The sequence below is a fragment of the Microbacterium foliorum genome (assembly GCF_006385575.1).
In the GTDB taxonomy this organism is placed as follows: Bacteria; Actinomycetota; Actinomycetes; order Actinomycetales; family Microbacteriaceae; genus Microbacterium; species Microbacterium foliorum_B.
In genome coordinates, this window is record NZ_CP041040.1 from 1302817 (window position 1) to 1360487 (window position 57671).

Annotated in this window: 51 protein-coding genes (1 of these 51 running past the window's edge); 29 read left to right on the forward strand and 22 right to left on the reverse strand. The window is 67.5% G+C overall.

The genetic code is table 11. The features are described 5' to 3' along the window. Positions 1-191, reverse strand: partial view of an ABC transporter permease gene (locus FIV50_RS06210; RefSeq protein WP_140036677.1) — the beginning only. The gene continues 643 nt to the left of window position 1, outside the view; the window shows 191 of its 834 coding nt (coding positions 1-191); its start codon is at positions 189-191; its stop codon lies beyond the left edge, outside the window. Between the two features lie 230 nt (positions 192-421). On the opposite strand from FIV50_RS06210, the gene FIV50_RS06215 reads away from it, so the two are divergent. From FIV50_RS06215 to FIV50_RS06230, 4 genes are read left to right on the forward strand one after another with little or no spacing between them, the layout of a single operon-like run. Further along, positions 422-2107, forward strand: coding sequence for a glycosyltransferase (locus tag FIV50_RS06215; protein WP_140036678.1), 1686 nt, complete (start codon positions 422-424; stop codon positions 2105-2107). Then, on the forward strand, positions 2104-3003 hold the full coding sequence (locus FIV50_RS06220; RefSeq protein ID WP_258184448.1) for a glycosyltransferase family 2 protein: 900 nt from the start codon (positions 2104-2106) through the stop codon (positions 3001-3003). The genes FIV50_RS06215 and FIV50_RS06220 overlap by 4 nt, the downstream gene beginning before the upstream one ends. Beyond that, positions 3000-4940, forward strand: a complete 1941-nt coding sequence (locus FIV50_RS06225) for a DUF6541 family protein (protein ID WP_140036680.1) — start codon at positions 3000-3002, stop codon at positions 4938-4940. The genes FIV50_RS06220 and FIV50_RS06225 overlap by 4 nt, the downstream gene beginning before the upstream one ends. Continuing rightward, positions 4937-5827: a glycosyltransferase gene (locus FIV50_RS06230; RefSeq protein WP_140036681.1), complete on the forward strand. Its 891-nt coding sequence runs from the start codon at positions 4937-4939 to the stop codon at positions 5825-5827. The genes FIV50_RS06225 and FIV50_RS06230 overlap by 4 nt, the downstream gene beginning before the upstream one ends. Before the next feature lie 46 nt (positions 5828-5873). Here the strand turns inward: FIV50_RS06230 and FIV50_RS06235 are convergent, their stop codons facing one another. After that, positions 5874-6620 (reverse strand): glycosyltransferase, encoded by a 747-nt coding sequence (locus tag FIV50_RS06235; protein WP_258184449.1) that lies wholly within the window; start codon positions 6618-6620, stop codon positions 5874-5876. Further along, a complete protein-coding gene (locus FIV50_RS06240; RefSeq protein WP_140036682.1) occupies positions 6617-7873 on the reverse strand; it encodes a hypothetical protein in 1257 nt (418 codons plus the stop codon). The genes FIV50_RS06235 and FIV50_RS06240 overlap by 4 nt, the downstream gene beginning before the upstream one ends. 110 nt (positions 7874-7983) lie before the next feature. Here FIV50_RS06240 and FIV50_RS06245 point away from each other — a divergent pair, with 110 nt between their 5' ends. Next, positions 7984-8985, forward strand: coding sequence for a glycosyltransferase (locus FIV50_RS06245; protein ID WP_140036683.1), 1002 nt, complete (start codon positions 7984-7986; stop codon positions 8983-8985). Positions 8986-8992: 7 nt separating this feature from the next. Here FIV50_RS06245 and FIV50_RS06250 read toward each other — a convergent pair whose 3' ends face one another. From FIV50_RS06250 to FIV50_RS06265, 4 genes are read right to left on the reverse strand one after another with little or no spacing between them, the layout of a single operon-like run. Then, on the reverse strand, positions 8993-9940 hold the full coding sequence (locus FIV50_RS06250) for a glycosyltransferase (RefSeq protein WP_140036684.1): 948 nt from the start codon (positions 9938-9940) through the stop codon (positions 8993-8995). After that, entirely contained in the window at positions 9937-10335 is a 399-nt protein-coding gene (locus FIV50_RS06255) for a DUF2304 domain-containing protein (RefSeq protein ID WP_140036685.1), read from the reverse strand. Before FIV50_RS06255 ends, FIV50_RS06250 begins: the two co-directional genes overlap by 4 nt. Then, on the reverse strand, positions 10332-11087 hold the full coding sequence (locus tag FIV50_RS06260) for a glycosyltransferase family 2 protein (RefSeq protein ID WP_140036686.1): 756 nt from the start codon (positions 11085-11087) through the stop codon (positions 10332-10334). The genes FIV50_RS06255 and FIV50_RS06260 overlap by 4 nt, the downstream gene beginning before the upstream one ends. A 28-nt stretch (positions 11088-11115) precedes the next feature. Further along, the gene (locus FIV50_RS06265; protein ID WP_140036687.1) at positions 11116-13401 is read right to left on the reverse strand and encodes a hypothetical protein; all 2286 of its coding nucleotides are present in this window, start codon (positions 13399-13401) and stop codon (positions 11116-11118) included. A 104-nt stretch (positions 13402-13505) separates the two neighbouring features. Here FIV50_RS06265 and rfbA point away from each other — a divergent pair, with 104 nt between their 5' ends. The 8 genes from rfbA (at position 13506) to FIV50_RS06305 (ending at position 23881) form a co-directional block, all read left to right on the forward strand. After that, positions 13506-14375, forward strand: coding sequence for a glucose-1-phosphate thymidylyltransferase RfbA (rfbA, locus tag FIV50_RS06270; RefSeq protein WP_140036688.1), 870 nt, complete (start codon positions 13506-13508; stop codon positions 14373-14375). Beyond that, positions 14375-15373 (forward strand): dTDP-glucose 4,6-dehydratase, encoded by a 999-nt coding sequence (gene rfbB, locus FIV50_RS06275; protein WP_140036689.1) that lies wholly within the window; start codon positions 14375-14377, stop codon positions 15371-15373. The genes rfbA and rfbB overlap by 1 nt, the downstream gene beginning before the upstream one ends. Before the next feature lie 4 nt (positions 15374-15377). After that, positions 15378-16793, forward strand: coding sequence for a sugar nucleotide-binding protein (locus tag FIV50_RS06280; RefSeq protein ID WP_140036690.1), 1416 nt, complete (start codon positions 15378-15380; stop codon positions 16791-16793). After that, positions 16790-18934, forward strand: a complete 2145-nt coding sequence (locus FIV50_RS06285; RefSeq protein WP_140036691.1) for an acyltransferase family protein — start codon at positions 16790-16792, stop codon at positions 18932-18934. Before FIV50_RS06280 ends, FIV50_RS06285 begins: the two co-directional genes overlap by 4 nt. Positions 18935-19005: 71 nt before the next feature. Beyond that, on the forward strand, positions 19006-21084 hold the full coding sequence (locus FIV50_RS06290) for an acyltransferase family protein (protein WP_140036692.1): 2079 nt from the start codon (positions 19006-19008) through the stop codon (positions 21082-21084). A gap of 94 nt (positions 21085-21178) precedes the next feature. Beyond that, on the forward strand, positions 21179-22315 hold the full coding sequence (glf, locus tag FIV50_RS06295) for a UDP-galactopyranose mutase (protein WP_140036693.1): 1137 nt from the start codon (positions 21179-21181) through the stop codon (positions 22313-22315). Between the two features lie 10 nt (positions 22316-22325). Then, positions 22326-23147, forward strand: a complete 822-nt coding sequence (locus tag FIV50_RS06300) for an ABC transporter permease (protein WP_140036694.1) — start codon at positions 22326-22328, stop codon at positions 23145-23147. Then, positions 23144-23881 carry an ABC transporter ATP-binding protein gene (locus FIV50_RS06305; RefSeq protein WP_140036695.1) on the forward strand — a complete coding sequence of 246 codons (738 nt, stop codon included), beginning with the start codon at positions 23144-23146 and terminating at the stop codon, positions 23879-23881. Before FIV50_RS06300 ends, FIV50_RS06305 begins: the two co-directional genes overlap by 4 nt. A 25-nt stretch (positions 23882-23906) precedes the next feature. On the opposite strand, the gene FIV50_RS06310 is transcribed toward FIV50_RS06305, so the two are convergent. The 3 genes from FIV50_RS06310 to pseB are packed head-to-tail and all read right to left on the reverse strand — an operon-like array spanning position 23907 to position 26751. Then, positions 23907-24638: a cytidylyltransferase domain-containing protein gene (locus FIV50_RS06310; RefSeq protein WP_140036696.1), complete on the reverse strand. Its 732-nt coding sequence runs from the start codon at positions 24636-24638 to the stop codon at positions 23907-23909. Continuing rightward, positions 24635-25759: a DegT/DnrJ/EryC1/StrS family aminotransferase gene (locus FIV50_RS06315; protein WP_140036697.1), complete on the reverse strand. Its 1125-nt coding sequence runs from the start codon at positions 25757-25759 to the stop codon at positions 24635-24637. The genes FIV50_RS06310 and FIV50_RS06315 overlap by 4 nt, the downstream gene beginning before the upstream one ends. 2 nt (positions 25760-25761) lie before the next feature. Beyond that, the gene (pseB, locus tag FIV50_RS06320; protein WP_140036698.1) at positions 25762-26751 is read right to left on the reverse strand and encodes a UDP-N-acetylglucosamine 4,6-dehydratase (inverting); all 990 of its coding nucleotides are present in this window, start codon (positions 26749-26751) and stop codon (positions 25762-25764) included. Positions 26752-26857: 106 nt separating this feature from the next. On the opposite strand from pseB, the gene FIV50_RS06325 reads away from it, so the two are divergent. After that, entirely contained in the window at positions 26858-28342 is a 1485-nt protein-coding gene (locus FIV50_RS06325) for a bifunctional UDP-2,4-diacetamido-2,4,6-trideoxy-beta-L-altropyranose hydrolase/GNAT family N-acetyltransferase (RefSeq protein WP_140036699.1), read from the forward strand. 9 nt (positions 28343-28351) lie between these two features. Here the strand turns inward: FIV50_RS06325 and pseI are convergent, their stop codons facing one another. Further along, the gene (gene pseI / locus FIV50_RS06330) at positions 28352-29413 is read right to left on the reverse strand and encodes a pseudaminic acid synthase (RefSeq protein ID WP_258184450.1); all 1062 of its coding nucleotides are present in this window, start codon (positions 29411-29413) and stop codon (positions 28352-28354) included. Between the two features lie 83 nt (positions 29414-29496). On the opposite strand from pseI, the gene FIV50_RS06335 reads away from it, so the two are divergent. Both FIV50_RS06335 and FIV50_RS06340 read left to right on the forward strand, forming a co-directional pair. After that, on the forward strand, positions 29497-30195 hold the full coding sequence (locus FIV50_RS06335) for a glycosyltransferase family 29 protein (RefSeq protein ID WP_219846267.1): 699 nt from the start codon (positions 29497-29499) through the stop codon (positions 30193-30195). Positions 30196-30238: 43 nt separating this feature from the next. After that, positions 30239-30604 carry a hypothetical protein gene (locus FIV50_RS06340; protein WP_140036700.1) on the forward strand — a complete coding sequence of 122 codons (366 nt, stop codon included), beginning with the start codon at positions 30239-30241 and terminating at the stop codon, positions 30602-30604. A 30-nt stretch (positions 30605-30634) separates the two neighbouring features. Here FIV50_RS06340 and FIV50_RS06345 read toward each other — a convergent pair whose 3' ends face one another. The 4 genes from FIV50_RS06345 to FIV50_RS06360 all read right to left on the reverse strand — a co-directional run bounded on the left by FIV50_RS06345 (position 30635) and on the right by FIV50_RS06360 (position 35028). Next, on the reverse strand, positions 30635-31258 hold the full coding sequence (locus tag FIV50_RS06345) for a hypothetical protein (protein WP_140036701.1): 624 nt from the start codon (positions 31256-31258) through the stop codon (positions 30635-30637). A gap of 4 nt (positions 31259-31262) precedes the next feature. Continuing rightward, entirely contained in the window at positions 31263-32219 is a 957-nt protein-coding gene (locus FIV50_RS06350) for a glycosyltransferase family 2 protein (RefSeq protein ID WP_140036702.1), read from the reverse strand. 98 nt (positions 32220-32317) lie between these two features. Continuing rightward, positions 32318-33616 (reverse strand): O-antigen ligase family protein, encoded by a 1299-nt coding sequence (locus tag FIV50_RS06355; RefSeq protein ID WP_140036703.1) that lies wholly within the window; start codon positions 33614-33616, stop codon positions 32318-32320. Next, positions 33613-35028, reverse strand: coding sequence for an O-antigen ligase family protein (locus tag FIV50_RS06360; protein WP_140036704.1), 1416 nt, complete (start codon positions 35026-35028; stop codon positions 33613-33615). Before FIV50_RS06360 ends, FIV50_RS06355 begins: the two co-directional genes overlap by 4 nt. Positions 35029-35115: 87 nt before the next feature. On the opposite strand from FIV50_RS06360, the gene manA reads away from it, so the two are divergent. From manA to FIV50_RS06380, 4 genes are all read left to right on the forward strand, one after another. After that, on the forward strand, positions 35116-36258 hold the full coding sequence (gene manA / locus FIV50_RS06365) for a mannose-6-phosphate isomerase, class I (protein ID WP_140036705.1): 1143 nt from the start codon (positions 35116-35118) through the stop codon (positions 36256-36258). A 158-nt stretch (positions 36259-36416) separates the two neighbouring features. Further along, on the forward strand, positions 36417-36734 hold the full coding sequence (locus tag FIV50_RS06370) for a WhiB family transcriptional regulator (protein WP_140036706.1): 318 nt from the start codon (positions 36417-36419) through the stop codon (positions 36732-36734). Between the two features lie 62 nt (positions 36735-36796). Then, positions 36797-39910 (forward strand): glycosyltransferase, encoded by a 3114-nt coding sequence (locus FIV50_RS06375; protein WP_140036707.1) that lies wholly within the window; start codon positions 36797-36799, stop codon positions 39908-39910. Further along, positions 39910-41292 (forward strand): DUF5719 family protein, encoded by a 1383-nt coding sequence (locus FIV50_RS06380; RefSeq protein ID WP_219846269.1) that lies wholly within the window; start codon positions 39910-39912, stop codon positions 41290-41292. Before FIV50_RS06375 ends, FIV50_RS06380 begins: the two co-directional genes overlap by 1 nt. A gap of 30 nt (positions 41293-41322) precedes the next feature. Here the strand turns inward: FIV50_RS06380 and FIV50_RS06385 are convergent, their stop codons facing one another. Then, complete coding sequence (locus tag FIV50_RS06385; protein WP_258184451.1) at positions 41323-41748, reverse strand: metallopeptidase family protein; 426 nt, start codon at positions 41746-41748, stop codon at positions 41323-41325. 81 nt (positions 41749-41829) lie between these two features. Here FIV50_RS06385 and FIV50_RS06390 point away from each other — a divergent pair, with 81 nt between their 5' ends. From FIV50_RS06390 to FIV50_RS06405, 4 genes are all read left to right on the forward strand, one after another. Then, complete coding sequence (locus FIV50_RS06390; protein ID WP_056376237.1) at positions 41830-42036, forward strand: DUF3499 family protein; 207 nt, start codon at positions 41830-41832, stop codon at positions 42034-42036. 76 nt (positions 42037-42112) lie between these two features. Continuing rightward, positions 42113-43072: an efflux RND transporter periplasmic adaptor subunit gene (locus tag FIV50_RS06395; RefSeq protein WP_258184452.1), complete on the forward strand. Its 960-nt coding sequence runs from the start codon at positions 42113-42115 to the stop codon at positions 43070-43072. Beyond that, positions 43048-43878 (forward strand): ABC transporter ATP-binding protein, encoded by an 831-nt coding sequence (locus tag FIV50_RS06400; protein WP_258184453.1) that lies wholly within the window; start codon positions 43048-43050, stop codon positions 43876-43878. Before FIV50_RS06395 ends, FIV50_RS06400 begins: the two co-directional genes overlap by 25 nt. Next, on the forward strand, positions 43875-45089 hold the full coding sequence (locus tag FIV50_RS06405) for an ABC transporter permease (protein WP_140036710.1): 1215 nt from the start codon (positions 43875-43877) through the stop codon (positions 45087-45089). Before FIV50_RS06400 ends, FIV50_RS06405 begins: the two co-directional genes overlap by 4 nt. Before the next feature lie 36 nt (positions 45090-45125). Here the strand turns inward: FIV50_RS06405 and FIV50_RS06410 are convergent, their stop codons facing one another. Further along, positions 45126-45935: an RDD family protein gene (locus FIV50_RS06410; protein WP_140036711.1), complete on the reverse strand. Its 810-nt coding sequence runs from the start codon at positions 45933-45935 to the stop codon at positions 45126-45128. Between the two features lie 16 nt (positions 45936-45951). Here FIV50_RS06410 and FIV50_RS06415 point away from each other — a divergent pair, with 16 nt between their 5' ends. Next, the gene (locus FIV50_RS06415) at positions 45952-46944 is read left to right on the forward strand and encodes a stage II sporulation protein M (RefSeq protein ID WP_140038666.1); all 993 of its coding nucleotides are present in this window, start codon (positions 45952-45954) and stop codon (positions 46942-46944) included. 12 nt (positions 46945-46956) lie between these two features. Here FIV50_RS06415 and FIV50_RS06420 read toward each other — a convergent pair whose 3' ends face one another. From FIV50_RS06420 to FIV50_RS06440, 5 genes are all read right to left on the reverse strand, one after another. Next, positions 46957-48264 carry a DUF58 domain-containing protein gene (locus FIV50_RS06420; RefSeq protein WP_140036712.1) on the reverse strand — a complete coding sequence of 436 codons (1308 nt, stop codon included), beginning with the start codon at positions 48262-48264 and terminating at the stop codon, positions 46957-46959. Next, positions 48265-49188, reverse strand: coding sequence for an AAA family ATPase (locus FIV50_RS06425; protein ID WP_042542171.1), 924 nt, complete (start codon positions 49186-49188; stop codon positions 48265-48267). A 99-nt stretch (positions 49189-49287) separates the two neighbouring features. Beyond that, positions 49288-50481: a DUF4350 domain-containing protein gene (locus tag FIV50_RS06430; protein ID WP_140036713.1), complete on the reverse strand. Its 1194-nt coding sequence runs from the start codon at positions 50479-50481 to the stop codon at positions 49288-49290. Then, positions 50478-51119 (reverse strand): DUF4129 domain-containing protein, encoded by a 642-nt coding sequence (locus FIV50_RS06435; RefSeq protein ID WP_140036714.1) that lies wholly within the window; start codon positions 51117-51119, stop codon positions 50478-50480. Before FIV50_RS06435 ends, FIV50_RS06430 begins: the two co-directional genes overlap by 4 nt. Beyond that, positions 51116-52609, reverse strand: coding sequence for a hypothetical protein (locus FIV50_RS06440; protein WP_140036715.1), 1494 nt, complete (start codon positions 52607-52609; stop codon positions 51116-51118). Before FIV50_RS06440 ends, FIV50_RS06435 begins: the two co-directional genes overlap by 4 nt. 95 nt (positions 52610-52704) lie before the next feature. On the opposite strand from FIV50_RS06440, the gene mtrA reads away from it, so the two are divergent. The 4 genes from mtrA to FIV50_RS06460 all read left to right on the forward strand — a co-directional run bounded on the left by mtrA (position 52705) and on the right by FIV50_RS06460 (position 57594). Continuing rightward, positions 52705-53385 (forward strand): MtrAB system response regulator MtrA, encoded by a 681-nt coding sequence (gene mtrA, locus FIV50_RS06445; RefSeq protein ID WP_056376242.1) that lies wholly within the window; start codon positions 52705-52707, stop codon positions 53383-53385. 7 nt (positions 53386-53392) lie between these two features. Continuing rightward, positions 53393-55069: an MtrAB system histidine kinase MtrB gene (gene mtrB, locus FIV50_RS06450; protein WP_140036716.1), complete on the forward strand. Its 1677-nt coding sequence runs from the start codon at positions 53393-53395 to the stop codon at positions 55067-55069. After that, positions 55066-56793 carry an LpqB family beta-propeller domain-containing protein gene (locus FIV50_RS06455; protein WP_140036717.1) on the forward strand — a complete coding sequence of 576 codons (1728 nt, stop codon included), beginning with the start codon at positions 55066-55068 and terminating at the stop codon, positions 56791-56793. Before mtrB ends, FIV50_RS06455 begins: the two co-directional genes overlap by 4 nt. A 108-nt stretch (positions 56794-56901) precedes the next feature. Then, on the forward strand, positions 56902-57594 hold the full coding sequence (locus FIV50_RS06460; protein WP_140036718.1) for a ComF family protein: 693 nt from the start codon (positions 56902-56904) through the stop codon (positions 57592-57594). Positions 57595-57671: the final 77 nt, after the last annotated feature.

Below are 57671 nucleotides of genomic sequence, written 5' to 3' on the forward strand. Positions count from 1 at the left end.
TTCAGACCGAGGAAGACGCCGATCGCGACGAAGAAGACGACGAACTGCACGAGCGGCTTCACATACGACCAGAGCCACCCGAAGATGGACCCCCGGTAGCGGATCTGCACTTCCTTGCGCACGATGAGCGAGAGCAGATGCCTTTGCCGGAAGACCTCGAGGAGTCCTCGATTCGCGCCAGGAGTCGTCATTCTCTGGTCGTCGGCTGTGCGAGCCTGTTGCACCGCGATTCCACCTTCCGACGCGCCGACGGTCTCGGGCGCACCGTGAGCAATCATACGATCCCCGGCGCATCGTCCCTGGCAGATCGGTGGGGAAGCCGCGAACGCGCGGCACAGGCTCAACCCAGGGTCGGGCGCACCGTCGCTGGTAGGCTCGCGGTGGTCTCGTGCGTCCGTCGATCCGAAAGCAAACTGTATCCGTGACACCTCTTCAAGCCCTCGATCAGCCTGCACTCTTCCGTTTCGAGGACCCGCAGACGGGTGTGGATCTGTCGGAGCGCGAACGACGGCTCCTCGTCGGGGCTCTGAACTTCCATGCACTCATGGCGCCCCAGCGGACTCTGCGCATCCATCTCTATGACGGCTCGGTGGAGACGACTCCTCGGCTCACGGACGACAGCGCGTTCGACGGACTCTCGAGGAACAACCGTCACCGCATCGAGAGCTTCGACATCGTCAGCTCCGTCTCCGTCGAGGAGCGGGAGTCCGAGCGCACGGAGGCGGCGTCAGCCCGACTCGTCGCGTCGCCCACCCGGCACCTGCATGTGTCCTCCGACGGTGTTCTGAACTCCGACCCCTACCGCCCGCAGCGCCCTGGAATCATCGGCGGGATCGCGCGAAGCGTCAAGTCCCGCGCCCCGCTCCTCTACGACGATGCACGCGATCTCTCGCTGCTCAGATTCAGACGCAAGCTCACGACGGCCATCGAGCCTCGCGACTACGATGCGGAGTTCCGCCGCGGCGGTGCGCACGAGGACGAGGTGATCGTGCCGGCAGGTCCGGTCCTCGAGGGCGCGCAGAAGGCCGTGATCATCGGCCTCCACTGGTTCGAGCTCGGCGGCGCTGAGCTCTGGGCCTTCGAGACGGTGCGTCTGGTGCGTGAGGCGGGTCTGCTCCCCATCGTGCTGACGAATCGGGACTCGCACCAGCCGTGGGTCACTCGTCCCGAACTCGACGGGGCGCTGCTCATTCCCTTCTCGGAGCCCACCGTCGTGTCTCAGACGGCCGGCGTCGAGCCTCTGCTCCGTTCGCTGCTGCGCACCTTCGACGTGCGCGGCGTCGTCATCCACCACAACCAGTGGCTCTATGACCGGGTGGCGTGGATCGCCGCGTCGCGTCCAGGCATCCCCATCATCGACAGCACTCACATCGTCGAGTACACGGGCGGCGGCTATCCTCTGAGCAGTGCGATCGCATCGAAGTCGATCACCACGCACCACGTGATCTCGCCGAGCCTCGCCCGCTGGATGACAGACGTGCAGCGGATCCCCGCTGACCGTGTGGTCATGGCACCGCTCGGCGGACTCACCGTGAAGCCGAAGGATGCCGTGTTCCGGCCGCGATCTGCAGGGGAGCAGTTCACCGTCGCGTTCGTCGGCCGGATGGCGCGGCAGAAGGCTCCGGAGGTCTTCATCACGATGGCGCGACGCCTGAAGCGTCAGGGATACTCGCTCCGCTTCATACTGCACGGTGGCGGCGAGCTGTCGAGCTGGGTCGACGACATCATCGAGGCCGAGGGGCTGAGGGCCGATATCGTCCGGCGCACCTCGGACACCCCGGTCTCCGACACTCTCGACGAAGCCCATGTGCTCGTGGTGGCCTCCCACAACGAGGGCCTCACGCTCACGACCCTCGAGGCGATCGCGCACGGAGTGCCGGTGATCTCGACGGACGTCGGCGCCCAGGGTGACATCATCCCGGAGTCGGCTCTGGTCCCTCGATATGCGCGCCTCGCCGCGCGCAGGCTCGCCGAGGCTGTGGCCCCGCTCGTCAACGACGAGGAGGCGAGAGAGGCGCTGTGGCGCAAGGAGCGCAAGGCTGAGAAGAAGCTGCTGTCTCAGCAGTCCGCGAGTTCATGGTTCAAGGAAGAGGTGGGCTCGTGGTGAGTGTCGCTGGAGTGGTCGTCACGTTCAATCGGCTCGAGAAGCTGAAGACCGTGATCGCATCGATCGAGGCGCAGACGCACCCGGTCGAGACCCTGTTCGTCATCGACAACGCCTCGACCGACGGCACGGCGGAGTACCTGGCCGCGCTCGAGACGTCGGTTCCCCTCGAAGTCGTGAGCATGTCGACCAACTCCGGGGGAGCGGGCGGGTTCTCGGAGGGGATGCTGCGAGGTTACGCGTCCGGCGCAGACCATGTGTGGATCATGGATGACGACTGCTATCCGAAGCCGGAAGCCCTCGCGAGCCTCATCGCCGGTTTCGACGGGGCGGTCCAGGAGCTCGGCGGCGACGTGCCCTTCGCGTGCTCGGTGGTCGAGTTCACCGACGGCAGCATCTGCGAGATGAACAACCCGGTGACCACGTGGGACTGGGGGCGCCTGCTCGTCAAGGGGCAGAAGAACGTCATGGTGACCGCATGCTCGTTCGTGTCCGTGCTGATTCCGCGGTGGGCCATCGCGGAGTACGGGCTTCCCTATTCCGAGTACTTCATCTGGTTCGACGACCGCGAGTACACCCTTCGCCTCACCGCGCGTTGCCCCGGTGTGCAGGTGCTCGACAGCGTCGTCGTGCATGACATGGGAGACAACCGGGGTGTGAACTTCGCGATGGTCGACCGCAAGAGCCTGTGGAAGTTCTCGTACGGTGTGCGCAACGAGGCGTCCTGGCAGCTGCACCACCGCGGGTTCCTGTACTTCGTGGAGTTCGGAGCGCGCCTCTTCGTGAGCCTTCACCGCGGCCGCGTTCCGCTGGATCTGCGTGCGAAGCTGCTCGGCAAGTGGCTGAAGGGCATCACCTTCAACCCGAAGATCAAGTATCCAGAGGCGGAGGCGGCGTGAGCTGGGTCTCGATCCTGCCAGCGCTGATCGTCACCGGCGCTCTCCTCTTCCTTCCGGGACTGGTGCTGGGCTTCCTCCTCCGCCTGCGCGGTATGAGACTCCTCGCGCTCGCCCCGGCGCTCAGCGTCTCCCTCGTCGCGGTCGCCGCCCTCGCGGCGCCCTTCGTGGGAATCCGATGGAGCATCGTCCCGGTCCTCGTCCTCACCGCGGTCGCGTCGATCGCCGCGTACTTCTGGACGAGGCACGTCGGGAAGCCGGCCCTGCCCCGGCCGCGAGCGAGCGCCAGACAGCTGGTCGCCGTGATCATCTCGATCGTCGTGCCCGCCGCGCTCATCGCGTTCGTGCTGGTCAGAAGCATGCACGACCCCGAGTTCTTCTCGCAGCGCTACGACAACTTCTTCCATCTGAACGCCGTGCAGTACGTCCTCGACACCGGAAACGCATCGCCCCTGTGGCTGGGCAGCATGACGTCGCCGGAGGGCGTGCCCTTCTACCCGTCGGGCTGGCACGCGATGGTCTCGATCGTCGTCGCGCTGAGCGGAGCCTCCGTGCCGCTTGCGACCAACGCCATGATCATCGTCGTCGCGGCGGTCGTCTGGCCGATCGGGGCGGTGTTCCTGGTGCGCGAGCTCCTCGGGCGCAATCAGATCATGACGGTGATCGCAGGAGCTCTCGCCGCCGCCTTCCCTGCCTTCCCCTTCCTGCTCCTGCACTACGGCGTGCTCTATCCGCTTTTCCTCGGCCTCGCCGTCGCCCCTGCGGCGATCGCCGTCGCCTGGTGGCTGCTCAGGCCCGGGCGAGTGTCGCGCCGTCAGGACTGGGCGCTGCTGATGGTGCTCGTCGTGCCCGGTCTGGGCGTCGCGCACCCGGGCGCGCTCATGGCGGTCGTCGCACTCACGGTGCCTTTCATCATCGCCAGGCTCCTGCACCAGATGAGGACTCCGGGTCGACCACGGCTGATCGCGATCGGTCTGCTGGTCGCATACGCCGCCGTAGGAGTGGTCCTCCTGCAGGTGGTTCGGCCACCGGCGAGCCAGATCTACTGGCCCATCATCAACACGGTTCCCGACTCGATCGGCGAGGTCGTGGCGGCGAGCGTGTACGGCTACCCGAGTTCGCTCGGGATCACGGCCCTGATGATCATCGGCGCGTACAGCGTGATCCGCAGAGGCAGCTACGCGCGGTGGTCGATCCTCGCGATGGCGGTCATCTCGGCAGTGCTCTACATCATCGTGTCTGCGTCGCCGTACGAGACGCTCCGCTTCTGGTTCACGGCCCCGTGGTACAACAATCCGCCGCGTATCGCCGCCTTCTGGGCGATCGGAGTCCTGCCGCTCGCGGCGCTGGGCGGCATCGTCCTGGTCACGTGGCTTCTCCGGCAGCGACTGCTGGTGCCGGTACGTCGACTCTCCGAGCGCCTCCCCGTCGTCCTGATCGCCATCGTCGTGATCGCGCTCGTGGGAGTCACACAGAACGCCGCGATCCGACAGGCGGCCGCTGACATCGAGTACACGTATGAACTCCGCCCCGGCGGGCCGATCGTGTCTCCGGACGAACTCGATCTCATGGAGGATCTCTCGGAGCTCGTCCCTGAGGATGCGGTCATAGCGGGCGACCCGTGGACGGGGGCCTCGTTCGCCTACGGCGTGAGCGGACGACGGGTGCTCATGCCCCATCTGCTGATGGACCTCACCGACGACGCCGAGGCGATCAATACGATGCTGAGCACCGACGGAGACTCTCCGCAGGTCTGCGACGCCCTCGAGGACACCGGGGTCGAGTACGTCCTCGACTTCAGCGCCGACGGGGACTTCCAGGAGAACGACGGAGACTACTCGGGATTCGATGACCTCGACGACTCGCCCTACGTCGAGCTCGTCGAGCAGCGCGGCGAGGCGAAGCTCTTCAGAATCGTCTCGTGCGGACTCGGGTCATGACCTACGAGATCTTCGTGCCGTTCTGGGGAGACCCGGATCAGCTGTATGAGACCGTCGAGTCCGTGCGCGCCCAGACGGACCCGGACTGGCGGTTGACGATCATCGATGACTGCTATCCCGACGACTCCGTCGCAGCTCACTTCGGTCAGGAGCGGGATGAGCGGATCGTCTACACCCGCAACGAGCACAACGTCGGGATCACCGAGAACTTCCGGGAGTCCGTTCGACGTGCGTCCGGGGAATTCGTCACGATCCTCGGCTGCGACGACCTTCTGCACCCGAACTACGTCGAGGTCGTCCGCGCGACGGCCCGCGCAGTGCCGCACGCCGACGTCATCCAGCCGGCGGTTCAGGTCATCGACGAAAGGGGAGCTGTCGTCCTTCCCCTTGTCGATCGGATCAAGCAGCGCCACCTCGCTCCGAAGGGACGGGGGGTGACCGTCTTCAGCGGCCCCGACATGGCCACAACGCTGATCCGGGGCAACTGGCTCTACTGGCCGTCGCTCTCGCTTCGTGTCGAGACGCTGCGCCGAATCGACTTCACAGATGACCTCCCCGTCATCCAGGACCTGGCGTTGCTGATGGACATCGCGTTCGACGGCGGAACGCTGGCCTACGCGCCGACGCTCGCCTTCTCCTACCGACGTCATCTGGAGAGCGCGTCCCAGAAGACGCTGCTCGACGGCAGCCGCTTCCTCGATGAGCGACGGTATTACCGCATAGCGCGCCGCTCGGCCGCTGAACGGGGATGGACCCGCACGGCGCGAACCGCGCGGGTGCGCCTCATGTCGCGCCTGCACGGGATCGCCGCGCTGCCCCTCGTGCTGCGCCACGGCACGGCACGGGGCCTCAGATCGTCACTGGCGCACGTGGCCGATCTGAGCTGAGTCCGGGGATCCCCAAGCGGCGGCTCAACCGCATCACGCGGTCGCGTCAGCGCAGGGAACCGACGCGACGCGATGCTTCACGCCATGCGCGGATGAGCATCCACCGTGACTGCAGCGCCTTGCGGAGTCCTCGCGGCTTCGGGGCCGACGCATTGGCATCATGCAGTCGGCGACGCAGGACAGGGCTCTGGACGTGGGCGAGCCCGCGAGCCGTATTGCCGACCGTCGCGATCCACAGATCGTGGGATTCGACGAGGAACTCAGGGAAGGGCAGGATCAGGTCCTTGGCCTCGCGTCGGAACGCCATGGCGCAGCCGTAGTAGGGCGCGTCACCCGCGAGCAGACGCAGTTCATTCGACAGCGAGCCGCCTGAGGGCAGCGCCTGGAGGTGCCAGGGGCGTCCCGTGAGCGGAGAACGCAGAGGGGCGTCGTCAGGCAGCAGCACCAGGTCGCCGGCGGCGATCGAACGGTCACGGAGTGCCTCCACGAGCAGCGCGCGGCGGCCGGGAACCCACTCGTCATCCTGGTCGGATAGGAAGATGATCTCGCGTGTCGCTTCGGCGATCGCGGCCTCGAAGGCCTTCACATATCCGCGGTTCGTCTCGGAGCGGATCAGTCGGATGCGACCGTCTTCGACAGCCGCCACGACATCTGCGGTGTCGTCGGTGCTCGCATCGTCGACCACCACAACCTCGTCGCCGGGGCCCAGCCCATCGAGGATCGATTCGAGCTGGTGCCTGACGAACCGTGCACCGTTGTACGTGGCCATGCAGACGCTCACGGTCTTCGTCATACGATGCCTCCGTCAGCGGGTGCGACGAGGGCGAAAGCCGATCGCCTCTCCACGAGCAGATGGTGGATTCCGGCTGTCACGACGACGGCGAGGATCACGAGCTCCGAGGCCGCGAGCCCGGCGATGATCCCGCTGAGGCCCCACTGGGCTCCGAAGACCATGAGCGGGATTCCGACCAGAGCGGCACCGAGGGTGCCGAAGAGCACGTAGCGGTTCAGGCCGGCCGGTACCAGGACATTGCGGATGAAAGGGGTTGTCAGACTGGTCAACGCGAAGGTCGCACCGAAGCCGAGGAACACGGCGATCTCCGGCGTCGCCTTCGCGCCGAACAGCAGCGAGGAGAACACCGGGCCGAGCACCGTCAGCGCCGCGCCGCCGATGAGGGCGAGGGCGGCGTGGAGCCCGAAGGCCACGAGATGGCGGCGTAGCCGACCATGTGCGTAGGAGACCTCGAGCACCCATTTCTGAAGAGTGTTCGACAGAACGGTGATGGCGAAGAGGGCGATGCGGAAGAATTTGTCCGCCGAGGTGGCCTGACCGCTGGCAGCCGAGCCGAGCAGGCCCTGCGCGAGCGGGATGGGCGCCGACGTGTAGGAGCCGCCGATGGTCTCAGCCGCGGCGACCGAGAGGTTCGCACGATATGCGCGCAGGATCCGCCTCCCTGCGAACGGAGGTACAGGTCGTCGGTAGAGGCGGAGGTTCAGAAGCACCGGCCCGATGAGGAAACCGATCAGCGTGAGGATCGGATACCAGAGCAGCTGCTCTGTGAGCAGGAGGAGCGGAATCGCCAGCGCGACGCTGATGCTCACCGGGACCGTCTCGAACAGCAGCACGACCCGCGCGTTGCCCACGCCGACCGCGTACCAGACGACGGTCATCGCAGCAGCGGTCGTCGCAAGAGTCACGAGTGCGGCGACGAGGCGGAACTCGGCCGGGACGAGGGCCGAACTGAGCGCGGCGCCGACCAATCCGGCCGTCACCACGAGCAGGCCGCGGCACCAGAAAGAGTCTCCGAAGAGCTGACTCCGAGCGGTGTCGTCGGCGCTGAGCGCGATGCGCGCTCCACCGGAGATGTTCCATCCGAACCCCGCGACGATCGCGCAGACGGTTCCGACGGCCTGAGCCGTGCCCACCGACCCCCACGCCTCCAGGCCGAAGACGTTCGGGATGATGGGCAGCAAGAACAGCGGCGCGATGAAAGAGATCAGAGGAACGGCACTAAAGCCCGCGAAGCGTGACAGTAGAACCTTCATCGATGGGACTCCTCGGACCATTGCGGCCCAACACCACTCGGGATGGCGCGGACATTAACGCGTGCGAGCCTAGACTACTGGAGTCGGGTTGAAGGAGAGGTCAGGGACGAATGGCTGGAGTTATCGTGCTCGCCGCCTATCGACCCTCGAAGGAGCTGTTCGCCCGCCAGCTCGCCTCGATACGCGACCAGACAGTGACTGACTGGGAGTGCATCATCTCCGTTGACGGAGAGCTGGAGACTGTCGAGGAGGTCCTCGCCGATGTCGTGCCCGACGACGAGCGCTTCCGCGTCCTTGCAGACGGGCGACGCCTCGGTTTCTACCTGAACTTCGAGCGGGGGCTTGCGGCGGTGCCCGCGGAGGCCGAATGGGTGGCGCTGAGCGACCAGGACGACTTCTGGTACCCCCACAAGCTCGAGACCCTGCTTCCGCACCTCTCGGAGGCTGCGATCGTATCCGGGCAGGCCCGGCTGGTGTCCCACCCCGGTGAGGAAGTGCTCGGATTCACCGAGCGACGACAGCTCGATGCCGCATCGACCATGATCGTGAATCAGTTCACCGGCTCGCTGTGCCTCTTCCGCGCCGATCTGCTGTCGACGGCGCTGCCGTTCCCTCGTCTCTCCTCCCACACGGTCGCGCACGATCACTGGCTCGCCGCCGTGGGCATGGCGCGGGGAGGCGGTCGGATCGTCGATGACGTCGTGCAGGACTACGTGCAGCACTCTGCGAACGTCTTCGGTGATCCGAGCAGGCTGCGGCTCGGCCCGATCGCGACGCTGCGGAGAGCCTGGGGCAACGCCGTCTCGTTCTCGATGCGGTACGAGGGGTCGGCGTCGCCGTTCGCGATGGCGCGGATGCTGTTCTGGATCTACGTGGGATGGCGCCAGCTCATGGCGCAGACGCTCGTGGAGCGTGAACCCCAGGCGACGCGCGCGATCGAGATCGATCGGCGCTTCGGCTCGGGGCGGCGATTGCTCGAGACTCTGCGGATGCTGCGTCGAGTCCGCCGCGCACAGGTCGTGCCGGCGCCCTTCGTGATCGCGTATCTCGGGAGCTGGGCGGCAGGCTGGCTGATTCGAGGGCGTCGACGCAGACCGACCGTGACGCCGTAGACGGCCGTCAGCGGGGTAGCGCGTCGGGAAGAGGGCGAATGCGCCAGGTGACGCGGGCAGCGTCAGCGGAGAGCGCTGGCCCCATCCTGCCCATGCGCTCGGCTCGTCCGTCGCGGAACCCCGCGACGAGCAGCTTTCGCATGGTCGAGCGGGGTGTCGCCAGCATCCACGCGATCAGGAAGTACGCGTAGTCGGCGCGTGCGTCGCGGCGCAGTCGGGCGCGGTGCCGCGGGTGGCGCCGCGCCAGCACGATGCGATTCCTGGCCCGGTAGTAGTACCGGAACGGCGTGCTCAGGGTGAGGGTGGGCAGCAGTGCTCCGAGGGGGCCGGGGATTCGGTAGCGTGCACCCAGGCGGTGCGGCAGCCGGAGACCGGAGGCGACGATGCACGGCATGTCGGCGTCGAGGCAGCGGAGCTCGAAGTCCGTGTCGACGAGGTCGATGAAGAGGGCGTCATCCATCAGACCGACCCGGTCGACCACTTCAGCGGGCAGATACATGCCGGACTGGATCGCGTGAGCGGCGTAGACCACTCCGTGTCGTGTCGGCGACCCGGCCTGGGATACGTCGGCGAAGAACTCCGGAACGACGGGGCCGGCGGGGATGCGGTGAGTGCGGGCGCGTTCCCAGGCGGCTCTCAGAGCGTCGACGAAGCCGGGGGCGATGGTCGAGTCCTGATCGAACGTCACGATCGCGCTCGCGCCGTTGTCGAGGGCGCCGCGGATGCCGCGATTCAGGGCGGTGGCGATGCCGGAGTTGTGCTCCAAGGCGACCACCTGTGCTCCGCTCGATGCGATCTCCGCGCGAATCGAGTCGAACTCAGAGCCGCTGCCGTCGTCGACCACGATGATTCCGGTGACTTGGGGAGCGAGATCGGCCAGAAGCGGAGGGACCTCCGCAGGGCGATGAACGGTGACGACTCCCCAAACCTCGTCGCTCGGGGCTCGGGACGTCATGCCGGGGGAGCGCTGTCGGCGCCGTTGCCTCGGTGCTGAGCCTCGAGGGCCGCGATCCGGCTGTCCAGCCTGTCTATCTCGGCGCGCGACAGCGCTGCCTCCTCCGCAACGCGGCGGATCTCGTCCTCAGCCTGGGAGAGCTCCCAAGAGAGGTGCAGGGACACTCCCAGGAGCAGGGTGATGGCCAGAGCGAACAGGAGGTTGGCCGGCACCTGCACCCCGAGCAGTGCGGTCGCCCAGAGCAGAAGCTGCGGGAAGATCCCGAGCAGCAGGACGCTCAGCGCGATCACGATCCACATCACGGCGTACTTCTCGCGAAGGCGTCGCGTCAGAAGCATCCAGAACACCAGCGCCAGGATGAACAGCGAGAGGGCGATCCCGACGGCAATGATCATTGTGCGTCCTCCCGTTCACGGACACTCGTCGATTGGCTCGACGAGTCGGTGCGGCGCAGCATCGCCAGGCCGAGAGTGAACACCGAACGCAGCAGATAGATCGATGCTCCGATCGGGCCCTGGCTCGGCGTCCCGTGGACGCGTGGCCGCATCGCCACGGGCACCTGCGTCACCGTCAAGCCCGCGTGACACGCTGCGACGAGGGAGTCGATGGTGTCGCCGAGGTACTCGGCGGGGTAATAGCGGACGTACTGCTCGATGGCTCGGTGGTTGGCCGCGCGGAAGCCGCTCGTCACATCTGTGAGGCGGGTCTTGGCGACCCTGGACACGGTCTTCGCCAAGAACAGCATCGCCCAGTGGCGGGGGCCCCGAACGGAGTAGTCGCCGACGTCCGCGAAACGAGCGCCGATCGAGATGTCCGCCGCGTCGAGACCGTCGAGGACCCGGGCGATGTCGACCGGATTGTGCTGCCCATCGGCGTCGACCTGGATGGCGCGCGTGTAACCGTGACGCTTCGCGTACGTGAACCCGGTGCGCATCGCCCCGCCGACGCCGAGATTGAACGGGAGCGAGATGACCGTGGCGCCGGCTTCTCTGGCGACTGTGCCCGTGTCATCGGTGGATCCGTCGTCGACGACGAGAAGATCGAAGTCGGCGCTCGCGGCGCGGATCTCGTGCACGGTGCGTCCGACGTTGCGGGCCTCGTTCCACGCGGGGACGATGACGAGGACACGGTCCGACGGCAAACTCATAGTTCCCCGATCCTATCGGATCGACCGGTCACGTGATCGGAGCGCCGACCGCGTAGTCCCTTTTGAAAGCGGGAGCGATCTGCAGCACCTCGGGTGCGCGCCCGCCGCCGAGTCTGAGCAGAACCGAGATCGACGTGACGTGCCTCAGCTTGCCGTTCTCGTAGAAGTAGATCTCCGGTGCGCCGGTGAACTGCACGAAGTCCGTGCCGCTGGTCAGCAGGGGGGATCCGACCTTGAATCCTGAGAGCTGCGCACCGGGGAGCACATACTCCCGCGGTGGGGTTCCCCCGTTCAACTGGAGCAGGGTCTTGATGCTGCGGACGTGACGCAGCACGCCGTTCTCGTATCGGTAGATCTCCTCGCGTCCGGTGAAGCGCACGAAGGAATTGGCGGGGAGGCTCGCAGGGCCGGTGCCGAACCACTGGACGGTTGCCTGCGACCAGGGCAGCACCCGCAACGGTCTGGATCCGTTGAGTGCCAGCAGATCGGCGGGGGACGGCACATGCCGCAGCGTGCCTCCCGAGGCGACATAGATCTCCGGCGCCCCCTGGGGCTGAATGAACAGCGGATCGGAGACCGTGGTCTTCGCGCGGGGCATCGCACCACATTCTCCGGGGCCCAGCTTGGTCGGCTTGATGCCGCCGAACTTCGTGCCCGACACCGGATAGAGCTTGCCGCCGGCGGCGATCAGAGTGCTGTTGCCGCACGAAACGACTGGAGTGAGAGTCAACCCCGCCTTCGTGTTGGCTGCGACAGAACTGCTTGGCACGACGGTGAGGCCCGTAGCGCCGAACTCAGCGGCAAGCGCGGTGTTCGGCACTCGAAGCAGGCGGTCGCCGAGAAGCGTGAGATATGCGTCTTTCGAGCCGATGGCGCGAATCAGGCTGTTCGCCTTGATCACGAGAAGGCCGTTGCCGATCGCCGCGGCCGCCGACGGCTTCATCGAGGCGACATATCCGGGCGTTCCCTTGGACACCTCGAGCCATGTCTGCTGGTTGGCGACATGCCTGCGCAGCCCTGACTGATAGAGGTAGACCTCCGGCTCCGTCCCTGAGCGGAAGAACGACCCGACGGGTGCACCCTCGGAGAATCGGTCCGCCGTGGAGCCGGTGAGGTTGACGTACGAGCCGAACGAGTATCCGAACAGGGCGACCTGGCCCGCGTCGACGAAGCGATGCCGGGTGCCGTCCGGCTCCAGGAGGTACAGCGTGCCCGTTCGCGGGTCGTGCACGTACCGCGTGACCGGCTTGCCCTCCGGCATCGGGTCGAGGTACGACGCGGCTACAGAGACGGCCCCTCCGAGCCTCGACCGCAGCGCGGCATAGTCCTCGGAGGCGACGACGTGGTGGCGAACGCCGGACTGCACCATGTAGATCTCCGCGCGACCCGGGACCTGCGCGAGGGTCGCCGACGTGGCACCCGATGTCTGCGTGCTGCCGAACCAATCGGTGAAGAGCTGGTAGAAGTTGCGATTGCCGTAGCTGGAGCACCCGTCACCTGTGCCGTAGCCGGCGTTGAGCGCCGCGCGGTTCGGCTGATAGGGCGTGTAGTAGTAGAGCGCGGCGGTCGCCTTGTTCTCGATGCGCACCGGCGCCGAGCCGCAGGCCCGGTTGGGGTGATACAGGATGTTCCAGGTCTTTCCCGGCGCGTAGTAGGTGAACCAGCGCCCCTCGGCGTAGATCTGCATCTGCCTGGCCGCACCGTAGATCTGGTAGAAGAAGCCTGCGTATGCCGGATCGCACGCCGCCGTGTCCGGGCAGCCCTGACCGAGAGCCATGTCGTAGCGCCATCTGCTGGGCCACGTGTGCGTGACGAGACTCTGCTCCTTCTCGAGCATGACGATGAGCACCCGCGGGTTGATGCCGCACGACTGCGCGACCCGCGCGATGATCGTCGCCGCCGACTCGTTCGCCGCTCCGCTGTAGCCACGGCAGTAGCTGTCAGCCGGGCGGTTCGGCGTGTTCTGACGGTAGTCCTTGAGGCAGACGTATCCGCTGCGGCATGACGCCACCTTGCCGCGGAAGAACGAGTCGATCTGACCGGCTGACATCGTGTCGCTCTGGAAGAACACGGCGTCGGAGATGATGTTGCCCGGCTTGAACTGCGCGAGGTTCGCGGTCTCGCGGATGGACGCATCCACCGGGGCCGTCGCCGCAGTCGACGATGCCAGCGTCGTCGCGGCGGTGGACAGGCCGCCGGAGGATGAGGGCGACACGGCACTGGCCGGCGTCGCCACGAGCAGGGATGCGGCGAGGACGACAGACGCTGCACTGGCAAGAATGCCGAGCAGGTGGGGGGATTTTGAGCCGGTCACCTGCTCATTGTGGCGGAAATACACAGATGATGCCAGTGTGAATGGTGTGACGCAAGTAAATCGAGTCTTTCTGAGTCCCAGCTGGGATGTGGCACGATATGGGGGTGAAAGGCATTATTCTCGCTGGCGGCTCAGGCACTCGACTGCACCCGATTACGATCGGCATCTCCAAGCAGCTGATTCCCGTGTACGACAAGCCGATGGTCTACTACCCGCTGTCGACGCTGATGCTGGCGGGGATCCGGGACATCCTGATCATCACCACTCCTCACGACGCAGAGCAGTTCGAGCGTCTGCTCGGCGACGGGTCGCAGTTCGGAGTGAACCTCACGTTCGCACAGCAGCCGTCGCCGGACGGTCTCGCGCAGGCCTTCGTCATCGGAGCGGACTTCATCGGCGACGACAAGGTCGCCCTCGTGCTCGGTGACAACCTGCTCTACGGTCCGGGACTCGGCACCCAGCTCAAGCGCTACACGGACGTCGAGGGCGGTGCCGTCTTCGCCTACTGGGTCGCAGAGCCCAACGCCTACGGCGTCGTCGAATTCGACGCCGACGGTCGCGCCGTCTCCCTCGAGGAGAAGCCTGAGCACCCCAAGAGCAACTACGCCGTGCCCGGACTCTATTTCTACGACAATGACGTGGTCGAGATCGCCCGCAACCTCGAGCCGAGTGCTCGCGGGGAGTACGAGATCACCGACATCAACCGCGCCTATCTCGAGCGCGGCGGCCTGCGCGTAGAGGTGCTGCCGCGGGGAACAGCGTGGCTCGACACCGGGACGTTCGACCAGATGTCGGATGCCGGCGACTACGTGCGCACGATGGAGCGCCGCACGGGTCTGCGCATCGGCGTCCCGGAAGAGGTCGCCTGGCGTCAGGGCTTCCTCACCGATGACGAACTGCGTGAGCGGGCCACCAAGCTCGTGAAGTCCGGCTACGGAACATACCTGCTCGAGATCCTGGAAAGAGGTCGTTGATGTCGAACATCCTCGTCACCGGAGGCGCCGGTTTCATCGGATCGAACTTCGTCCACTACGCGGTCGAGCACACGGACCACACGGTCACGGTCCTCGACGCGCTGACGTACGCAGGCAACCGGGCCTCGCTCGCCGGGCTTCCCGAAGACCGGGTGCGGTTCGTGCACGGCGACATCACGGATGCCGAGCTCGTCGACGGGCTCACCGCCGAGGCGGACGCTGTGGTGCACTACGCGGCGGAGTCCCACAACGACAACTCGCTGCACAGCCCCCGTCCCTTCCTGGACACCAACATCATCGGCACGTACACGCTGCTCGAAGCGGCGCGCAAGCACGAGACGCGGTTCCACCACATCTCGACCGATGAGGTCTACGGCGACCTCGAGCTCGACGACCCCGAGCGGTTCACCGAGCAGACTCCGTACAACCCGTCGTCGCCGTACTCGTCGACCAAGGCCGGCAGCGATCTGCTCGTCCGCGCCTGGGTCCGCTCGTTCGGCGTGCAGGCGACGATCTCGAACTGCTCGAACAACTACGGGCCGTACCAGCACGTCGAGAAGTTCATCCCGCGTCAGATCACCAACGTGATCCGCGGCATCCGTCCCAAGCTCTACGGGGCGGGTGAGAACGTCAGGGACTGGATCCATGCCAATGACCACTCGTCTGCCGTGCTCACCATCCTCGAGAAGGGTCAGATCGGCGAGACCTATCTGATCGGCGCTGACGGCGAGCGCAACAACAAGGAGGTCGTCGAGCTGATCCTCGAGGAGATGGGTCAGCCGCGAGACGCGTACGACCACGTCACGGATCGTGCCGGTCACGACCTGCGGTACGCGATCGACTCCACGAAGCTGCGCACGGAGCTGGGCTGGAAGCCGGAGTTCGCCGATTTCGAGTCCGGACTGGCCGCGACCATCGCGTGGTACCGCGACAACGAGTCGTGGTGGGCGCCTTCCAAGGACCAGACCGAGGCGTTCTACGCCTCCAAGGGACAGTGACCCGATGAGCGAGATCGACTTCGGCAAGTCCCTGAGTCGCACCGAGACGACGATTCCGGGGCTCGAGATCTTCGATCTGCCGGTTCACGGCGACTCGCGCGGGTGGTTCAAGGAGAACTGGCAGCGCGAGAAGATGACCGCGCTCGGCCTCGCCGATTTCGGCCCCGTCCAGAACAACGTCTCGTTCAACGACGCCGTCGGAACGACGCGCGGGATCCACGCCGAGCCGTGGGACAAGTGGGTGTCCATCGCTACGGGACGGATCTTCGGCGCCTGGGTCGACCTGCGGGAGGGACCGACGTTCGGCGCGGTCTTCACCGCCGAGCTCGATCCTTCGAAGGCCATCTTCGTGCCACGGGGCGTCGGCAACTCGTATCAGACCCTCGAGCCCGACACCGCCTACACGTATCTCGTGAACGACCACTGGTCGCCGGACGCGTCGTACTCCTTCCTGAATCTCGCAGACGAGACCGCTGCGATCGAGTGGCCCATTCCGCTTGCGGAGGCCGAGGTCTCTGCGAAGGATCTCGCACATCCGCGCCTCTCCGATGTGGAGCCGGTCGCCCCTCGGAAGACTCTCGTGATCGGCTCGGGCGGACAGCTGGGAACTGCCCTGCGGTCCGAGTTCGACGGCATGCAGAGCGTCGAGTGGACCACGCGCGCCGATTTCGATCTCGGGTCGGCGACGCTGGCCGATGCGCGCCGGTGGCGCGACTACGACACGATCATCAACGCAGCCGCATACACGGCCGTCGATCGTGCGGAGACGCCCGACGGCAGGCGTGACGCGTGGGCGGTGAATGCCGCAGGGCCCGCCGCGCTGGCTCGCATCGCTGCAGAGCACGGCATCACGCTCGTGCACGTGTCGAGCGACTACGTGTTCGACGGGTCGGCCGATCGCCCCTATGCGGAAGCCGACCTCGTGTGTCCTCTCGGTGTCTACGGCCAGTCCAAGGCCGCAGGCGATCTCGCCGTATCGACGGCTCCGCGTCACTACATCGTCCGCACCTCCTGGGTGATCGGGAGCGGGAGCAACTTCGTCAGCACCATGGCCTCGCTGGCTGCGAAGGGTGTGGACCCGAAGGTCGTCGACGACCAGCGCGGGCGGCTCACGTTCGCGAGCGAGATCGCTCGCCTCATCCGCACCCTGGTCGAGAAGCGGCCCCCGTTCGGGGTCTACAACCTGACCTCCGAGGGCGAGGTCGTCACCTGGGCAGACGTCGCTCGCCGCGTGTTCGAACTCGTCGGCCATGATGCAGCACGGGTCACGGGCGTGTCGACGGATCAGTACTTCGCCTCGGCGACGTCGCCCGTCGCCCCGCGCCCGCTGAACAGCGTGCTCGATCTGACCAGGGTCCACGGCATCGGCTTCACCCCTCGTGCGGGAGACGAACTGCTTCGGGAGTATCTCGCGCCGTGAGCGCGTCGTTGCGGACCGCGGATGCTCTCATCGCGGCGCCGAAAGCGCGGGTCTTCCGAACCGACATCCAGGCGCTCCGCGCCGTCGCCATCGGCTTGGTCGTGCTCAACCACCTCTGGCCGTCGCGCCTGCCCGGCGGGTATGTGGGCGTCGATGTCTTCTTCGTGATCTCCGGCTTCCTCATCACAGGACACCTCGTGGGAGAGATGAGGCGCACCGGGGGAGTGCGACTCGGGGCGTTCTACGCCCGACGTATCCGGCGCCTGCTCCCGGCGGCGATGCTCGTGCTCGCAGTGTCGCTCGTGTTTCTCGTCGTGTTCCTTCCCTACCCTCGGTGGGAGCGCGGAGCCTGGGAGGTCGCGGCGAGTGCGGGGTACGTCGAGAACTGGTTCCTGGCATCGATGTCGGTCAACTACTCGGCGCTCAATGATGCGGCGAGCGTCGTGCAGCACTATTGGTCGCTCTCGGTCGAGGAGCAGTTCTACATCGTCTGGCCTCTGCTGCTGCTCGCAGCGCTCGCCGTGTCTCGGCGCACCGCAGGACCCAGCACGCGTCGCGGAACGAGGAGGAGGACGACCAACGCGCTGATCCTGGTCGTTGCGGTGGTGAGCATCGTCTCCTTCGCCGCCAGTGTCATCTACACGAGCGTCGCGCCGCCTCAGGCGTACTTCGCGACCTTCACGCGCGGATGGGAATTCGCCGTCGGTGGCGCGATCGCGCTCTTCGGAAGCCGGATACCTCTCGGGCGCACTGCCGCCGACATCGTCAGCCTGCTCGGGTTCGCCCTCATCGTCTTCGCCGCGCTCGTCTACGATCACACGACAGCTTTTCCCGGGTACACCGCACTGGTGCCCGTGCTCGGCACCGCGGCGGTGATCCTCGCCGGCGAGAGATTCGCGTCGCTCTGGCATGCGAAGGTCACGGCCCTGCGTTCCGTGCAGTGGGTCGGCGGCATCTCCTACTCGTTGTATCTGTGGCATTGGCCGTTGATCGTCGTCGCGCCGTTCGTCATCGGGGGCGAGGCGACCACCCTGTCGAAGATCGCGGTGCTCGCGATCGCGCTCGTGCTGGCCGCGCTGACGAAGAGGTTCGTCGAGGACGCCGGCCAGACCTGGGGTTACTGGCGTGGCTCCTCGCGCCGTGCGTTCGGGCTCATGGTCGCCGGGATGATCGTCATCGCTGCTCTCGTGGCCGGCGTCCTCGCCTCGTACAGTGCGCGGGTCGAGGCAGACGGGCCACCCGACGATCTCCTCGCATCGACGTGCGAGGGCCCCTCGGCGCTCGCACCGGGGGCGGAGTGCGCCGACCCTTTCGGGGCCGCGGACTATTCGGTGATGACGAAGAAGAACGAGTACTTCTACACCCCTGAGGAGTGCGGTGAGTTCCTGCCGATCCTCGCTTACGGAGATCTGAGGACGACGCACGAGTGCGACTTCTCGGGCGGTGCAGCGGATCCGACGCGGGTCTGGCTGATCGGTGACTCGCACGCGCAGCAGTGGCAGGGGGCCGTGTTCGACATCGCCGAGAAGAACGGCTGGATCGTCGACACCAGCTACTACGGAGGGTGCCCCGTGGCCGATGTCGACTTCATCGGATTCCGCAGCGCGTGGGGCATCGCCGACGTCGAGAGGTGTCGCGAGTGGTCCCGCGACCTCGCCGAGACCGTCACCGAGGATGGCCCCGACCTCGTCATCACCGCGATGGCATCTCGGCTTCAGCTGGTGGACGACGGGAGCGACAGACCGCAGATCGATCAGATGTCGCAGGGGCTGCTGGAGTACTGGAAGCGCTGGAACGACGCGGGTATCAAGGTGCTCGCGCTCGCGGATCCTCCCTTCAACGCCGAGGTCAGGAGCCCCGACTGCGTCCTCCACAACTCCGACGAGCCGCAATCCTGTGCGCGTCCTCGCGCTGAGGCGCACCCCGCCGACCCGATGGTCGCCGCCGGTGCGGCGGCCGGATCGGAATCCATCAGCGTGCTGGACCTGACCGACCGCTTCTGCGACGCGAACTCGTGCTACGCCGTGGTGGGCGGCATCCCGGTCTACTACGACGCGGATCACCTCAACCTCGAGTTCGCCAGGCTGCTCGGACCCGATATCGAAGCAGCGGCCGAGCGACTGCTGACGCAGAGCAGATAGTCTGAAAGCGGCAGACGGTCGACCCGAGACGACTGCGGCGACACCCCCCCCGCCGATACGCCGCCCTCTTCATGAATCCGACGCGACCGACATGGCTTCGGCCTCCCGCCCCTGACTCCGCGCGCCCTCTGACACACCGCGCCGACATCGACGGTCTCCGAGCGCTCGCGATCCTGCTCGTGGTGGCGTACCACGTATGGCTGGGCCGCGTCTCGGGCGGAGTCGACGTCTTCCTGATGGTCTCCGCGTTCTTCCTCACCGCGTCGTTCGTGCGGCGGCTCGAGTCGCAGCGCCCGCTTGCCCTCGGTCCGTTCTGGCTGCGCCGGTTCCGACGGCTGCTGCCCGCGGCCGCCGTGACGATCGTCGGCGTGCTCGGCGTCGCACTCGCGATGTATCCGCAGACCGAGTGGCCGCGCGTCTGGACCGAGGCCTGGTCGAGCCTCTTCTACGTCGAGAACTGGACTCTCGCCCTGTCGGAGGTCGACTACTACGCGCGCGAGTCCGTCACGCCCAGTCCGTTCCAGCACTTCTGGTCGTTGTCGGTCCAAGGGCAGGTCTTCATCCTCTGGCCGCTGATCATCGCGGGGGTGTGGGTGGTGCTCCGCCGACGACAGCGCCTGATCGTTCCTGCCCTGGCTCTCGTGTTCGGTGTGATCTTCGTCGTCTCGCTCGGGTTCTCGGTGGTCGAGACGATGCGAGCCCAGTCGTTCGCCTACTTCGACACACGCACACGACTGTGGGAGTTCGCGGCCGGCTCGCTCGTCGCGATCGCGCTTCCCCACATCCGCGTTCGACCGTGGCTCGGGGCGGTCTTCGGATGGGTCGGGATCGTCGGCATCGTGATGTGCGGAATCGTGCTCGACGTGCAGGGAGGGTTTCCCGGGTATCTCGCCCTGTGGCCGGTGGTCTGCACGGCGCTCGTCATCATCGCCGGGCGCGACCGCCCGCGTGGCGGACCTGCGGTGGTGTTGGAGTCAGCGCCACTGCGTTACGTCTCACGAGACGCCTATGCGCTTTATCTCGTCCACTGGCCCGTCCTCGTGACCTGGATGATGTTGAGTGGCCGTTCCGAGCCGGGGTGGTCGGCCGGCCTCGGAATCGTCCTCGTGTCGCTCGTGCTCGCCAGGCTCGTGTCGATGCTGGTCGAGCGACCGATTCGGGACTCAGCCGTCCTCGATCGCTCGCATCGTCTCGGTGCGCTCGTTCTCGCGGCATTCGTCCTCATCGTCGCCGCGCCGCTCGCCGCATGGCAGCTGACGATCGAGCAGCGTGAGGCAGCGCTGCTGGCCAGCGACACCGGCGGATACCCGGGGGCGGCGCAGATCGACACCCCGATCGACCTCTCGGGCGCCGATCTGCCGCTGATCCCGCTGGCCACAGCACTCGATGAGGAATGGGTGGATCTGAAGAGCAGCTGCGAGGGCGAGCTCGAGCCCGTCGAGCCGGTGCTGCAGGGCAGCTGCGCGCAGACCGCGAATGCGGGGGACTCGGACGCATGGCGGGTGCTCGTGATGGGGGACTCGCACGCGCAACAGCTCATGTCGCCCCTCACCGTTGTCGCCGATCAGCAGGGGTGGGGCATCGTCGCCCTGCTGAAGGGCGGATGCGCGATCGGCATCGGAGCACCGACCTGGTCGGCCGCGGGCCCGCCGTGCGAGGAGTGGCGTGCCGCTGCGATCGAGTATGCGACGAGGGTGCAGCCCGATGCCGTGTACCTCGTCGTGACTCGGGCGACCCCTGCGTCTCCCGAGGTGCTCGTGGAGGGGATCCGAGAGATCGCCGAGGAACTCACTGCCAGCGGGATCCAGGTGATCGCCGTGCGAGACAATCCGCGCTTCGATGTCGACATGTACGAGTGCGCCCTCGACGAATCCGAGGTCGCGCCGGGCGCTGCTGCGGCGTCGTGCGATGTTCCCGAACCCGGGTTCGCCATCGGGGAGGACCTCGACGATCTGGCGGCGGCCGAAGGGGTCATCGCCGTGGACTTCCGACCCTGGCTGTGCCCCGAGGGCGTGTGTCGGGCATCGATCGGCAATATCGCCGTGTACATCGACGACAATCACATCTCCGACACGTACGGGCGCACTCTCGCTCCCATGCTGCAGGGAATGCTGGAGGTCGGAGGACCCCTCGGCGCCGAGGCGGGCTGACAGGTTGCGCCGAGTCCGCTGCCGGTAGAGTTGTCTGCTGTGTGCCGTGCGCGACGCCGCGCGGATGTGAGCCTTGTGGGCAGAAAGCAGCAACATGGATCTTCTTGTCGTCGGGTCGGGCTTCTTCGGCCTCACCATCGCAGAACGCGCCGCCAACGCCGGCCGCAAGGTCACGGTCATCGACCGTCGCCACCACATCGGCGGGAACGCCTACAGTGAGGCCGAGCCTGAGACGGGCATCGAGGTCCACCGATACGGCGCCCACCTGTTCCACACGTCGAACGCCACGGTGTGGGAGTACGTCAACCGGTTCACGAGCTTCACGAACTACGTGCACCGGGTCTACACGACGCACAAGGGAACTGTCTTCCCGATGCCGGTCAACCTCGGAACCATCAACCAGTTCTTCCAGTCGGCCTATACGCCCGACCAGGCGCGGGCCCTCGTGCGCGAGCAGGCGGGGGAGTTCGACGTCAAGACGGCGGCCAACTTCGAGGAGAAGGGCATCGCTCTCGTCGGCCGTCCTCTGTTCGAGGCCTTCTTCCGGGACTACACCGCCAAGCAGTGGCAGACCGACCCGCAGAAGCTGTCCGGCGACATCATCAGCCGGCTCCCCGTGCGTTACACCTACGACAACCGCTACTTCAACGACACGTGGGAAGGGCTGCCGACAGACGGCTACACCGCGTGGATCGAGCGGATGGCCGATCACCCCAACATCGAGGTGAAGCTGAACGTCGACTACTTCGACGAGAATCAGCCGCTGAACAAGAAGGCGACAGTCGGGCAGCTGCCCATCATCTACACGGGCCCCGTGGACCGCTACTTCGACTACACGGCGGGCGCTCTCAGCTGGCGCACGCTCGACTTCGAGCAGGAGGTGCTGAACATCGGCGACTTCCAGGGCACCAGCGTGATGAACTACCCCGACATGGACGTGCCGTACACGCGCATCCACGAGTTCAAGCACTTCCACCCGGAGCGCAAGGACGTCTACGAATCCGACAAGACCGTCATCATGCGCGAGTTCTCCCGTTTCGCGAACCGCGAGGACGAGCCGTACTACCCCGTGAACACGCCGACGGACCGCGACGGGCTGCTCGCGTACCGTGAGCTCGCGAAGGGCGAGAAGGACGTGCACTTCGGCGGACGCCTCGGCACCTACCAGTACCTCGACATGCACATGGCCATCGGCTCGGCGCTGTCGCTGTGGAACAACTCGCTCTCGTAGACTCGGCACTGTGAGTCACACTGCTGCCGGGGCGCCCGGAACGCCCCGGCGCTATCTGCATTCCCTCTGGCTGCTGTCGGCGAGGGACCTCAAGGTGCGGTACTCGACGAGCCTGCTCGGGTACCTGTGGTCGGTGCTCGATCCGCTCGTGATGAGCGTGATCTACTGGTTCGTCTTCACGCAGATCTTCAACCGCGATGTCGGTGAGGATCCGTACATCGTGTTCCTCATCAGCGCCCTGCTGCCCTGGGTGTGGTTCAACACGTCGGTCACGGACTTCACTCGTGCGTTCAAGAAGGACGCGAAGCTGGTGCGCTCGACCGCGATCCCTCGATCGATCTGGGTCAATCGCATCGTGTTGAGCAAGGGAGTCGAGTTCCTCTTCTCCCTGCCCGTGCTCGCGGCGTTCGTGATCATCAACCTGGTGGTGGAGCAGGACCCCGCCCACACCGTCCAGATCGGCTGGGGAATCCTCTGGGTTCCGGTCGCCGTGTTCCTGCAGACGGTCCTCCTCGTAGGCCTGGGGCTGCTGGTCGCCCCGCTCTGCGTCCTCTTCGTCGATCTGGAGCGCACGACGGCTCTGATCCTGCGCGTCATGTTCTATGCGACTCCGATCATCTACAACGTCACAGACCTTCCCGGCATCTTCCAGACCCTCGGTGCGTTCAATCCGCTCGCCGGGATCTTCATGCTGTACCGGATGCCGTTCTTCCCCGACCAGTGGAACCTCTTCACGCTGCTCGTCAGCGTGGCGATGACCCTCGTCATTCTTGCGCTCGGCGTGTGGACGTTCCGGTCCCTCGAGCGCACCGTGCTGAAGGAGCTGGGATGACCGTCGCGATCGAGGCCAGAGATCTGGGTGTCCGCTTCCGCCGCAACCGCCGTGGGCGCCAGAACTTCAAAGACCTTTTCGCCCCTGCGGCGCGGCGGGCGCGCTCCGGAGAGTTCTGGGCCTTGCGTGACGTCTCGTTCACGGTGCAGCAGGGGGAGTCGATCGGCGTCGTCGGGCGCAACGGCCAGGGCAAGTCCACGCTGCTCCGTCTCGTCGCGAACGTACTGCTCCCCGACGAGGGGGCTGTGAAGGTGAAAGGTGGAGTCGCTCCTCTGATCGAGATCACGGGCGGGTTCGTGGGCGACCTGACCGTGCGCGAGAACGTCGCGTTGATGGCCGGACTGCATGGAATGCCGCGGGACGCGGTCGCCGAGCGCTACGACGGCATGATCGCCTTCGCGGAGCTGGCGGGCTTCGAGGACACCCCGTACAAGCACCTGTCGAACGGCATGAAGGTACGTCTGGCGTTCTCGGTCGTGTCGCAGCTCGACGAGCCGATCCTGCTCGTCGACGAGGTGCTCGCCGTCGGAGACAAGGCGTTCCGTGACAAGTGCTACAAGCGCATCGACGAGCTCCTCGCCGAGGGGCGCACGCTCTTCTTCGTCAGCCACAGCGAGCGCGACCTCCGCCGCTTCTGCACCCGCGGTCTCTACCTCGACAAGGGTGGGCTCGTTCTCGACGGTCCGATCGCAGACGTCCTCGACAGGTACAACGCCGACTACAACCGCGGCTGAGGCGGGCGGGCGACCGCCCCCTCGGTCATTCGCCGAGTTTCTTCTGCTCCACGTGCGCGTTGACCGCGGCGAGCTCCGGATGGGCGTCGAGGACGGCCACGATCTCGGAGACGTCCAGCACGGCGGCACCGTGGTCCTCGATGAGCGCCCGGATGACAGTCAGGTCCTCGGGGGTGTCCAGGGTCACTCTGTAGCGTGAAGCATCGATCTGTCGGGTGATCGAATGGATGCTCGAACGCGGTGAACGTCCTGCGTAGAGGTACGGCGTGACGTGTTCGCGCTCGGCCGGCTCGGCGGCGTTCCTGTCGGCGTCGGCGAGGGCGGACGCAGAGAAGACCTCGAAGTCGAACCCGCGCGGGTATGTCCGCTCGAGGACGTTGGAGACGTGGGCGTGAGGATCATCGAGATCGACGAACCGGCGGACGCCTTCAGCGATCAGCGCGGGGTCGATCAGAGGGCAGTCCGAGGTCACTCGGACGACGACATCGAGCCCCGCGGAAGATGCCGCCCCCGCGAACCGACTCAGCACGTCGACCTCGCTGCCGCGGAAGACCTCGACCCCTCGCGCGTGCCCCAGGGCCGCGAGAGAGTCGTCAGCGGCGTTCGTCGTGGTGGCGAGGATCACGGGCAGATCTGCGGTGACGAGCCTGTCGATATGGTGATCGAGCATCGACCGGCCGCCGACGGGGATCAGCACTTTGCCCGGAAGGCGGCTGCTGGTCATCCGCGCCTGGGTGATGATCCCGATGCGCGTCAACGGAGAGCCCTGACGAGCGACTCGACGACCTGGTCGACCTGGTCGTCGGTGAGCTCCGGGTGGATGGGGAGCGAGAGCTCCTCGGCGTAGAAGGCTTCAGCATTGGGGCACATGCCGCGGCGGTAGCCGGCATCCGCATAGACAGGGTGCCAGTACACGGGCATGTAGTTGACCTGCACCCCGATGCCGTCTGCACGCATCCGGTCGAAGACCTCTCGGCGGCGCTGGTCGAGGATGCGCACCGGGTAGAGATGCCGGATCAGCTCGACGTCGTCGCGCTGGATCGGCGTGCGAACCCCGTCGACGCCCGAGAGAGCCGCGTCGTAACGACGAGTGATCTCGGCGCGTCGCCGCCTGAACGTGTCGAGCCGCGCCAACTGGGAGAGACCGAGTGCGCAGGCGATGTCATCGAGGCGGTAGTTGAATCCGAACTCGTGGACCTCCTGATGCCAGGCGCCCTCGGTCGTCATCGCGAATCGGTCGGCGTCGCGCACGAGTCCGATGAAGTGGAACTCGTGGGCGCGCTGCGCGATCAGCGGATCCTTGGCGACGAGAGCGCCGCCCTCGCCTGTCGTGAGGTTCTTGGTGGGGAAGAACGAGAACGTGGTCAGGTCCGCGAGGTCGCCCACGGGTCGCCTCTTGTACGTGCTGCCGATCGAATGAGCGGCGTCGTCGAGCACGAGCGCGTCGACCCGCGCGGCCGCGGCCGAGAGCCTGTCGTAGTCCGCAGGGTGGCCCGCGTAGTCGACGGCGGCGATCACCTTGGTCCGCTCGTCCACGAGCGCGTCGACCGCATCCGGGTCGATCAGGGCGGTGTCTTCTTCGACATCGGCGAAGACGATGTTCGCTCCGAGGACCGACGCCATCGCCGTCGTGGCGATGAAGGTCATGGGCGTCGAGATGACAGTGTCGCCCCGGGTGACTCCTGCGGCACCGTACGCCATGTGGAGCGCCGCCGTTCCCGAGGTCGCGGTGACCACCCGGTGCCCTCCGGCGATCTCGCTGAGCCGCGCCTCGAAGGCGGCCACCGCTGGTCCCGTCGTGAGCCAGTCGCCGCGGAGCACGTCGACGACGGCCTGAATGTCGTCCTCCGAGATCGACTGACGCCCGTACGGCAGCACCGTCAGATCCCCGCCTCGATGATCTCCGCGATCTCCTGCTGCGAATACCACCGGTCGTTGCTGTTCGAACGATAGGCGAAACCCTCGGGCACCGGCACGGCGCCTGCGGGCATCTGATAGCCCCAGGAGGCGAGGTCGGGCTGGATGATGAAGTACTTGCCGTCGCTGACCGTCACCGCGCGGCGGCCCTCTTCCGGGCTGATCATCTCCTCATGGAGCTTCTCGCCCGGGCGCAGACCCACGTCGACGAGCTCGGCTCCCGGCACGACGGCGTGGGCGAGGTCAGTGACCTTCATCGAGGGGATGCGGGGGACGAGCAGCTCGCCGCCCTGCATGAGTTCGAACGTGTCGACCACCATCTCGACGGCCTGCGGGAGCGTGATGAAGAACCGGGTGCAACGCAGATCGGTGATCGGGAGCGGCTTGCCCTCGGCGCCCAGCCGAGAGAAGAACGGGATGACCGACCCGCGGGATCCCATGACATTGCCGTAGCGCACGACCGCGAACCGCGTGTCGTACGCGGCGGCGTAGTGATTGCCGGTGATGAAGAGCTTGTCGGCGGTGAGCTTGGTTGCGCCGTACAGGTTGATCGGGCTCGACGCCTTGTCGGTCGAGAGCGCCACGACGCGCTTCACGCCGGCGTCGATCGATGCCTCGATCACGTTCTGGCTGCCCAGGATGTTCGTCTTGACGAACTCGAACGGATTGTACTCGGCCGTGTCCACCTGCTTGAGCGCAGCGGCATGCACCACGTAGTCGACGCCGTGCAGCGCGCGTGCGAGACGCCTCTCATCGCGGATGTCGCCGATGAACCATCGCAGCCGGGGGTCGTCGCCGAACTGCTGTCGCACCTCGTACTGCTTGAGTTCGTCCCGCGAGAAGATGACCAGCCGCCGGGGGTTGAGGTGGGTCAGGGCGTGGCGTATGAACGCCTTGCCGAATGACCCGGTGCCGCCAGTGATGAGGATGCTCGCGCCCTCGAGAACCGACACTCTGTCTCCTCAGCGTTGTCGTGATGGCATGGATGCTCGGGTTGTTCCATGCCCGGCCTATCCTATCGGGTGGGCGCAGGCGCGCCCCGGAGGAGAGGGACGTGCGATGAGTGGGCGACGGGTCCTCCTGCACTGCAACGCCGGTGTCGAGTCAGGCATGGGACACCTGATGCGCACTCTCACGGTCGCTCGCGTCGCGCGCGCCCGTGGGTGGTCGGCGTCGGTTTTCGGCGATGTCGACGAGGCCGGTGCGGGCATCCTGCGCAGGATGGAACCGGAGCTGGAGCTGTTCACGACGCGGGGGCCCTCGGCGAACCTCGGCGACTTCGCCGATCTTGCGCGCGGTGTCGATGTGATCCATCTGGACAGCTACCGGGAGATTCCCGATCTCACGTCTCTCGGGCCATTGATCAGCAACATGCAGGACGGTCCGTTCGGCGTGCGTGACGCCGATCTCGCGACCGATGCCAACCTGGCATCCGAGCGCACCTTCGCGAGTCCTCAGCGCAGCCTCAGCCATCTGGCGGGGATCGACGCCGTGGTCGTGCGCGCGCAGGTGCTCGCGCAGCGCGAGGTGCGGACGACGCGCTCGGCCGTGCCTCGGGTGCTGGTCGTGATGGGCGGGACGGACCCCCACGGTGTGACCGCTCGCGTCGTCGCCGAGTTCGATCGTCTGCCCGCCAGGCTGCAGATCACCGTGATCGACCCCCGGCGCAGCGATGGAGTGCGCTCAGCGGCCGAGACCTCGCGTCACTCCGTCGAGGTCCTGGGTTTCGTCGACGACCTCCCCGCGGTCGCCCGGAACCACGATCTCGCCGTGACCGCGGCCGGAACCTCCGTCTGGGACTTCGCGTGCATGGGACTGCCGATGGCACTCGTCTGCGTGGCGGACAACCAGCGAACCGGCTACCGCCAGGTCGTCGAGCGGGGGCTCGCCGTCGGCCTGGGGGAGCCGCCCCATCAGAGCCTCGACGAGCGGATCGGCCTGCTCGCCGACCTTCTCGATTCACCGGGATCGCTCGCCGAGACGGCTGCCGCCCTGAAGCGGATCGTAGACGGGCTCGGAAGCTGGCGGATCGTGGCCTCGTGGGAGCAGCTTCTGCGCACGCGACCCCAGATCGCACCTGGACCTGCTGTGATCGCTCGCCCTGCGACCCTCGACGACGGGCAGAAGCTCTTCGAGTGGCGCAACGATCCGACTGTCCGAGTCAACTCGCGCTCGCGCGGCGAGGTCGACTGGGGATCGCACCGTGACTGGCTCGCGAGAAGCCTGGAGGATCCCGACCGTCGACTCCTCGTGATCGAATCAGACGGGAAGCCGGTCGCCACCTGCCGCTGGGACAGGAGGTCGGCGGACGACTGGGAGATCTCGATCACCGTCGCTCCGGAGAGTCGTGGACGCGGTATCGCCGCCTCGGCGGTTCACGCGGCGGAGAGAGCGCTCACCGCAGAGCTCCCGATTCGCCTGGTCGCTGCGGTGCACCGCGACAACGCCGCGTCTCGTCGGCTGTTCGAGCGCGCCGGCTATCTTCCGCATCTGCCCGAGGATGACGACGGCTTCCTCACCCTGGCGAGATGGCGACTGTCCTAGCAGCCTGACCTAGAGGACGTCCCAGGTCAGTGGCGTGCCGCGTTCGACGTCTCTCGTGAACGTGCGTCCGCTCACAAGGGCGAAATCATCGGGGCGCAGCCCTCCGGCGGGGCGGATCGACCGCACGTTCTCAGGACTCACGCTGTCACCGGCACGCACGTCGGCGACGACGAACAGAGATCGGCGAAGCGCGAGAACCGCCTCTTCCTGGGCCGTCGGTCCGAACGACACACCGCTCGCCGACGCGATACGTGCCTGTTCGGAGGCGACGACGAGGGCCTGGAACTCGTCGGGCGTGAGCGAGAAATCCGCGTCGACGCCGCCATCCGTGCGGTCGATCGTGACGTGCTTCTCGATGACGACTGCACCGAGGGCTGCAGACGCGACCGCGACTCCGATGCCGAGCGTGTGGTCGGAGAGCCCCACCGGGACGTCGAAAGCGTTCCGCAGCGCCTCGATGTTGCCCAGCCGTGCCTCCTCGGGAACCGCGGGGTAGGCGGCCGTGCAGGCCAGGAGCACCAGCTCGGTGCCACCGGCGCCGCGGATGGCGGTGACCGCCGCGTCGATCTCGGACAGCGTCGCCATGCCGGTGGACACGATCATCGGCTTGCCGGTGCGGGCGACCTCGCGGAGTAACGGCAGGTCGACGATCTCGGCGGATGCCGTCTTGTAGATCTCCACGCCCAGCTCCTCGAGGAACGCGACCGAGCTCGGGTCGAACGGAGTGGAGAACGGGATGAGTCCGTGGCTCCGTGCGCGCTCGAAGATCGGCGCGTGCCACTCCCACGGCGTATGCGCCTCCTGATACAGGGAATACAGGTTGCGGCCGCCCCAGAGACCGTGGTCACTCGCGACCTGGAAGGCGGGTCTGTCCGAATCGATCGTGAGAGTGTCGGCCGTGTACGTCTGGATCTTCAGGGCATCGGCACCCGTGGCGGCGACGGCGTCGACGATCGCGAGTGCGCGATCGATATCGCCATTGTGGTTTCCCGACATCTCAGCGATGGTGAACACCGGCGAACCGGCGCCGATGCTCGCGGTGGAGAGCTGGATGGTCTGCGAAGAAGTCACGCCGACAACTCTAGACGCGTCCTGCGGCGGACTCGCCGCGGTGCCGCCGGAGCCGGAGACGGCGTGCCCTAAGCTGAGGTCTCATGGGGCATGCGACGGATCTTGTCGGTGATGACAGGGCGATGGCCGGTGAGGCCGAGTTCTATGACCGACTCCGTCCGCTCGTCAGCGCATACGGGCGAACCGCAACGGTGCGCCGGATCGCCGTCGTCGGCAACCAACCGCTCGAGCCGTCCGACGAGCGGGCCGAGATGATCGACACCGCGGACGTCGTGTTCCGAGTCAACGGCTTTCGAGTGGACGACGTCGACGGTGCACCGTCGGTCGGACACCGCGCCGACGTCGTCGTGTTCAACCGGGGTGTGCGCCCGACCCCCTGGTTCTTCGAGGGCTACACCGAGCGTCTCTATCTGATGATCGAACCGGGACGACTGCTCTGGGAGAACCCCAAGCTTCCCGCCTTCTGGCCCGCAGACCTCGGAATCGTGACGATGCCGAACCGTGAAGTGGTGCTGCCTCTCGGCGAGGCGATGGGAGCTGATCCGCGCAGCGGTGGCCAGTGGGCGACGACGGGAACCGTGATGCTGTGGATCGCGACGCGCCTGTTCCCTGAGGCTCGGGTCGATGCCGCCGGGTTCTCGTTCGTCGACGCCCCGGATCAGACATCCTGGAACCACGCTTACGGTGATCCCTCGGCTGTGGGGCAAGAACACCGGATCGACCTGGAATCGGAGCTCGTGCGGGGCTGGATCGAATCAGGCCGCGTCAGCTATCACCGCTGAACTTCACCGACCATCGACAATCACCCGAATGATTGAGGACTGAATGCTGAACCGACTCCGTCGCAGACTGGACGCCGTCGTCGAACGCCGTGTGGATGCGAGAGTGGACGCCAGAATCGGGCGCGCCCTCGAGCAGTTCGAGAACGCGCAGCGCGACTACGAGGCACGCCTCGCCGGCACTCAGGCCGACTTCTCGTACATCAGGTCCGAGTTCGATCGCATCGCCCCGCAGGTCGCGGCGCTCGAGCAGCGTTTCGAGTGGCTGCGAGTGCGGCTCGATGCGGGGAACCTGGATGCCGACGGCGCGCTCAGCCGCGCACAGGCCGAACACGAGCGCTCGCGAATCCGGCTCGAACTCGCCGCGCACTACGAGGAGCGCCTGCGCCGCCTCGAGTCCAGCGTCGACTGAGCCCGCCCGACGCGGGATTCGGCCTCTCGGTCAGAGCCCGACGATGCCGCGCAGCTGGTTGACGGCAGAGCGTGCGCCGTCGACTGTCGCAGGTGCGCCCGCAGCGACGTCCGAATGCACGGCGCTGAGCGCCTGGATGTAGTCGTTCAGAGCGGCGCCCCACGCGGATTCGATGGACCCGGGAGGAGCGGTCTCGCCGAGTCGCTGGGCGTCGGCCTGAAGACTCTCGATCACGGACGTGGCGTCCTGGCCGCTGCTCTCGCTCGCGATCTGAAGCCCGGTCAGAGCGTCATCGAGCCACCCCTGCACCTGCCCGCGGAAGGCGTCGACCGAGGGGTCTACGGCGGGCGGCGGGGTCGTGACCGGCGTCGACGGCTCAGGCGCCGCCGTCGGCTGTGGGGCCTCGGTCTGGGTCGGCGTCGGCGACGACGAGGGCGACGTCGATGGCGACGTCGACGGCGATGCGGAAGGGGAGGGCGACCCGCTGGCGCCCGGCGCCGGCGACTCTCCCCGCGGAAGGAGGAAGAACAGCAGCACGCCCACGATGACGAGCGCGGCGACGACGAGTCCGACGATGAGCCAGACTCGACCACGATTGCTCGGCTTCGGCTCCAGCGGGGCCCAGCGGAGGTCCGGCTGCGGTTCGTCGGTCATGGTGTCAGTCCTCCAGAGCGGGCATGGGCTTCCAGGAGCGATCGCGGCCGAGCTTGCCGCCCTCCTTGAGTCCCCGGAACAGATTGCTCGTTCCGCGCACCGTGCGCTCGACGAACAGCAGACGGATGAGTTCCTTCGCGAAGGTCATCGACGTCCCGAGTCCGAACAGCACCGGGTTGTAGTTGCCGTGCACGCGGTAATAGTGCTTGATGTAGGCCCGGTTGCGCATGATGTAGAACCGGTAGGCGTTGCTCGACGCATTCATATGGCGGATGCCCATGTCCCACTGCTTGATCTCGCGAGTGCGTCGCAGCACGAACTCGTCGACGATCACCGCAGTGGTCTTGCGTGAGGCGAGCCACCCGTACATCTGGTCATCCCAGTAGATGAAGAAGCGGTGGTCGGGCAGACCGATCTGCTTGACGATGGACCGGTGGATGAACATCCCCTCGAAGCATCCGCTGTTCATCTCCTTGAAGCCGGACGCGTCGAAACCCGACGGCGCGAACGGGATGGGGATGCCCATGCGCTCGGCGATCCGGTACTGCCAGTAGAACTCGCTGCCGTCGTAGTCGTAGCGGCGGCCCTGGATGCTCTTGAAGCGCGGAGCCCATCTGCCCATCTTGGCCAGACCGTCGGTGACGACCTCGACGTCGTCGTCCATCATCCAGATCCATTCGGAGCCGAGCTCGTATGCGGTGCGCATACCCTCGCTGAAGCCCCCCGATCCGCCCGTGTTCGTCTCGAGTCGGCGGTAGACGACCTCCGTGCCGAGCTTAGGGCGGAAGGACTCCACGACATCGGTGGTGTCGTCGGACGAGGCGTTGTCGATGATCACCACATGGCCCGGCTTCGGGTCCATCGCGGTGATGCTCTCGAGGAGACCGGTCAGGAGGTGGGACCGGTTGTACGTGACGATGACGATCGTCGCGGACGCCGGGTCGAAGGGGGCGTGAGTCACGAGGTGAAATCTCCGGTGGCTGGGGGCCCGCAGGGCGCCGCGAGCAGCTCCACCCTACCCGGCGCAGTTCGGAATCCGCCGAGGGCGCGGCGGAGAGATCAGCGTTCGGGGCGCAGGGTGGGGATCGCGCCGGTGTGCGCGGCATCGATGCTCTCGCGCCACGACCTCGTCTGCCCGGCCCGCAGAGCGCACAGGACCAGCATGAACCACCCCGCGCCGACCAGGGTGAAGCTCTCGAACATCGACTCCACCGCGAGAGTGACGAGCATCAGAGGTGTCCAGGCGTAGACGACCGAACGTCGCACGCTCGCGACGAGCCACGACCGGATGGTGGCGATTCCGCCGAACAGGAGGAAGAGTACGAGCCCTGCCGCGCCCAACTGCAGCAGGACGTCGAAGTAGGCGTTCAGAGCGCTCTGATGGTGGTCGTCGAGCAGGAAATTGATGTAGGTGAAGGGGAACTCGCCGCGGGCCCAGGACCCGAACCAGCCCCAGCCCTCCACGGGCTTGAGAGCGACGAAATCGAGGATCGTGTTCCACAGGGTCGCTCGGATCGAGAAGTCGGAGCCCGCGTCGAGCAGCGCGATGATCACGTGGCGCAGGGCGAAGGCCGCAGCGAGGGCGAGGGCGACGAGAGCGCCGAGCACCCATTGCACGATGGTCCGTCTTTCCGCAGGTGCATGACGGACGATCGCGAGAGCGACGGCGACGACGCCGACCGCGGCCGCGAGCACCAGCACGGTGGGGGAGGACGAGAAGAACGCCAGCAGAGACGCGAGCGCGATCGACGGGATCGCGATGCGAGCCGTCAACGACTGCGTCCGCCACTCGATCACGAACGTGATGAGCGCGATGACGGTGACGAATCCGAGCATGTTCCTGCTGCCGAAGATCCCCTGCACAGGACCTCCGACGGCCAGGTCGCCCTGGATTCCGAGGAACATGAAGGGAGTGTCGAGCAGCACTCCGGAGAGGATCTCGAGGCCGAGCGACACGAGCAGGAGGAATCTCAGCGAGTCTCCGAGAGCTCGCACGGTCTGGAGCGTGTCGCGGATGTGACCGACCGTCACCGCGAGGAACGCGAATCCGACGAGCTCCATCCAGCCGAAGGCGGTGGCCGACTTGTCGGGTGACCACACGATGCTGACGGCCGCCCAGGCGAGGAAGGCCAGGAGCGACGACGGAGCGATGCGCAGCAGCGAGAGCTCTTCTCGTCGCACCCACAGGACGCAGGCGCCCAGCAGGCACAGCACCGCGATGACCGTGGCGAGGGTCACGTGCGAGGCCGCGGCCTCGATCGTGAAGGACGAGAAGACCGCGGTGAGGACCGCCACCGTGTACGCACGAGCGAACTCTGCGGAGCCGAGCAGGTCGCTCAGACGACGCTGCGGCGTCACGGAACCCGCCGGCTTCGCTCGCCGCGCTCGATCACGCGCTCACGTTCGCCCACGCCGACCAGGGGCACGGCCTTGATCTTGAAGGTCAGCAGCACCAGCAGCATCCAGCCCCAGAGCATGATGGGCGTCGATTCGGTGAGCCCCTGCACGAGCAGCACGACGGTGAAGAGACTCGGGAGCAAAGTGATCGACGAGAAGCTGCGGTCGGACTTCAGATCCCAGCGAGGTCGGTCGACCGCGAAGAACCACGAACGCCAGAGCAGACTGAGGTAGGCGAGCGCCATGAGGACGACACCGACGACGCCGAGCTGCATCAGTACGTCGAGCCACATGTTGTGCGCATGGAAGACGGTGATGCCGTGATCCTCGATCCACCCGGCGAAGGCCGGGTCGAACGGGACCCAGGGGCTCGAGAAGCCGTTGCCGAAGATCGGGTGCTCGGCTGCACGCGCGAGGACCTGGTCCCAGATCTTGTCGGAGCGGCCCGTCAGGTCTGCGCTGCGCCCGAGCAGGGCGAAGAGCGGCTCCCGCAGCAGCCAGACTGCGGCTCCGGCGATCACGGTGCCGCCGATGGACACCACGTAGAGCCTCGTTCGCGCGCCCGGGTTCTTCGTGCGGCGCATCAGCAGCGCCACGACGAGCACCAGGGCCGCGGCCGCCGCGCACGCGTATGCGGTGGCCGACCCGGCTCGGAGGAAGAAGTAGACCGCCAGCAGAGTCCAGAGGGCAAGGGTCGTGCGCCACCGCGCGCGGGCGGCGAAGAGCACGCCGAAGGTGAGGATCGCGAACAGGCAGACGATGGCGAGCACGTTGGAGTTGCCCACGATCCCCTGGATGCGGCCGCCTTCGAGCAGGTTGCCCCTGACCCAGTACCAGTGCGCATTCATCTCGCCCTCGGGGCGGACGAAGAAGTTCGGCAGGATCGGAGCGCGCACGACGAGAGCGACCCACAGCTCGAGCGCGAGGGACAGTCCGAGGATCCACTTGAATGCGGAGGCGAGCGCCCGCACGATCTCCTGCCACGACAACACGTGCACGATGAACAGGGCGTTCACTGTGACGGTCGCGAGTAGGACCCAGGTGACGACGGTCGCTCCTCGCCACTGCGACCACGCGACGGAGAGCAGGGCCAGCGCGGTGTAGGCGATCGCGGCCCACGGCAGGCGGCGCCAGGCGAACGCGGCGGGACGGCGACGGGCGACCATCGGCACGCCGATGGCGAGCGTCGCGATCAGGAACGCGATGAGCGTGACGAATGCACCGATCTCGCCCACGAGGTTGTAGACCGCCGAGTGCGCGAAGGTCGCGAAGAGCACGAGGCCGATGTACCCGCGCAGCAGAAGATGCCCCGTCGACTCACGCTCTGGAGCGGTGGGCGGGGCGGCGACCGGGTGCTTCGTGTATTGCGCCATCGCGTTCAGGCTACCGCGCGGAGATCACGACGAACCTGATGCAGTGCGCCGTGGCACGGCGAGTTCGCATGCCAATACCCTGGTGACATGCTGCTCAGCCTTTCGAATGTGCCCCGTGACTACGCCTGGGGCTCGACGACGCTTCTCGCCGACCTGGAGGGCCGCACCCCTGCGGGCGGCCCTGAGGCGGAGGTGTGGTTCGGCGACCACCCGGGGGACCCTGCGGATGTGCAGGGCGACGGGACGCTCGACGCCGTCACCGGTGGGTCCCTGCCCTACCTGTTGAAGCTGCTCGCTGCCGCATCGCCGCTGTCGATCCAAGTGCACCCGACCATCGAGCAGGCGAGAGCGGGGTGGGCGCGGGAGTCGGCGCTCGCCGACACAGACCCGAATCGTAACTATCGCGACGACAACCACAAGCCGGAGCTGATCGTCGCGCTGAGCGATCGTTTCGAGTCGCTGAGCGGGCTGCGCCCCATCGCCGACACCCTGCGTCTGCTCGACGTGCTGGGGGACAGTGCGGGGGTCGAGGAGATCGCCGCTCGTCTCCGCGGCCCCGGTGACGTGCTGCGCGACACGATCGGCTGGCTGCTGTCAGGCGAGGCGCAGGCGGTGGTGGATGACATCGTCGGTTCGGTGCACGCGGCCGCAGGCTCGGCGTCAGGGGAGTGGGCGACCACGATTCGCGGGGTGGCGGCGATCTCGGAGACCTACCCCGGGGACCCCGGTGTGGTCGTCGCGCTCCTCATGAACCACGTGGTGCTGCGCAGGGGAGAGGGTGTCTTCCTGCGGGCCGGGCTCCTGCACGCCTACATCGCAGGGCTCGGGGTCGAGATCATGGCGGCGAGCGACAACGTGCTGCGTGGGGGACTCACTCCCAAGCGCATCGACGTGCCCGAGCTGCTCTCGATCCTCGACACGACGACGGGTGAAGTGCCGGTGCTGCGTCCGGTGGCTGCGGATGCGGTCACCGAGTACCCGGCCCCTGTCGCCGACTTCTCGCTCCGAAGGATCGAGCTCGACGGCGCGAGCGTCGTGATCGACGTGGACGGACCGACCATGGTCCTCGCCACCGCCGGTCGTGTCGCGGTGAGCGGGGCGGACGGCGCTCTGCGCGACGTCCCCGTCGGCAGGGTCGCGTTCGCGACCACCGATGAGCAGCGCCTGACGATCAGCGGCCGAGGCGAGGCGTTCGTCGCCTCTCCCGGCGATCCTGCCTCTCAAGGGTGACCTTCTGAGCGGGGGTGCGACACGCCGTGCGGAGGTCAAGAACCTTCAAGACCGGATTGAGGGTTTACGATCCGCGACTTGACCGATGCGAATGACACGGGTGTAATTAGTTGAGCACGGCCCGCCGAGGGGGCGGAATTTAGGGGTTGGAGAGCGAGATGACGGGTTACCGTTCAGACGTACCGGAGAACTGGTTCGTCGATCCGATCAACCTCGGTGTCCCCGGGGTTCGGAAGATCGAGGCCGACGACGACAACGCTCTGGCGTGGCAGAGCGACGCGCTCTGCTCGCAGACCGATCCCGAGGCCTTCTTCCCCGAGAAGGGCGGATCCACCCGCGACGCCAAGAGGATCTGCACATCGTGCGACGTCCGCGGCGAGTGCCTCGAGTACGCGCTCAACAACGACGAGCGCTTCGGGATCTGGGGCGGCCTCTCCGAGCGCGAGCGCCGCAAGCTCAAGCGTCGCGCGAGCTGATCGCGGCCACGCCGAGGCGGGTATGCCTCGGACTCCCGCCGCGCGCTTAGGCTGACCAGGTCATGCCAGCCCGAGTTCATGCAATCATCGTCGCGCGCCCCGGTTCTTCCGCCCGCGCGCAGCTGCTCCGCACACTCGATGCGTTGCGCTCCCAAACCGCACCCCCAGCCGCCATCACCCTGGTGATGTGCGGCGATGCGGCCTCGGCTCGCGAGAGCGAGGCCATCGCCAGCTCTGTCGAAGGCATCATCCAGGCGCGCGGAAGCACGTCCTTCGCCGACGCTGTCGAACTGGCCAGACCCCGCATCCTCGAGGGAAGCGCTGTCTGGTTGCTCGCACATGACACCGCGCCTCACGAGCGCGCTCTTGAGCGCCTGGTCGGAACCCTCGAACGCTCGCCGTCTGCGGCGATCGTGGCACCGAAGCTCGTGCAGACGGACAACGATCGCGAGATCGTCTCCCTCGGGGTCAGCATGACGACGCTCGGGCGTGCCGTCGAGCTGGCCGGCGGTGAGCTGGATCAGGGGCAGCACGACGGCAGCGACGACGCGCTGGGCGCAGACATCCGCGGCATGCTGATCCGCGGCGAGGTCCGCGACGCGCTGCGGCCGGATCCGGCCCTCGCCGGTGCGGACCTGGGGCTCGATCTCGGAGTCCGCGCCAGGCTGGGCGGCGGACGCGTGGTGCTCGCGCCGTCGGCGAGGGTGTCGGTCTCGCCGGATGGGCCGGCGGCGCTGCCGACCGCTCGAGGCAGGCGCGCGTTCGTGACCAGGCTTGCGCAGCTGCACCGGCGGCTCGCCTACGCTCCGGCGATCGCCGTGCCGCTGCATTGGTTGAGCCTGCTCCCGCTCGCGCTCTGGCGATCGCTGACCGATCTGGTCAGCAAGCGGCCGGAGGCGGTGGCTCCCGAGTGGGCAGCTGCTGTCACGGCGATGTTCCGCTTCGGTGCGATCGCTCGGTCTCGTGCGCGCATCCGTTCGTTCCGCACATCGAGCTGGTCGAGCATCGCGCCGCTGCGGGTGAGCAGTTCCGATCTGCGTCGACGACTCGACGACGGCCATGGCAGCGAGGGCGGAGCTGCCAGTGAACTCCGATTCTTCTCCGGCGGCGGCGCCTGGGCTGTTCTCGGCGCACTCGTGGTCAGCCTGGCGACCTTCACCACGATCGTCGCGTGGCCGGTGCTCGGCGGCGGGGCCCTGCTTCCGCTGCGCGAGACGGTCGGAGCGCTCTGGAGCGACGCCGCTTGGGGGCTGCGAGGTCTCGGAGTCGACGTCGTGGGTCCCGCTGATCCGTTCGCCGGCGTGCTCGCCGTGCTCGGCTCGCTCTGGCCGGGTGCCCCCTCGTTCTCCCTCGTGCTGCTCTGGGTGCTGGCGCTGCCTCTCGCTGTGCTCGGCGGCTGGTTCGCCGCCACGCGTGTGACCGATCGCGCGGGCTTGCGCATCTTCGCCGGGATCGTGTGGGCGCTCGCGCCGACGTTCCTGACCGCGCTGGTCGACGGCCGTCCGGCAGGTGTGCTGGTGCACCTCCTCCTGCCGTGGCTCTTCCACGCAGCGGCCGTGGCTCACCGTTCGTGGGGTGCGGCGGGAGCCGCCTCCATCCTGTTCGCCGCAGTGGCGGCGTGCGCGCCGTCGCTGGCCCCGGCGCTTCTGCTGCTGTGGGTCGTGGCGCTCGGCATCACTCTCGCGGGGGCACGGATCCGCGGGGCCGTCCGCCTGCTCTGGGTGCCCGTTCCTGCGGTCGCCCTCTTCGCTCCGCTCGTGCTCTGGCAGCTCAGCAACGGAGACGTCCTCGCGGTGCTCGCGGATCCCGGTTCGGTCTGGAACGGCCCGCAGGCGACAGCCGATGCGGCCGGCAGACTCGCTCTGGCCACGGGGTTCCCCAGCGCAGACATGGCGGGATGGGCCTCGTGGCTCGGCGTCGAACTCACACCCTGGGTCGGCGTGCTGCTGGCCCCGCTGGCGCTTCTCGCTCTCGCATCGTCGGTCGCACCGCGCTGGCGAGCGGGCATCACGCTTCTGGTCGTCGCGCTCTCGGGCCTCGCCACTGCCTTCCTCGCGGTCGGCATCGCAGTGTCCTTCGCCCAGGGAGTGCCTGTGGCGATCTGGCCCGGCTCGGGTCTCAGTCTCGCCTGGATCGGCGTCACGGGAGCCGCTCTCGTGACTCTCGACACCGCGCTGTCGATGCCACGGGTGCGCGTCGTCAGCGCAGCGGTCGCCGCCCTCTCGATCGCGGTCTGCGCGGTTCCGGCGCTCGCCGCATTCCACTCGGATTCCTCCCACTCGGATTCCTCCGAACTCCGCGACGGCCCTGCGTCGACGCTTCCGGCGTACGTCGCCGCACAGGCGGGCGCTGATCGTCAGATCGGCACACTCGTGCTCACCCCCCAGAACGACGGAGGTCTCGCGACCGAGGTCGCATGGGGTGGAAGCGAGACGCTGAGCGCTCAGACGACGATTCTGTCTACGGCGACGGAGCTGCGCGGGGCCGACCTCACGACACTGGCGGTCGACCTGCTCTCGGCACGGGATTTCGATGCGGCCGATGAGCTGGGCAAGACGGGGATCTCCTACGTCCTCGTCGCTCAGGTCTCCGGCGAAGAATCCGATCGCGCCCGCTCTCTGCGCACAGCGGCCGTGACGTCGCTCGACCAGCGCGCCGGATTCGTCCAGGCCGGTTCCACCGACCGCGGTGTGCTCTACAGGCTCGAGGCCGATGCATCTCCGCGCACGCCACTGTCCTCGGCTCAGCAGGCCACGGCCCGCCTGGTGATCACGACCCAGCTCGTGCTCGTTCTCGCCGCGCTGCTGCTGTCGGTGCCGACGCGTGCGTCGCGACGAGCGGCCCGCGCCAAGTCTCGAATCGTGGGACGTGCGCCGGAAGAGCCGCTCGTGCTGCCGCGACACCCCGAGGACCGCGACGGCCCCGAGGGCACCGAGGACCGTGAGGATCCCCGTGCGTCACGGGAGGATGCCGGAGATCCTGCGGCCGACGGGAAGGCGGGCGATGGATCCGCGGACGCACAGAAGACCGATGCGCCCGTGGAGACCGGCTCATCGAGCGGTCCGCACCAGGATGCTGAGATCGGCCCCGGCGACGCCGTCGATGATCCCGACCATGCCGCGGGCGCGACGGATCAGGTCGATCGGGGCTTCGAACAGGACGAAAGGGAGCGATGATGGCCGGTAACCGTGCATTCCGGGTGGCGGCCACCGGCGCTCGCGTGCTGACAGGCGCCGTCGTGGCGGGGGCGTGCGTCGTCGGCGTCGTGTTCGGCGTCACCGCGGCCTGGCCGACAGTCGTCCACGAGCCTGCTCAGGCACAGGTAACGCCCATTCCGGGCGACACCGTGCTCGTGTGCAACGGAGACCTCCGCGCAGTCGGACGTGATCCGTCCAACCCTCTGGAGATGGTGTCGGCGGCATCGCCCGCGCTGACTGTCGAGGGCTCGTCGGGCCGACCGGAGTCGAGCCCGCTGCCCGCGAGGGACCTCGCTGACGGTGGATCCGCTCAGCGCCTCGTCGGCACCGTCGACGCACGCCAAGCGCCGCTGCTCGGCGCGACGGAATCCGCCAGCCTGGCAGAGGAGGATCTGTCCGGCCTCGCCGCGGCTCCCTGTCGTCCTGCGAGCATCGAATCGTGGCTCGTGGGCGGAACGGTCGCCACCGGGACAGAAGATCTCGTCGTTCTCACGAATCCGGGCGTCGTGCCTTCCACGGTGGCGCTCGGAGTGTACGGGTCGGTGCGGGCATCGAGCACCGTGATCGTCCCCGCGGAATCGCAGATCGCGCTCCCGCTGACATCGATCGCCGCCGGTTCGGACTTTCCGATCGTCAAGGTGACCGCGACGGGCGCCCCGGTGCGCGCAGTGCTGCAGTCGTCCCTCACCCGAACGCTCGATCCCGCGGGGATCGATCTGCAGGATGCCGTGCCCGCTGCGCAGCGTCAGCCGGTGCTTCCGGGCATCGAGGTCTTCGAGAACCAGGGCGACAACGCCGACATGGCGGTCCTGCGTCTGATGTCGCCCGAGGTCGATTCCGCAGCCGTGGTGCGGGTCAGCGAGGTCGGATCTTCGACGATCGTCGACGAGTTCGCGGTTCCGCTCACCGCCGATGTGCCGACGGAGCTCTCACTGTCGGCGCTCGCGCCGGGGAGCTACACGATGAGCATCGAGTCCGACAACCCCGTGCTCGCCGGCGTGAGACAGCAGGACGTCGCCGGGCCACAGGACGACTTCGCCTGGGTCACACCGGCCCCGGAGCTCGAGGATGACGTATACGTGGCTGTTCCCTCCGGGCCGAACCCCCGCCTCGTGCTCGTCAACGGCGAGGATGCCGACGCGGTGGTGCAGGTCGCAACCGCGGCGGGGGGAGACCCGATCGACGTCACCGTGCCCGCGGGTTCCTCCGCATCGGTCGATGTGGAGCCGCGCACCGTCTACTCGATGTCGACGTCGGCACCCGTGCACGCGTCAGTCACGATGAACGGGCCTGGTCAGCTCGCCGCGTGGCCCGTCTGGCCCGCGATGGGGGCGCAGCAGAGCATCACGGTCTATCCGTGACGACGGGTCGGTGAGGGCGGATCACCGGAATCAGTGGTCGTGACCGCCGAGGTCCCAGGGTTCGCGGCCGACGTACTCCGCCGCGGCTCTGAAGACGGCGCTCTCGATGGCCATCCTCCGGTGAGCGCCGTCGTCGTGGCCTGGCGGCAGCAGTCGCTCGATCGGAAGCCGGAAGAGCACGATCCGCGCCTTCTCATGATCGAGATGCCAGCGTGGCACCTCGTCCGTCGCATCGAAGGCCGGCATGGCGCCGATCTCGAACCGCACCTCCTGCAGCTCCGGCCACGTGCCGCGGAGGAACTCCACAGCAGTGCCGACGGTCAGATCGAATCGGTCGATGCGTCCGTCGAGAGGGGCGAGTGGAGGGCGAACGACCTCGCTGCGTCCGAGGCGTCCGTGGCGTCCGTGCCTGGCCCCGCGTCGGGGTGCGTCGGAGGTGCGGGGACGGCGGGGCATAGCGAAAGTCTAGGCCGAGTCTGCCGACCGGGGCGGCGCGGCATCCGCTCGTCCGGAGAACCTGGACGTAGCCTGGCGTGAATGGACGGAAGACTCTGCTCGAAGGTCGGCTGCGCGCGTGAAGCCGTGGCGACGCTCACCTACGACTACGGCGACCAGATGGCGGCGCTCGGGCCGCTGGGCACGGCGCGGCATCCGAACGCTCACGACCTGTGCGCCCAGCACGCGGATCGGCTCTCCGTCCCCGCCGGGTGGCTCGTGATCCGTCATGAGGCGCTTCGCGCCTGAGTTCTTCACTTCGGTGGATGAGACACGCCGCCCCTGCGCGGTGAGTCCTCCGCGCATGCGGCTACGCTGACCGCGGATGCGCCAGGGCGGCGCCGCCGGAAAGGCAGCTGTGATCGTCTGGCGACGCTGGATCTTCCCCCTTCTTCTCGTGCTCGTCTTCGGAGCATGCGCGGCAGCTCTCGTGAAGATCGCGTTCTTTCCGGACAGCAGCGAGGCGATGGTCAGTCCTGAGGCGTCGATCGGAGACCCGGTCATCCCTGTCGAGCGAGGATCCGTCGTGAATGCGCTCACCCTTAGCGGCAATGTCGCCCGCGATGACGCCTTCCCGGTGCGCACCGAGGTCACCGGCACGGTCATCGCGGTGCACGTGCCGGACGGAGCGACGGTCGCGGCAGGACAGAAGATCTTCACGATCAGACAGGACGAGCCGAAGAGGGATGTGGATGTTGTCGCGTCCGAGGCCGGAGATGTCTCGGAGATCTCTCTTGTGAAGGGACAGGCGACGTCTGCGGGAACCGAGATCTTCACGCTCACGCCGGCGCGCTACCACCTGCTCGCGACCGTGGAACCGGTGCAGCTGTATCGCCTGGTGAACGCGCCGTCCGAAGCGTCGGTGACCATCACCGGCGGACCCGCGCCGTTCGCCTGCACCGGAGTGCGAGTGCAGGTGAGCGCCGAGGGAACGGCGAGCGTCAGATGCGCGGTGCCCGGCGACCAGGTCGTCTTCGCCGGTCTGCCCGCGACGATGGATCTCGCGCTCGGACAGGTCGATGACGCGCTGGTGGTCCCCGTCACGGCGGTGCAGGGCGGGGCAGGCACGGGGAACGTGTGGGTAGATGCCGGCGACGGTTCCGAACCCGAGGAGCGTCCTGTCGAGCTCGGCGTCAACGACGGGGCCATTGTCGAGGTGGTCTCCGGCCTCGAAGAGGGCGAGTCGATCAGACAGTTCGTTCCCGGATTCGTCGCACCGGTCGAGGAGTTCTGCTACGAGATCGAGCCCGGAGTCGAGCAGTGCGACAGCGGGGTCAGCTGGTGACGCTCGTCGCGCTCAGCGATGTGACGAAAAGCGTACGACTCGCCGATGACTCGGAACTGGAGATCCTGCGGGGCATCACGCTCGAGGTGAGTGCCGGCGACCATGTCTCGATCGTCGGGAGATCGGGTTCGGGCAAGTCGACGCTGCTCAACATCCTCGGGATGCTCGATGCTCCGACCACCGGGTCGGTGTCGTTCGAAGACCGCGAAGTGCGGCGGATGCGCTCGGGGCGGCTGGACAGGCTGCGCGGCGACAACGTCGGCTTCGTCTTCCAGCAGTTCAATCTGCTGCCTGGACGCACGGCGCTCGACAACGTGATGATGCCGCTCGGGCACGCGCGCGGGCGGATGTTCTGGAACAGGAGGCAGATCGCCGCCGACATGCTCGAGCGAGTCGGTCTCGGTCACCGGATCGATCAGATCGCCGATCGGCTCTCCGGGGGAGAACAGCAGCGGGTCGCGATAGCGCGAGCCCTCGTGCGCAGACCCGTGCTGATCCTCGCGGATGAGCCGACCGGAGCGCTCGACATCGACACCGGTGCCTCGGTCATGTCTCTGCTCGACGAGGTGGCGACCGAGACCGACGCCGCACTCGTGACGATCACGCACGACCTCCATGTGGCCGCCCGTGCCAGACGGCACTACCGTCTCGACGCCGGAGTCCTCGAGCTGGCAGATCTCAGCCGCGCCTTCGAAGCCTCCACCCTCGCCGCCTCCGTCCCCTCCGCCGTAGGTGCGGACTCGAGGGCATCCGCGCCCGCAGCCATGCCCCCGATGCCGTACTCGCGCAGGGGAGCAGCGTCATGACCGGCATCCTCGGCGCCCTCTCGGACGCCTGGTCGGAGATCCGCGTGCACAAGCTGCGGGTGCTGCTCAGCCTGATCGGCATCGCGGTCTCGGTGGCGGCCCTCACCGGCGTCGTCGCGATCTCCGAGTATCAGCGCCAGTTCCAGGCCGAGCAGTCCGACCGCTGGGGCGGTCGGGCGGCGACGCTGGTCGTCACGATCAGCAGCGATGACGGCGCACCCGTCGACTTCGACGCCTTCGACGAGCGGTTCACCCGGGTCGCCGAGCGATTCGAGTTCAGCCACACCGCGCGGATCGCGCAGGGCATGGTCGTCCCCGTGCAGCTTCCTGACGGCATCGTCGACGTCAACTCGCGATTGATCGACCCGCTCTACTCCGAGATCCACCGCGAGCAGCTGCTCGAGGGACGCTGGATGCGCGATGCGGATGCCGACGCGCTCTCGCCTCCCGTCGTGATCACCGAGGCGCTGTGGGACCGCATCGGACGGACACCCATCGCGCAGCACCCGACGCTGACGCTCGCGGGGCCGGCCGGGGGCACGTACCAGGTCGTGGGCGTCGTTCCTCGCCAGGGGTTCGGTGATGAGGAGCTGCGCGTCGACATCCTCTACGACGCCTACCGTGCTCGCGTCGACGCCCTGCCGGAGGGAGCATGGCCGCAGTATGAGATCTGGCTGGGTCAAGGGCAGGTCGATGAGATCGCACCCGTGCTCGCGATGGATCTGCGGGCAGGGCTTCCGGAAGGGCAGACGGTGTCGGTCAGCCGATCGGACTGGGCGGCCCAACCCGGGGCACTGGATGCGCAGGCGACCTTCGAGATGGTCACCGGAGGCATCGCGGCCGTGATCCTCGCGCTCGGAGCGCTGAGCCTGATCAACATCCAGCTGGTCGCGATGCGGCAGCGGGTACGTGAGATCGGTGTGCGTCGCGCGTTCGGCGCGACGTCTGGCCGGGTCTTCTTCTCGGTGTTCCTCGAGAGCCTGGTGGCGACCACGGTGGCCGGTCTCGTCGGCATCGCGATCGTGGTCGCGGTGCTCCGCTCCGATTGGGTGGTGACGTCGCTCTTCTACGGCATCCAGGACATCCCGCCGTTCCCGATGCGAGCGGCCTTCGTCGGTCTCGCGGCGTCGATCCTGGTGGGCGCCGTCGCCGGCTTCATCCCAGCGCTGGTCGCACTGCGCGTGAAGGTGATCGACGCCATCCGATTCTGACTCGAGCGCGGGCGACGTGCGACACGGGATGAGCCCTCAGACGCCGACTCGACGACCGGTGAGCTTCTCCGCTCTGCGATCGGCGTTCTGCAGCGCCCTGCGCTCCCGCTCTCGTCTGAGCACGGTGATTCCGATGAGTGCCACCTCGGGCGCGGCCTGGGGCAAGGGAGAGACGAACGGCGAGGCCTCGGAGAGCAGATCCTGCGCCACCCTCGCTCGTGCGCTCGGCACCATTCGCGGAGCGCTCTGCAGGAACTGCGAGATGCGACGAGCGAGGCGGTCGGGCAGTCGGGCGACATCGGCGATCTGCGCCCAGCCTGCGAGCATCGGCGGCAGCACGGGGACGCTGGGGATCAGCTTCGGCGTGCGCACGCGCTGGCTGTACGTGCCGGCGACCATGTCTCCGAGACGCTGAGATCGGGCGCTGAACGCTCCGGCGAGCACGGCGACGCTGCCCAGCGTCATGTAGATCTCCAGAACGCCCAGGAGAGCACGGATGAAGGCGTGGCGGAATCCGGTCGCGCCCCCGTCGAGGCGAACGATACGACCGCCGACCGCGAGTTTGCCGAGGCTGCGGCCTTTGAGGGCGACCTCCATCGTGATCGGCAGCACCACGAAACTGATCACGATCGAAGCGATGAACGCGATCGTGTCGGTCGCCTGGTCGAGAACGCCGATGTCGAGCAGCCAGATCCGCAGGAACAGCGTGAGCAGGAAGACGGCGATGCCGACCAGGAGGTCGATGATCGCCCCCGCGGCTCGCAGGACGAAGCCGATCGGCTGCACATCGATCGCGACGGCTTCGCCGGAGAGAACCTCGTCGGATGCATCGAGCGCGGCAGACATGAGTACAGTAAATCAGGTGGATGCCGATGCGTTGACAGATGCGCGCCGCGCCGAGTGGGAGCGACTCGATCAGTTGAGTCGCGCCCGGCTCGACGGGGCCGACGTCGATGAGCTGATCGTTCGCTACCGCGCGGCATCCGCTGATCTGGCCGAGCTCAAGACCTCGGTGGGTGAATCGCCTCAGGGCGCGTACCTCTCGACGATCCTCGTGCGTGCACGACTGCGTCTCACGGGCGCATCCGACAACATCCTCACCCAGACCGGCCGCTTCTTCTCCCGGCAGCTGCCGGCTGCCCTGTACCGGCTGCGCTGGACGACGCTCGTCGTCGCTGTGTCGTTCATCGCGATCGTGGTCGGCACCGCCGCGTGGATCTCGGCAGACCCGGCGCTCCTCGCGACCCTCGGCCCGCCGGACCTGCTCGAGCAGTACGCTGACGAGAGCTTCACCGGCTACTACACCGAGAACCCCGCAGCGGTGTTCATGGGCATGGTCTGGTGGAACAACGCCTGGATCGCCCTGCAGTGCGTTCTGTTCGGCATCACCGGGCTCTGGCCGATCAATGTGCTCGTGCAGAATGCGATGGGGCTCGGAGTCTCCGGCGCCGTCATGGCCGCGCACGATCAGGTCGACGTGATGATCCTCTACATCCTCCCGCACGGCCTTCTCGAGATGACATCGATCTTCGTCGCCGCGGCGGGTGGTCTCCACCTCTTCTGGTCGTGGGTCGCTCCGGGGCACCGTTCGAGAGGCGAGTCTCTCGCCACCGAAGGGCGCTCGCTCGCGACGGTGGCGATAGGACTCGTATTCGCGCTGTTCGTCTCAGGCCTGATCGAAGGTTTCGTGACCGGGTGGGCGCTGCCCTGGCCCATCAAGATCGGCATCGGTGTCGCTGCGCTCGCCGCGTTCCTGATCTACATGCTCGTCATCGGCGGTCGTGCCTACCGCCGAGGCGAGACCGGAGACCTCGTCGAGTACGAGGCGGGGACCCCGAGACTTCTCGCCGGCTGAGGCCTCAGCGGCTCACAGCCGTCCGGCGGCCTTGAGTTCGAGGTATCGGTCGGCGATTCTCGGAGGCAGAGACTCAGGGTCGGCGGCGATGGCCTCTCCTCCGGCGCGACGCACCGCATCGGCCACGTTCTCCGCATCCCGCATGGTGCGTTCGGCGGCCGCCGCGAGGTAGATCTCCTCCCGCGAACCACGCTGCACCGCGAGATCCGCGATCCCGTCATCGGTGACGGATCCGACGAGGATGGACGTCGCCCTGCTCGCGTCGGGGAAGGCACCGAGGAATCCGCGAGCCGACTCGGCGGCATCCTGCGCCGTCAGCACGACTATCAGGGCGGGGCGAGTGGTGAGAGTGCGAACCGCGGCGAACGCGCCGGGCCAGTCGGTGTCGACGAGGCGAGCGTGCACCGGAGCCATCGCGTCGGTCAGCGCGGGGAGCAGCGCAGTGCCGTCGACGCCGGTGACGCGCGCACGCACGACGCGGTCGTACATGAGCAGATGCACGTGGTCACCCGCTCGTGCGGCGAGGGCAGCGAGCAGCAGGGACGCCTCGAGGGCGGCGTCGACCCTCGTGCCTTCGCCGACACGGGCGGCCGCGGTGCGCCCCGTGTCGATGATGATCACGACGTGGCGGTCGCGCTCGGGGCGCCACGTCCTCAGCATCGTGGTCCCCGCCCGCGCGGTCGCGCGCCAGTCGATGGACCGCACGTCGTCGCCTCGGACGTATTCGCGGAGGGAGTCGAACTCGGTTCCCTGGCCGCGCACCTGGATGCTCGTGTTGCCGTCCAGCTCTCGCAGCCGTGCGAGCCGCGAGGGAAGATGCTTGCGCGACGAGAAGGCGGGGAGCACCCTGATGGTGCCGCGCACCATGTGGCGGGCCTGCCGTCCGGCGAGGCCGAGCGGACCGAGCGACCGGATCATCACGAACTCGCTCGCGAGTTCCCCTCGACGCCGGGGCAGCAGCGGGATCGAGACGCGGCGTCGTTCACCCGGCGGGATGCTGAGGCGCTGACGCGCCTCGCCCGCTCCGGCCGTCGGCTGCCACGCGTCGCGGATCACCGCGTGCAGGGTTCGACCGCCCTGGTTCTGCAGCGCGACGCTCACCGGAACCAGTTCTCCGATCCGCGTGCGGGTCGGCACGCGCCTCGTCACGACGACGGAGCGAGGGTTCGGTGCCAGCAGCACGTCGAGCACCACGAGCAGGATGCACGACAGCAACCAGATGCCCAGCGCGGCATACGGAGGGAACTCCGCGAGCCCGGCGAGGACGAGCGGGACTATGCCGACGGCGACGGCAAGCGCGAGACGGCCGGTGACGAACACCTAGATCGGCACCCTGGTCTGCTGCACGACGGACGTGAGCACGGCATCCGCCGACACGCCCTCCATCTGCGCGTCCGGGCGCAGCTGCAGTCGATGGCGCCAGACCGGCACGAGCATGGTCTGCACGTGATCGGGGGTGACTGCGGTCGATGCGTTGAGCCACGCCCACGCCTTCGCGGCGGCCAGCAGGCCCGTCGAGGCGCGAGGACTCGCGCCGAGTTCGACCGAGGGCGACTGTCGCGTCGCCCTGGCGAGATCGACGACGTAGCCGAGCACGTCATCGGTGACCTCGACACGCCCCGCGGCATCCTGTGCCGCTCGGATCTCGTCGGCTGAGACGGTGGCCTCGACCCCGGTGAGCTCGCGAGGCGAGAAGCCCGACGCGTGCTTGCGGAGCACCGACACCTCGGCGTCGCGCTCGGGCATGCCCACGACCAGCTTCATCAGGAAGCGGTCGAGCTGCGCTTCGGGAAGCGAATAGGTGCCCTCGTGCTCGATCGGGTTCTGGGTCGCCGCGACGAGGAAGGGATCGGGCAGCGGTCGGCTGACCCCGTCGGCGGACACCTGCCGCTCTTCCATCGCCTCGAGCAGGGCGGCCTGCGTCTTCGGGGGCGTGCGGTTGATCTCGTCGGCGAGCAGGATGTTCGTGAACACCGGACCCGCACGGAAGTCGAACTCGCCCGTCCGGGCGTCGTACACGAGCGAGCCGGTGACGTCGCCGGGCATGAGGTCGGGGGTGAACTGCACGCGCTTCGTGTCCAGGCCCAGCGCACGTGCGAACGAGCGCACCACGAGTGTCTTCGCCACGCCGGGCACGCCCTCGAGAAGCACGTGTCCTCGGGCCAGCAGCGACACGAGCAGGCCGGTCACTGTGCCCGCCTGGCCGACGACGGCCTTGTCGACCTCGGTGCGCACACGGTGCATGGCCTGACGCAGTTCGGCGTCGTCGAATGTCTCAGCGGTCACGTGGTGTCCTCGGCTTCCGTTCGGATGGATGGACGGCGGTTCGGTGGGATCGGCAGATCACTCGGATCTCCGTTCGGTGAAGGAGGAGGCGTCGACCGCGCTCTCGAGCTCCTGCAGGCGCCGAGCGAGATCGATCAGCGATGGGTCGTCGACGGGCGTCGCACCCCCGAGCAGGTCGTGCAGAGATCCGCGGGGGATGCGCAGCCGGTCGGCTGCGGCATCCGCGACCTCCTCTGCACCCGCGGTGACGGCGAGTCCGAGTCTGCGTGCGAGCCGGCGCCTGCTGCCGTCGCGGATCGCCTCCGCCGCATGCGCGGCGTCACCTGCCTTGGCGGTCAATCGCGCCCGGCCGTGCATCGTCTCCGAGGCGCGCACGGTCACCGGAAGAGTCTCGGCGACGAGCGGACCGAAGCGCTGACCGCGCCACAGGGCCGCCGCGACGCCGGCGATCATCAGCAGCAGGATGGCGGGTGTCACCCATCCTGGAGTGAGCGAGCCGAGCGTGTCCTCGGTCTCGCCTTCGATGTCGGTGTCGCCGAAGCTGGGCACGTACCAGACGACCCGGTCTGTCTGACCGAGCAGAGCGAGTGCGAGGGCGGCGTTTCCATCGTCCGCGAGGTAGGCGTTGCTGAAGAGACGCGCGCCCTCGACGACCACACGCGTCGTGCCGTCGGTCTCGTCGACGAGCACGGCCGCCGCGTCGCGGGTTCCGAAGCAGCCCTCGACCCCGTCAGCCGGTGCGAACAGTCGATCAGGGCGGATGGTGCCGACCTCGGCGAACTCCGGGGCGTCGCACTGTGCCTGCACCGGGGCCGAGTCCGGCGAGGCGTTGTCGCCGATGCGCAGGAGGTTCAGCAGATGCGTGCTGCTCGAGAGGAACACGACTCGGTCGGCCGGGTCGATCAGCTCGGAGATCCCTTCGTCTGTGAGCGTGAACGGATTGGCCATGACGAGCGTGGTGTCGTCATCGAGAGCAGCTCGTGCCTCATCTCGCGAGCGGAAGACCGAGACCTCGACCCCGTTGTCCTCCAGGATCTGGGCGATCGCCATGGCTCCGGAATCGCCCACGCTCTCAGGATCGAGTGCGCCGCGCTGATCGGGCATGCGCACACCGACCTGGATCGCCACGAAGACGCCGCAGAGAACGAGCGCCACGACGATCGCCCAGCCGAGCACCGACCGCCATCGCCTGCCACGAGGTGCACGTTCGGCTGTCGACGCCGGGGCATCGCGCTGTTCGAGAACGCTCACGCGGTCACCGCCTCCGGGCGCAGCGCGCTGAGCCGGTCGTCGGTGGCCGCGAGTTCGGCATAGCGCTCAGCGGTCGCCGGATGCCGGAGGTAACGGACGTCGTCGAAGGAGACCGCGGCCTGGCGGACCGGCCCGGTCTCTGCAGGGAACACGACCGAGACCTCTCGCGCGATGGCCTGCGCTGTCGCTCCGGGGGAGGGATCGATGAGATCGCGCTCGAGGAGTCCTCTGGCGAGCGCGCGGAATCTCAGGATGGTCGCCTCGTCCCAGTCGCCTCCGCGGGCGCAGCGATCGGCATCGGCTCGCAACTGGGCGGCTGAGCGGTCGTCGTCCGCGCCGAGCAGGCCGGTCCCTGGCCGGCGGACGCCCTGGGCGCGACGCGGGCGGCCCCAGATGATGAGGGCCGCCACGAGAGCGCCGAAGACGATGATGCTCACGACGATCAGAGCAGAGGGCCCGACGTTGGCTCCGTTGTCGGAGCTGAACAGGTCGGCGAGGAACCGCCCGATGTCCCGAGCGACCAGGTCGAACCACGTGGGCTTCGCATCGGCGTAGCGCGGATCGGAGAGCTCCTGCTCGGCCCACTGCCGCGCTTCATCTCCGTCGGGGATCCGCACGTCGTCGAGCGAGCGGATCATGCAGATCCTTCACGGTCGGCCCCCGGTGCGGCCCAGGTCGAATCGGCAGGCGGCGCTGAGGGGGCCGGGGGAGCAGGAGGGGGCGAGTACGGGGGCGGCGCTGAGGCGCCCACGGGCGACTGAGGCGGGGTCGGTGCGACCGCTCCCGGGTACGGCGGCTGCGCCGGGTACGGCTGCCCCTGGTACTGCTGCCCTGCGTACGGCTGCTGCGCCGGGTACTGCTGCCCTGCGTACGGCTGTCCCTGGTACTGCTGCCCTGCGTACGGCTGTCCCTGGTACTGCTGCGCGTAGGGCGGCTGGCCCTGGTACGGCTGCGCCGGGTACTGCTGGGCGTAGGGCGGCTGCCCCGGGGACTGCTGCATCTCATAGCCGGCGGGCGTCATGGTGGCCCACTCCGGAACCTGCTTCGGCGGCGGGGCGCTCGTGACGGCGCGTTCGGGGTCGACGACGAACGGATCGCCGAGCTGCTCGTCCGTCCATCCGAGATCGCGTCTCTCGACGTGACTGATCAGTGCCTGGTCGAGCCCCTCGTAGCGCATGCGGCTGTCGAGGTACACCAGAGTGCCGGCGGTGCTCTGCACCACGAGGGTGATGGCCTGCAGCACGAGCAGCAGGATCTGCGGGGCGAGGAGCGCGAAGACGAAGCCCATGATCGTGGCGGTGTCGGCAGAGCCGGTCGGGGCGATGATCGACCCGAGCATCGAGCTCACCAGGGAGACGGGCAGATTCACGAGCTGCATCGCGACACCCATGATGGCGCCGATCAGGAAGGTGACTCCCCAGGCGATCCAGAAACGGCCCCGGGTGAGGCGCCACGAGCGAACGAGTGCGTCGCGGAACTTCGCGCGCTCGAGGACGAGGATCGACGGCACGAGGAGCAGCTTGGTCGTCAGCCAGACAGTGAGGGGGACGATCGCGAGCAGCAGCACCAGGACGAGGATGACGATGCCGCCGATGGCTTCGGCGGAACCGCCGAGCCCGCTCGCGACGAAGCCGGCGATGATGACGAACAGGATCACGATCACACCGAAGATGAAGATCACGGAGAGCGACGCGAATGCCGCCAGCCGCCAGAACGACGGGATCATCTTGCGCCAGAGGGTCTTGAGGCTCGCCTTCACCCCGATCGCGGCGAATCCGATCTCGGCTGCGACCACGCCCTGCATCAGGGCGGTGAATGCGACGGACGCGAGACCCACGGCGATGCCGGCGACGATGTTCATCGCGATGGTGCCTGCGAAGACGGCCTCGAAGTCCGGAGAGGACGGCGAGAGCGACTCGAGCCGAGTGAACGTCGTGACGAGCACGAAGCCCATCACCGTGGCGCTCAGCACGACGACCGCCAACTGGATCACGACGCCGAAGCCGAAGAGGACTTTGGGATTGTGCCGCAGCGCGACGAACGACTTGCTCAGCAGCATCCCGAAAGTCAGCGGATGCAGGGGAATGATGCCCTTCTTAGGGGCAGGGGTCCACGTCTGGCCGCTCACCGGCACTCCCTCCGTCGTGCGCTCCCATCGTGTCACAAGACCCGTCGGCGCGTAGACATGGGGGCCGTGGTACTGAGTGCCATAAGGTAACAGTTATGACCTCACGCATTCTTGTGGTCGACGACGACACCGCGCTCGCCGAGATGATCGGCATCGTGCTGCGCACCGAGGGCTTCGAACCGGTGTTCTGCGCCGACGGTGCGCGGGCGGTCGATGAGTGGCGCACACAGCGCCCGGACCTCGTGCTGCTCGACCTGATGCTGCCCGGCATGGACGGCATCGAGATCTGCTCGCGGATCCGCGCCGAATCCGGAGTCCCCGTCATCATGCTCACCGCTCGCAGCGACACGGCCGATGTGGTGCGAGGGCTCGAGGTCGGAGCCGACGACTACATCGTCAAGCCCTTCAATCCGAAGGAGCTCGTCGCGCGCATCCGAACGCGGCTGCGGCCCACGTCGCAGAACGTGGGGGAGCAGCTGCGAGTGGGAGACCTCACCGTAGACGTCGACGCCCACGAGGTGCGCCGTGGCACCGCTCCGATCGCTCTGACGCCTCTGGAATTCCAGCTACTGGTCGCTCTCGCCTCGAAGCCGCAGCAGGTGTTCTCGCGTGAGATGCTGCTCGAGCAGGTGTGGGGCTACCACTACAAGGCTGACACTCGGCTGGTGAACGTGCATGTGCAGCGCCTGCGCGCCAAGGTCGAGCTCGACCCGGACAACCCCAAGATCGTCATGACGGTGCGGGGCGTCGGCTACCGTGCCGGGGGCGCGGGCTAGGCCGACCATGGCCGCGACCACAGCGACCACCACGGCGGTCGCTGTCATCCGCGACTGGCGTGGTTGGCCGAGCTTCCTTCGCGCGCTGTGGCGGAGCTCTCTGCGCTTCCGAACGCTGACGATCACACTTCTGCTCACGTCGACGGCGATTCTGATTACCTGCGTGACGATGGCTCTCGTGATCCAGAACGATCTGTTCGAGTCTCGCAAGAGCGAGGCGCTCGATGATGCAGCACGTTCGGTGAACCAGGCGCAGGCGACTCTCGACGCCACGGCGCTCGGCGACGACCCGGCAGCCCTGCCCGAACTGTGGGACAGCGTGCAGGAGGACCTGGGGCGCAACTCGACAGCTGAGGGTCTCGCCGGATTCCGCATGGACGTCGACCCGGACGTCGCGCTCAACGGTTTCACCGCAGGGCTCAGCGACAATCTGATCAGCTCCGGCCTCAGAAACAGGGTTGTCGAGTTCGACGACTGGCAGTCGTGGCAGTCCGTGCCGCTCGAGGTCGGCGGTCGAGAGGTGCCGGGAATCATCGTCGGACAGCAGCTGCGGGTGCCCGAGGCCGGTCCGTTCGAGATCTACTTCGCCTATGATCTCGCTGACGCCGACAACACTCTGGTCTTCGTGCAGCGCACCCTCTGGGTCGCCGGCATCGGCCTGGTCGCGATCGTCGCGGCGATCTCCTTCATCGTTCTCCGCACGGTGTCGACACCCATCGTCGAGGCTGCGGAGACCAGCGCGCGTCTGGCGTCCGGCGACCTCGGGGTGCGCATCGACGTGCACGGTGAAGACGAGATAGCCACGCTCGGCCGCTCCTTCAACGCCATGGCCGACAGCATCGAATCTCAGATCAAGGAACTGGGTGAGTTGTCGCTCGTACAGCAGCGCTTCGTCTCGGACGTGTCGCATGAGCTGCGGACGCCACTCACCACGATCCGTCTCGCGGCTGACATGCTGAACGATCAGCGGGGCGAGTTCGACCCGACGACCGCACGCACCACCGAGCTCCTGCACACGCAGGTGCAGCGGTTCGAGACGCTGCTGTCGGATCTGCTCGAGATCAGCCGCTACGACGCCGGTTCCGTGCAGCTCGAACTCGAGGCGACGAGTCTCGCGCACCTCGCCGAGGACATCATCGAGCAGATGCAGCCTCTCGCCGACGACCGGGGCAGCCAGCTGAGACTCGTGGCTCCAGGCGGGTACTCGCCCGTGGACATGGATCCGCGCAGAGTGCGACGGGTACTGCGCAACCTGATCGGCAATGCGATCGAGCACGGCGAGGGCAGGCCGATCGTGGTCACCGTCGACAGCAATCAGCATGCTGTGGCCGCCGGCGTCCGCGACTTCGGTCTCGGCATGGATCCGGCCGATGCGGAGAGGGTGTTCGACAGATTCTGGCGCGCGGACCCGTCTCGCCAACGCACTCTCGGGGGCACGGGGCTCGGGCTGTCGATCGCGCTCGGCGACGCGACTCTGCACGGCGGCTCACTCGACGTCTGGTCCGAGCTCGGGGTAGGCACGAACTTCGTCCTGACGCTCCCTCGCAGGGGCGACGCGACGGAGGGCCCCTCGCCCGTCCCGCTAGAGCCGCAGGAGACCCTCGCCGACATCGATGACGCCACGCAGCCGATCCAGCTCGCCGACGTGCCGGCGGAGCTCTTCGATCGAGGGAGCATCGAATGACGTCCACGACTCGGCGCACGCTGCGCGGGCTCGCGATCGCGGCCGCTGCGCTTCTTCTGTGCGCATGCACGGGTCTCCCGATGACGGGAGACGTGCAGCGGGGGATCCCGCTCGGCGCGCCTCCGGAGGGGCAGGACTTCCTCCCTCTGGCTTCGGACCCTGTAGACGGTGCGGGCCCTGAGGAGATCGTCGAGGGCTTCATGGAGGCCGCGATCACTCCCGCTGACAACTGGGACAGCGCTCGGAGGTTCCTCACCCCCGAACTCGCCTCGACCTGGCGTCCGAACACGGGAGTGTCCATCGACGTGAGCGCAGCGACGCGCTCCTTCACCTCGAATCTCGACGATGACGAGGCCGATGACGAGGCCGATGACGGCGATACAGCGGACGTGCGGGTCGCGTTCGACCAGGTCGCGAGCGTCGACGCGACGGGAGCTTACTCCGAGGCGTTCGGGGCGTCGAACTCGGCCTTCGTGGTCGTGCGCACGAAGGGCCAGTGGCGGATCGCCGAGGCTCCGGACGGCGTCGTGATCGATGAGTCGAGGTTCTCGCGTGTCTACGACGACTACGCGTTGCAGTACTTCGACCAGACGTGGGAGCGGCTCGTCCCCGATGTGCGCTGGTTCCCCAGACGCGTCACGGTGGCCACGACCATCGCGCAGTCGCTGATCGGCGGTGCGCCGAGTCCGTGGCTCGACCCGGCGGTGCAGAGCGCGTTCCCGCAGGAGGTGCAGCTCGCGCGCGACTCCGTGCCGATCGACCAGGATCAGATCGCCGAAGTCGCGCTGAACCGCGCGGCGCTGAGTCTGGAACCGACGACCCTCGCGCGCATGCGTACACAGCTTCAGGCAACCCTCGTTGCTGCGGGGGTGCAGATCGATCAGGTGCGCTTTACGGTCGATGGTCGGGCGCTGGAGGCCGGTGTCGTCGAGGTCGTCACCGATACGGCGGATGCGGGCAGCCTCGTCGTGAAGGACGGGACGTTCGGGATGCTGGTCGGTGGTGAGATCACCCCGATCCCCGGTGTCACGGATCAGATCCTCAACGCGGGTCAGCCCGTCACGGCGATCGATGTGTCGGCCGACAGCTCGCACGCGGCCGTGCAGCTGATCGACGGGCATGTGTGGCTCGCCGGCGACGGCGGTTTCGATGAGCTCGATGCGCGCCCGTCGCTGGTGCGGCCGTCGATGGACCCCTACGACTACACCTGGTCGGTGCCGTCGAATGCGCCTGCCTCTCTGCAGGCGATCGGCAGCGACGTCGCCCCGCAGGCGATCGCGAATGCGTGGCCCGACGCATCGGCGGTCTCCGCGATCCGAGTGTCGGCCGACGGCGCCAGGGTGGCTGCCGTCGTCGTGGTCGGAGGAGAGCGCTGGATCGTCGTCTCCTCGGTGGTCCGCGATGAGACGGGAGTGCCCACCGAACTCGGACCGACCGAGCCACTGGCGCAGCTCGACGGCAGCGCAGTGGGTCTCGTCTGGCTGGGAGCCGACCGCCTGGGCCTCCTGACCGACTCCGCCGACCGGATGGTCGTCACGCAGGTCGTCGGAGGACCGGGAGGGGCCGAAGTCGCTCCGACGGATGCAGTGTCCATAGCGGGCTCGCGAGCCGCCACCGGTCTGCGGGTTCTGGCCGCGGACGGCGCCGTGTTCGCGCGAACCGGGTCGGCATGGAGCGAGTCGATCACCGGAGTCTCGCTTCTCGCCACCAGAGCAGGTCACTGAGCTTGACTGCCTCTGCACGGCGGGCCGGTGAAAGCCGAGTCCCCCCAGGGCGCGCGCTCCGTGTCGGATCGTGATCGAAGTGCAGGGTCCGCGCGACATGATCGACGGATGCTGTCGCATCTTCACACCCGCGCCATCGGCGTCGAGGTGCTCGCTCTCCTGCTCGCAGCGACCTGTGCAGGTTGCGACCGGCCAGAGACGCTGCTGTGCGACGTGTGTCGGCAGAGCATCCGAGCCGCACCCCTCGTGCGACGCACGCCGGCTGGTCTGCTCGTGCGCGCCGCCATGCCGTTCGAGTCGATCGCAGCCCGGTGCATCCGCAGGCTCAAGGATGACGGCGAGACGATGCTCGCGCGCCCGCTCGGAGCCGCGTTGAGCGAGGTGCTCGGCGGAGTCGACGAAGAACAGGCCGCGATCGATGATCCGGTGCGCCTGGTGCCGATACCGACGACGCGGGCTGCGTTCCGACGACGGGGCTACCGCGTGCCCGAGTTGCTGATCCGCCGAGCCGGTTCGGTGCCCGATCGCCTGCTCGCGTCGCAGGGCCGTCGCACGGATCAGCGCGGACTCGACTCGGCGAGCAGGGCGCAGAACGTGCGCGGGAGCATGCGATGGCGACCGAAGCCCGGGGGTGGGGCAGTCGTGCTGGTCGACGACGTCGTGACCTCGGGAGCGACTTTCGACGAAGCGGCTCGCACGCTGAGAGAGGCCGGGGTCCGGGTCGTGTCGGCGGTCGCGCTCGCCGCGACACCCCGTCTCGGCGAACGGAATGCGAACGCATCGGAGACACGCAGCAAATGACCCGTGACATCCGAGGTCAGGCGGACTACCGTTGGGGGTCACAAGGCGACCACGGTCCGCCCTTGGCCGGGAGGACC

What these genes read in the sequence shown, in the direction of transcription:
- FIV50_RS06230 (WP_140036681.1), top strand. Translation starts at nt 4,937, where the DNA reads ATGACCTACGAGATCTTCGTGCCGTTCTGGGGAGACCCGGATCAGCTG.
- FIV50_RS06235 (WP_258184449.1), bottom strand. Translation starts at nt 6,620, where the DNA reads ATGACGAAGACCGTGAGCGTCTGCATGGCCACGTACAACGGTGCACGG.
- FIV50_RS06240 (WP_140036682.1), bottom strand. Translation starts at nt 7,873, where the DNA reads ATGAAGGTTCTACTGTCACGCTTCGCGGGCTTTAGTGCCGTTCCTCTG.
- FIV50_RS06245 (WP_140036683.1), top strand. Translation starts at nt 7,984, where the DNA reads ATGGCTGGAGTTATCGTGCTCGCCGCCTATCGACCCTCGAAGGAGCTG.
- FIV50_RS06250 (WP_140036684.1), bottom strand. Translation starts at nt 9,940, where the DNA reads ATGACGTCCCGAGCCCCGAGCGACGAGGTTTGGGGAGTCGTCACCGTT.
- FIV50_RS06255 (WP_140036685.1), bottom strand. Translation starts at nt 10,335, where the DNA reads ATGATCATTGCCGTCGGGATCGCCCTCTCGCTGTTCATCCTGGCGCTG.
- FIV50_RS06260 (WP_140036686.1), bottom strand. Translation starts at nt 11,087, where the DNA reads ATGAGTTTGCCGTCGGACCGTGTCCTCGTCATCGTCCCCGCGTGGAAC.
- rfbB (WP_140036689.1), top strand. Translation starts at nt 14,375, where the DNA reads ATGTCGAACATCCTCGTCACCGGAGGCGCCGGTTTCATCGGATCGAAC.
- FIV50_RS06280 (WP_140036690.1), top strand. Translation starts at nt 15,378, where the DNA reads ATGAGCGAGATCGACTTCGGCAAGTCCCTGAGTCGCACCGAGACGACG.
- FIV50_RS06290 (WP_140036692.1), top strand. Translation starts at nt 19,006, where the DNA reads ATGAATCCGACGCGACCGACATGGCTTCGGCCTCCCGCCCCTGACTCC.
- glf (WP_140036693.1), top strand. Translation starts at nt 21,179, where the DNA reads ATGGATCTTCTTGTCGTCGGGTCGGGCTTCTTCGGCCTCACCATCGCA.
- FIV50_RS06305 (WP_140036695.1), top strand. Translation starts at nt 23,144, where the DNA reads ATGACCGTCGCGATCGAGGCCAGAGATCTGGGTGTCCGCTTCCGCCGC.
- FIV50_RS06325 (WP_140036699.1), top strand. Translation starts at nt 26,858, where the DNA reads ATGAGTGGGCGACGGGTCCTCCTGCACTGCAACGCCGGTGTCGAGTCA.
- FIV50_RS06335 (WP_219846267.1), top strand. Translation starts at nt 29,497, where the DNA reads ATGGGGCATGCGACGGATCTTGTCGGTGATGACAGGGCGATGGCCGGT.
- FIV50_RS06340 (WP_140036700.1), top strand. Translation starts at nt 30,239, where the DNA reads ATGCTGAACCGACTCCGTCGCAGACTGGACGCCGTCGTCGAACGCCGT.
- FIV50_RS06345 (WP_140036701.1), bottom strand. Translation starts at nt 31,258, where the DNA reads ATGACCGACGAACCGCAGCCGGACCTCCGCTGGGCCCCGCTGGAGCCG.
- FIV50_RS06360 (WP_140036704.1), bottom strand. Translation starts at nt 35,028, where the DNA reads ATGGCGCAATACACGAAGCACCCGGTCGCCGCCCCGCCCACCGCTCCA.
- manA (WP_140036705.1), top strand. Translation starts at nt 35,116, where the DNA reads ATGCTGCTCAGCCTTTCGAATGTGCCCCGTGACTACGCCTGGGGCTCG.
- FIV50_RS06370 (WP_140036706.1), top strand. Translation starts at nt 36,417, where the DNA reads ATGACGGGTTACCGTTCAGACGTACCGGAGAACTGGTTCGTCGATCCG.
- FIV50_RS06375 (WP_140036707.1), top strand. Translation starts at nt 36,797, where the DNA reads ATGCCAGCCCGAGTTCATGCAATCATCGTCGCGCGCCCCGGTTCTTCC.
- FIV50_RS06380 (WP_219846269.1), top strand. Translation starts at nt 39,910, where the DNA reads ATGGCCGGTAACCGTGCATTCCGGGTGGCGGCCACCGGCGCTCGCGTG.
- FIV50_RS06385 (WP_258184451.1), bottom strand. Translation starts at nt 41,748, where the DNA reads ATGCCCCGCCGTCCCCGCACCTCCGACGCACCCCGACGCGGGGCCAGG.
- FIV50_RS06390 (WP_056376237.1), top strand. Translation starts at nt 41,830, where the DNA reads ATGGACGGAAGACTCTGCTCGAAGGTCGGCTGCGCGCGTGAAGCCGTG.
- FIV50_RS06395 (WP_258184452.1), top strand. Translation starts at nt 42,113, where the DNA reads ATGCGCCAGGGCGGCGCCGCCGGAAAGGCAGCTGTGATCGTCTGGCGA.
- FIV50_RS06405 (WP_140036710.1), top strand. Translation starts at nt 43,875, where the DNA reads ATGACCGGCATCCTCGGCGCCCTCTCGGACGCCTGGTCGGAGATCCGC.
- FIV50_RS06410 (WP_140036711.1), bottom strand. Translation starts at nt 45,935, where the DNA reads ATGTCTGCCGCGCTCGATGCATCCGACGAGGTTCTCTCCGGCGAAGCC.
- FIV50_RS06425 (WP_042542171.1), bottom strand. Translation starts at nt 49,188, where the DNA reads ATGCACCGTGTGCGCACCGAGGTCGACAAGGCCGTCGTCGGCCAGGCG.
- FIV50_RS06435 (WP_140036714.1), bottom strand. Translation starts at nt 51,119, where the DNA reads ATGATCCGCTCGCTCGACGACGTGCGGATCCCCGACGGAGATGAAGCG.
- mtrA (WP_056376242.1), top strand. Translation starts at nt 52,705, where the DNA reads ATGACCTCACGCATTCTTGTGGTCGACGACGACACCGCGCTCGCCGAG.
- mtrB (WP_140036716.1), top strand. Translation starts at nt 53,393, where the DNA reads ATGGCCGCGACCACAGCGACCACCACGGCGGTCGCTGTCATCCGCGAC.
- FIV50_RS06455 (WP_140036717.1), top strand. Translation starts at nt 55,066, where the DNA reads ATGACGTCCACGACTCGGCGCACGCTGCGCGGGCTCGCGATCGCGGCC.
- FIV50_RS06460 (WP_140036718.1), top strand. Translation starts at nt 56,902, where the DNA reads ATGCTGTCGCATCTTCACACCCGCGCCATCGGCGTCGAGGTGCTCGCT.